Raw genomic sequence first — 55,103 nt, 5'->3', positions numbered from 1 at the left:
TCGTTCCTCTTCTCCGGCGACGACGTCGACAAGCCCGCCGGAGTCCTCTCCGGCGGTGAGAAGACCCGTCTCGCGCTGGCGACCCTGGTGGTCTCCTCCGCCAACGTGCTGCTCCTGGACGAGCCGACGAACAACCTCGACCCGGCCAGCCGCGAGGAGATCCTCGGCGCACTGCGCACCTACAAGGGCGCCGTCGTCCTCGTCACCCACGACGAGGGGGCTGTCGAGGCGCTCCAGCCGGAGCGCATCATCCTGCTGCCGGACGGCGTCGAGGACCTGTGGGGTGCGGACTATCGGGACCTGGTCGCCCTGGCCTGATCCCCGTCCGGTCACCGTCTGATCCACTCCGCATGGATCATTCGGCCTACGCGTGATCCATCATCTGCGTGAGTACGTCTCGTACCTCGGCGCGGCGCCCGGCAGATACCTGCCGGGCGCACCCGTTCGGGGCCGGTGATCCCCGTGTGGCCCTGACCTGGCGGTTCATCCCGGGCTTGTCCCCACCCCTCTCCACAGCCCCACGGAATACGGGATTCCGGTCGTGTCGCCCCTTTCCCTGGGCGGCAATCCGGTTGCACGGACCTTGCCGAATGGGTGGCCAGGAAGCCCCCGAGGGGTGATCATGAGAGTCCAGAGCGCACTTCCCATGAGGAGGCACGGGTGGCCGAGACTCTGAAGAAGGGCAGCCGGGTTACCGGCGCCGCGCGCGACAAGCTCGCGGCAGACCTGAAGAAGAAGTACGACTCCGGTGCGAGCATCCGGGCGTTGGCCGAAGAGACCGGCCGCTCCTATGGATTCGTCCACCGGATGCTCAGTGAGTCCGGAGTCGCGCTGCGTGGACGCGGCGGAGCGACACGAGGCAAGAAGGCCGCCGCGGCCTGACGGCCGTCGGCGGATCGGGGCAGGGCCGTCAGGTCTGTCCCGGGGCTCACCGGTTTCGGCGGTGGCCACCCGGTCGATCGTGATGTCGATCGGGTGGTTACTGTTCAGTCACTTAGGGTTTTTGGTTTGGATCCGGCCTGATCCGAACGAGCGGCCCTGGATCGACCTGCTGACTGACCCGAACCGGAGGCGCTCCATGACCTCGCTCGACTCTGTGCTCGACCAGGACGGCGTACGACTCACCGTCGATGACGCGGTTGCCACGGTGACCCTCACCAATCCGGCCAAGCGCAACGCTCAGTCCCCCGCTCTGTGGCGGGCGTTGACGGAGGCCGGACGGGCGTTGCCCGGCAGTGTGCGGGTCGTCGTGCTCCGTGGCGAGGGCAAGTCCTTCTCCGCGGGCCTCGACCGACAGGCGTTCACCCCCGAGGGGTTCGACGGCGAGCCGTCCTTCCTCGACATGGCGCGCGGCCCGGAGGCCGAGCTCGACGCGACCATTGCCGAGTACCAGGAGGCGTTCACCTGGTGGCGCCGCAACGACATCGTGTCGATCGCGGCCGTCCAGGGGCATGCGATCGGTGCCGGCTTCCAGCTCGCTCTCGCCTGCGATCTGCGGATCGTCGCTGAGGACGTGCAGTTCGCCATGCGTGAGACCAGCCTCGGTCTCGTTCCCGACCTCACCGGCACCCACTCCCTGGTGCACCTGGTGGGGTACCCTCGCGCGCTCGAAATCTGCGCCACGGGCCGCTTCGTGCACGCCGAGGAGGCCGAGCGCACCGGGCTGGCCAACCTCGTGGTCCCCGGCGACGAGCTGGACTCCGCGGCCCGCGACCTGGCCGGCGCGCTGCTGGCCGCCCCGCGCGACGCGGTCGTGGAGACCAAGGCGCTGCTGAGCGGCGCGGTCTCCCGTGGTGACGAGGAGCAGCGCATCGCCGAACGCGCCGCGCAGGGCCGACGACTGCGCGACCTGGCGGGCATCACCGACTGAGCGCCGACGACCGCGATCCCCGGGCCGGCCCGGTCCTCGACCCGTCCGGCGGTCAGTCCGGCGCCACCACTGCCGTGACCAGCACCGCGACCGAGGGGTGCCCGTCCACCGCGGCCGCCACCGCGCCGCGCACCGCACGTGCCACGTCGAGCGCCCGATGGTCCGGATCCGTCGCGAGCTCGACCCGCACATGATCGGGCCCGGTGTGCACGGCATCGCCCAGTACCCGGGTCAGCGTCACGACACCGGGAACAGCCGCGGCTGCGATCCCCGCCGCCCCCTGCGGTCTCGCCGTGGGCACCCCGGCCGGTGCGGGCGCCCGCACCGGCCGGGCCGGGGCGTCCAGCAGTTCCGTCACCCGGATATCGACCTCGGCGACCACCAGCCCCAGCCGCTGCCCGGCCGCGGTCAGCAACTCCGAGCGCAGCGCCGACGCCGCCGCGGGCAGTGGCCGGCCGGACATCGCCGACATGGTCGCCTCCATCCGTAGTGGCCCCGGCGGCAGCGCGCTCGGCGGCGGTTCCACCTCCGGGGCCGGGGCCCCGTCCGGATCCGCCACCCGGATCCTGAGCTCCCCGAGCACCGGACCCGGTCCCGGTCCGCCCACCGCGTCACGCAGCACCGCCACCGCGGCCCGCTCCGAGATCCATGCCCCGTCCGCCGGACCGCCCAGTGGGAGCAGCCGGCCCGGTCCGAGCCGTTGCCGAACCGCCGCCGCCCATCCGTCGGCCCTGTGCGGGCTGTCAGCCGTCGTCATCTCTCCAGCCTGCCGCATTCACGGCGCGAGACGGGGCAAGCGCACCTAATGTGGGCAATAAGGTCCAACCTGCCCCGAAGGGAAGAGTGGCGATGACCGACATCCCACAGCGGAACCGTCCCGAGAACCCCGACAAGGAATCGACCCCGTTCGTCAAGCGTGGCGGGGGTGACCCCGGCACCCGCGGCCGTACGACCATCGCCGACGGCGTGGTCGAGAAGATCGCGGGCATGGCCGCGCGTGACGTGGTCGGTGTCCATGCGATGGGCAGCGGCTTCGCGCGGACGTTCGGAGCGGTGCGCGAACGGGTCCCGGGCGGCGGAAAGTCTGTCACCCGAGGGGTCAAGGCGGAGGTCGGCGAATCGCAGACCGCCCTCGACCTGGAGATCGTCGTCGAATACGGAGTGTCCATCGCCGATGTCGCCCGGGACGTACGGGAGAACGTCATCGCGGCGGTCGAGCGGATGACCGGCCTGGAAGTCGTCGAGGTCAATATCGCGGTCAGCGACGTGAAGCTGCCCGACGAGGAAGAAGAAGAGCCCGAGCCACGTCTCCAGTAGGCCTCTGGAGCGAGGCAGTTGAGGAGCACAGAATGAACATGGCCGTGGTCGGCTTGGTGGCCGGCATGACACTCGGATTCGCCGGGTACTTCGGGGGATTCGGTGCTTTTCTACTGGTGGCCGCGTTGGGGGCGGTCGGCTTCGTCACCGGTCGCTTCCTTGAAGGTGACCTGGAGCCCGGCGACTTCTTCCGAGGTCGCGAGCGCGGCGAACGACGGCGGTGACGGCGTTGTCGGGGGTGAGCGGCCGGGTCGCCGCCGGTGAGCGCGGGGAGACCCGGATCGCCGACCGGGTGGTCGCGAAGATCGCCGCGCAGGCGGCGAAAGAGGCGATCCACGAACCGCCGGAGGAAGGCACCTCGCCGCGCGCCACGGTCACCGTGCACCGTGACACCGCCCGGGTACGGGTGAGCCTGGAGCTCGGATACCCCTCCGACATCGGGCGCCAGTGCGGCGGGGTGCGTCGGCATGTCGTGGAGCGGGTAAAGGCGTTGGCGGGGATGGAAGTGCCCGAGGTGGCCGTACGGGTCGAGCGCCTGCATCCCACAGGAGCGAGTATCGCGGCACAGGGGAGGATCCGATGACCCAGCCCCATGACCCGGACAACCGTACGCAGCGGCCGCCCACAACCCGGCCCGTCGAACAGGGCGACGTGCTCGAACTCGACCAGTCCGCCTCCTCCGCCGCCTACGACCCGGTGCCCGCCGGGCAGGACGGCGACGGGAGGGCGGGCCGGTTCTGGTCCGCGCGCCGCATTCCCGCGGCTCTCATCGCCGCGGTGATCCTCAGCGGAACCGGTCTGCTGCTCTACGACGTGGCGGCGGTACGGGCCGGCCACCCGGCGATGCGGTGGCGCCGCACGCTGGCCGACGAACTCGCGCACCGGCCGCTGGACAACATCTGGGTGCTGGCGGGCGCGGCGGCTGCCGTGGCGATCGGGCTGTGGCTGCTGGTGCTCGCCGTCACCCCAGGACTCCGCGCCGTGCTGTCGATGCGCCGCGACCGGCCCGGAGTACGGGCGGGACTCGACCGGCCCGCGGCGGCTCTGGCCCTGCGCGACCGGGCCGTCGAGATCTCCGGTGTGCAGTCGGTACGGATCCGGATGAGCCGGACCAGAGCCGTGGTGCGTGCGGTGTCGCACTTCCGTGAGCTCGACGACGTACGGGCCGATCTGGACACCGTGCTCGCGACCGGCATCAAGGAACTGGGGCTGGCCAGGCCGCCGAGCCTGTCCGTGCATGTCCGCCGTCCCACGAGAAAAGGGTGAGCCCGATGCTCAGGACCCTCAATCGCGTACTGCTCGGCCTGGCCGGAGTGGTGCTGGTCTGCGTCGGCGGTGCGGTGCTCGCCGCCGGGCTCGGTCTCTCCGTGCCGTCCTGGTGGCCCTGGTACGGCAGGAGCGATGTGCTCCTCAGCCAGGCCGATCGGGACCGCTGGCGCGGCGAGGGCTGGTGGTGGCCGGCGGTGATCACGGCCCTGGCGATCGTGGTCGTCCTCGCCCTGTGGTGGCTGCTGGCCCAGCCGCGCCGAGCCCGTCTAGCCGAGGTGTTGGTGGACAGCGGTGACGGCGAGGGCGCGCTGCTCAGGGGCCGGGCCCTGGAAGGCGTGCTCGCCGACGAGGCGGGAAGCCTGGACGGTGTGGCCCGCGCACAGGTCGTGCTGACCGGACGGCGCAGTTCGCCGCACGCCAGGATCCGTCTGCTGATGGAGCCGCACGCGGCGCCGGACGAGACGCTCGGCCGCCTCGCCGACGAGGCGCTGGCCCATGCACGGGATTCCGCGGGGCTGGCGCAGCTGCCGGCCGAGGTGCGGTTGAGGGCGGTCAAGCACCGTGCGGAAAGGGTGAGTTGACGGGCCTCGCGGTGGCTGTCCACGATGACCGGACGGCGACGAGGAAGGTGCCCTGTCCGGTCATCGGCGCGGCGGCCCGGTTCAGAAGCCGTGCCGGGAGCCGCCGTCGATCGGCAGCATGACGCCCGTCAGATACGACGCCGCGGGCGAGAGCAGGAACGCCGCCGTCCGGCCGAACTCCTCCGGAGTCCCGTAACGCCGCAGCGGGATGCTTGCCTCATTGGCCGCACGAGACGCCTCCGCGTCGCCCGAGAGCGCGTCCAGCTCACGTACCCGGTCCGTGTCGATCCGGGCCGGCAGCACGCCCACCACCCGGATGCCCCGGGGGCCGAGCTCGTCGGCCAGGGACTTGGCGAACCCGGCCAGACCGGGGCGCAGACCGTTGGAGATCGTCAGTCCGGCGATCGGTTCGTACACGGAGCCGGAGAGCACGAAACCGATGACGCCGCCCTCGCCGAGCGTGGCCGCCGCGGCCCTGGCCAGGCGCACCGCGCCCAGGAACACCGACTCGAAGGCCGACTGCCACTGCTCGTCGGTGTTGTCGGCGACGAAGCCGGGCGCCGGTCCGCCGACGCTGATCAGAATGCCGTCGAGTCGTCCGAAGCGCTCGTGCGCGCCCTCCACCAGACGCTGCGCGGAGGCGGGGTCGCCATTGTCGGCGGCGACGCCGACGGCGTCCGGCCCCAGCTCGGCGGCGGCCGCCTCGGCGCGCTTCTCGTCCCGACCGGTGATGATCACCCTCGCGCCGTCCTCGGCCAGCGCCCGCGCGGTGGCGTTGCCCAGCCCCCGGGTCGCCCCGGTGATGATGTACACACGGTCCTTCAGTCCCAGATCCATGGGCCCTATCCTGCCGCGTCGGCCTCCAGCGTGTTTTCCCCGCCCAGTGCCATGGCGGTGCCCACCAGCCCGATGTGGCTGAACGCCTGCGGGAAGTTTCCGAGCTGCCGGCGACCCACGGTGTCGTACTCCTCGGCGAGCAGCCCCACATCGTTGCACAGCGCCAGCAGCCGCTCGAAGAGACGCCTGGCCTCCTCGGTGCGCCCGGTCAGGTGCAGGGCGTCGGCCAGCCAGAACGAACACGCCAGAAAGGCCCCTTCGCTGCCGGGCAGCCCGTCGATGGAGGAGCCGTCCGTGCTGTAGCGGCGGACCAGGCAGTCGCTGCCCAGCTCCTCCCGGACTGCGTCGACCGTCCCGATCACCCGGGGATCGTCCGGTGGCAGGAAGCCGGTCCGGGGGATCAGCAGCGTCGCGGCGTCCAGATTCCGGGAACCGTAGGACTGCGTGAAGGTGTTCCGCACCGGGTCGAATCCCTTCTCGCACACCTCCCGGTGCACGGCGTCCCGCATCACCCGCCACCGTTCCGCGTCGCCGGCCAGCGAGGGGTTCTTCTCCAGGGCGCGCACGGCACGGTCGGCGGCGACCCAGGCCATCACCTTGGAGTGCACGAAGTGGCGGCGCTGGCCACGGATCTCCCACAGGCCCTCGTCCGGCTCGCGCCAGGTCGACTCCAGGAAGCCGAGCAGGCTGAGCTGCAGATTCCAGGCGTGCGGCTTGTCGTCCAGACCCGCCTCGCGCGCGAGCCGCAGCGAGTCGATGACCTCGCCGTACACATCCAGCTGGCGCTGGCGGACCGCGGCGTTGCCGATCCGGACCGGGGTGGAGTTCTCGTAACCGCGCAGCCACGGCAGCTCCGACTCGGGCAGTCGGCGCTCGCCCGCCAGGCCGTACATGATCTGCAGATCGGCCGGGTCCCCGGCGACGGCCCGCAGCAGCCAGTCCCGCCAGGCGGCGGCCTCCTCCAGATAGCCCGCCGAGATGAGGGCGCCGAGGGTGAGCGTGGAGTCCCGCAGCCAGCAGAAGCGGTAGTCCCAGTTCCGTACGCCGCCGATCTCCTCGGGCAGCGAGGTGGTGGGAGCCGCCACGATGCCGCCGGTCGGGGCGAAGGTGAGCGCCTTCAGCGTGATCAGCGAGCGGATCACCGCCTCCCGGTACGGGCCCCGGTACTTGCACCGTGCGGACCACTCGGCCCAGTCGGACAGGGTGTTCTCCAGGGCTTCGAACGGGTCGACGAGATCGGGGCGGGGCGAGTGCGAGGGGTGCCAGGTCAGGACGAACGCCACCCGCTCGCCGGTGGAGATGGTGAACGACGAGCAGGTGGAGAACTGCTGGCCCCACGTCTTGACCGGTGGCTCACTGCGCAGCCAGGCGGAGTCCGGTCCCGCGACCGCCACCCGGTGCCCACCCGAGCGGCGCACCCACGGCACCACCGTGCCGAAGTCGAAGCGCAGCCGGATCACGGAGGTCATGTCGACGGTGCCGCTGATGCCCTCGATGATCCGCATGACATCGGGTTCCTGGTCGCGCTGCGGCATGAAGTCGATGACCTTGACCGTGCCGGTACGGGTCACCCAGTACGTCTCCAGGACGAGGGAGTCACCCGCATAGCGGCGCCGGGTGCAGGAGTCGGCGCCCTTCGGGGCGATCCGCCAGTGGCCGTTGTCCTCGTCGCCGAGGAGGGCCGCGAAACAGGCGCCCGAGTCGAAGCGGGGCAGACAGAGCCAGTCCACAGAACCGTTCCTGCCGACCAGAGCGGCTGTCTGCAGATCGCCGATGAGGGCGTAGTCCTCGATGCGTGGGGTCACGTTCTGGCGTGTTCCCGCACCTGGGCCCCGTTAAGCAGTTCCTGTCCCACGAGAAGCGGGGGACACGCCGACACAGAGCCAGGACCGCCCGGCCGGCACCCGGACGGCCGAGCTCAGGCCGTCGCGGGTTCCGGCTGCTGCGGGCCGGACGTTTCCCGCTCCCCGGCGGCGGCCTTGGCCGCGGCCTGCATCCGGTCGCGCTTCTCCCTGCGGGCGAGGACCACGAAGCCGACCGGAACACCGGCGGCGAACAGCCACCACTGCACGGCGTACGCCATGTGCGGGCCGATCGAGCTGTCGTCGGGGGAGGCGATCAGTTCCGGGGAGTCACCGGCCGGCTCGGGGCCGGTCTGCTCGATGTACCCGCCGAGCACCGGCCGGGAGAGCCTCTTGGCCTCCTGGGAGCTGCTGATCAGCATCACCTGGCGGTCCGGCAGGTCCGAGATGTCCTTGATGCCGCTGGCCCTCGTCGTCTCGTCGGCCTTGAGCCGTCCGGTGACGGTCACCTCGCCCTTGGGCACGGCGGGCACGTCGGGGAAGGCGCGCTGACTGTCGGCGGAGGGCACCCAGCCGCGGTTGACCAGGACCGTGCCGCCGCCCTCGAGGTCGAGCGGGATCAGTACGTGGACACCGATCCGGCCGTCGGTGGAGGTCCTGCGGCGTACGACCACTTCGTGCGCGCCGTCGTATGTACCCGTGGCCGTCACCGTGCGCCAGTAGTCGGTGCGCGGGACCGTGTGGCCCGGGGAGGTGAGCGAGGCGACCGGAACCGGTTTCGCCTTGAGGTTGCGGGAGATCAGGGCGTTCTGCGCGACCTTGTGCTCGTGCCGGTGCAACTGCCAGAAGCCGAGCTCGACCATCGTGGGAATCAGCACGAGGCAGAGGAGGGCGAGGATCAGCCACTGCCGGGTCAACAGGAAGCGGTACACCCCATGACCGTACAACTGCGTCATGGGGGTGCATCGCGCAGGGGGTGGGGGAAGGGGGTGCGGCGGCGGGGGGTCAGACTTTGTCGATGATGCCCACCTTCCCCTCGGCGCGGGCGCAGTGACCGCCGCAGAACCAGTGCCCGTCGACCTCGACGCCCTGGCCGATGATCTGGACCCTGCAGTGTTCACAGATGGGCGCCATGCGGTGAATGGCGCAGGAGAAGCAGTCGAAGACGTGCACGGCGCCCTGCGCGTGCACCTCGAAGGACATGCCGTAGTCGTTTCCGCAAACCTCGCAACGTGCCATGCGCCACAGGGTGGGACGCCGGCGCTGCGGCGGGCGAGCGGCGGGCGGGCGAGTCGCCCCGGTTCACTCCGATGACGGCGCGGCCGGCTGCGTCCGTGCCGGCGCCACGTCGCGCAGCAGATGCGTGAAGGCGCTCTCGTCCAGGACCGGGGTGCCGAACGACTTCGCCTTCACCGTCTTCGACGTCGCCGAGTCCGGGTCATTGGTGACGAGCAGACTGGTCAGCCGGGACACGCTGGTCGCCACATGGAGCCCGGCCTCCACGGCCCGGTCCTCCAGCAGCTCGCGGTCGACGGAGGTGTCCCCGGAGAACGCCACCCGCATGCCCTGCATGAGGGGTTTGTCCTTCTCGTACCGTCCGGGGTTCGGATACGGGCACGCCGGCCGCTTGCGCGAGGGACGCCAGCTGTTCTGGCCGTACGAAGGCTGGTACCCGATCCGGGGTGTGACCGGGGAGTCCGACCACTCGGTCAGCGGTCGGCACTCCAGCAGCGGCAGCCGCACCCCGCCCCGCGCCGCCGCGTGCAGACTCGGCCGGAACGCCTCGGCCAGCACCCTGGCGTCGTCCAGCGCGTGGTGGGCGCGCTGTTGCACGACCCCGAAGTGCGCGGCCAGCGACTCCAGCTTGTGGTTGGGCAACGGCAGCCGCAGCTCCTTGGAGAGCGCGATGGTGCACAGCCGGTGCTCGACGGGGGCGGTGACCGCGGCCCGTGCGTACTCCCGGGCCAGCATCGACCAGTCGAAGGCCGCGTTGTGCGCGACGAGCACACGGCCCGCGAGCCGTTCGGACAGTTCGGCGGCGATCTCCGGGAAGAGCGGAGCGCCTTCGAGGACATCGCTGGTCAGCCCGTGGATCCAGACCGGACCGGGATCGCGCTGGGGGTTGACGAGGGTGTACCAGTGGTCCTCGACATCGCCCTTCGCGTCCAGGCGGTAGACGGCGGCGGACACGATCCGGTCGTCCCGTGCGAGTCCGGTGGTCTCCACGTCGACGACCGCGTACCCCTGCGGGTACGCGGTCGGCCACGGTGCTGCGGTCTGGCGGTCGTCGAGCATGGTCACAGAGAATACGGGCCGCGACTGACAGTCTCCTATTCGGCCGTCTCCCGCTTCGGCGCGGGGGTTCCGGGGCGCGACGCGTGCTGTGCGGGGCCGGCCAGCAGTCCCGCCACCAGGGCCCGTACGGAGTCCGCGAACAGCCGGTCCGGGTCGGCGGGCCGGGCCAGCGCGCGGGCCAGCGCCGGGTCGTCGTCCGAGGCGGCCGCGGTCCACAGATCGCCCTCGCCGGGAGACTGCACGGGGGAACGCTCGCGATTGCGTTCGACGAGCAGGAAGCCGACGGTGTGGAACTGCACCGCCCGGACCGCGGCGGCCGCCCGCGCTCCGCGCAGCCCCGCGGCATGCACCTCGTGGACGAGTGCCTGCTGTGCGGGGAGGAACATCCGCTCGGTGAGGCCCCGTTCATGGACCATCGCGATCAGATGCGGACGGGCCCGCAGCTCGCGGCGCAGACCACGGGCGACGGAGACGATGCGGGACGCCGGGGTCCGGCCGGCCGGGCGGAGGGTGCCCATCTCCCGTACGGTGCGCTCGACGAGGGCGTCCAGCAACGACTCGCGGTTGCCGACGTGCCAGTAGATCGACGTGACTGCCGTGCCGAGTTCGGCGGCGAGTCCGCGCATGGTGAGGGACTGCGAGCCGTGCCGCCTCACCAGGGCAGCGGCCGTTTCCAGGACCCCTTCGCGGGTCAGCGACGATCGCGGCACAGCGCTCCCTTACTCCCGAACTCTGTTACGTGCATGCCTATTTACCCTTCATCGACGACGGTGTAACTGTGTTACAGAACCGCACCGGAGAGCGGGTCGCGAAGTCGCGAAGAAACGGAGACGCGAAGAAACGGAGACGCGAAGTCACGGAGACACGGAGAACCGGTTCACGGCCGACCGTTTCAGGGACGGCCGAGAAGGGTGGTACTGCATGGCACGTGTACGGTACGGCGCGCGCACCACGGCCGAGATCGCGACGGCCCGCGCGGCCCGCTCCAAGCTCCCCGACATCTGGTCCACCGGTGTGGTGGCCCTCTGGGAGAGCGACCCCGACGCGGTGGCGGCCGTTCTCCCGCCGCCCCTCGAACCCGCCGGACGCCCGCTGGTCCGGGCCAACATCAGCACGGTCGAACTGCCCGGCTATCCGCTCGGCGCGGGCTCCGTCTCCGTCGCCGCCGTCCACGACGGGCACGAGGGCTGGTATCCGCTCGTCATGCCGATGACCCATGAACGGGCGCTGATCGGCGGCCGTGAGGTGTTCGGTGAACCGAAGAAGCTCGGCGAGGTGACCGTCGAACGCGACGGCCTCGTCGTCCGCGCCGCGCTCGCCCGGCACGGCATCGCGTTCGTCGAGGTGCGCGGCGCGGTCAGCGGATCGCTCCCGCTGCCGGAACCGACGCCCAAGCTCGACTTCTACTTCAAGTTCCTGCCCGCCGTGGACGGCGAGGGCTTCGACTCCGACCCCGTCCTGATCCACTGCACCCGCCACGAGAAGGTCCGCAGGCTGGAGAGGATCTCGGGCGATGTGGTGCTGCGCGAGTCGGTGTACGACCCGGTCGCGGACCTCCCCGTACGCCGGCTGGTCGACCTCACCATCGGCGAGAAGACCAGCGACCAGCGGGGCGAAGCCGTGGAGCGGGTGAGCGCCGAGGCGCTGCTGCCGTACATCCACCAGCGTTACGACGACCCGCAGCAGATCCATGACGGCCCGCCGGAAGGGAGCGTCCGATGAGGCTGGAGGAGGGCCAGGTCGCCGTCGTCACCGGTGCGGCGAGCGGCATCGGCCTGGCGCTGGCGCGCAGGTTCGCGGCCGAGGGACTGAAGGTCGTCCTCGCCGATGTGGAGGAGGGCGCGCTGGACGGGGCGGCGGACGAACTGCGCCGGGACGGCGCGCGGGTGCTGGCCCGGGTCGTCGACGTCGGCGAGCGGGAGTCCGTACAGGCCCTGGCCGAAGCCGCGTACGACACCTTCGGCGCGGTGCACGTGCTGTGCAACAACGCCGGTGTCGGCTCCGGGGCCGAGGGCCGGATGTGGGAGCACGAGCCGAACGACTGGAAGTGGGCCTTCGCCGTCAACGTGTGGGGTGTCTTCCACGGCATCCAGGCGTTCGTGCCCCGCATGATCGCGGACGGCGGCCCGGGACATGTCGTCAACACCTCGTCCGGCGACGGCGGGATCGCCCCGCTGCCGACCGCCTCCGTGTACGCGGTCACCAAGTCCGCCGTCGTCACGATGACCGAGTCGCTGTACGCGCATCTGAAGGCGGAGGGGGCCCCGGTCGGCGCCTCGGTGCTCTTCCCCGGCCCGCACATGCTCCGCACCGGGCTGTGGGAGTCGCACCGCAATCGGCCCGAGCGGTACGCCAAGGAGCGCCCGCGCAGGACCCCGTACCGCAGCCTCGACCAGTGGGAGTCCGCCATGCGGGCAGCGGGCCACGAAGTGGCGTTCACCCCGGTCGAGGACGTCGCGGGGGCCGTCGTGGACGGGATACGCGCCGACCGCTTCTGGATGCTCCCGGAGAGCGAGCACAGCGACCGGCAGATCCGCGCCAGGTCGCAGTCGATGCTCGACCGGGCCGACCCGTCGTACCTGGAGAGTTTCATACTCGACTGAGGAGCGAGCGATGACCGACGACCCGTACCTGATCATCTCCTCCGACTGCCACGCCGGACTGCCCACCGAGGAGTACCGGCCCTATCTCGACCCCCGTTTCCACCGGGAGTTCGACGAGTTCCTCGCCGGCCGCGACCGCCGCCGCGAGGAAATGACCCGCCTCGGCGTGCGCAACGAGGCCTTCGCCGACAAGTGGTTCCATGACAACGAGGAAGGCCTGAAGGGTGGTTGGGACGCTGCCCGGCGCCTGAAGGAACTGGACGGCGACGGGGTGGCGGCCGAGGTCGTCTTCCCGGACGCGGACGCCGTCGACAGCCGGACCGCCGCCCCGTTCGGCGTCGGTCTCGGGCTCTCCGGCGACCAGGACCCGGAGCTGGGCATGGCGGGCGCGCAGGCCCACAACCGCTGGCTCGCCGACTTCGTCTCGCAGAACCCCGAACGCCACCGCGGGGTCGCCCTGTTGCCCGTCACCGGCGAGGTCGACCGGGTCGTCGCGGAGATCCACCGGGCGAAGGAGTCCGGGCTCGGCGCGCTCATGATCCCCTCCATGTGGGTGGACAAGGCCCCGTACCACGACCGCCGTTACGACCCCGTGTGGGCGGCCGCCGCCGAGACGGCCATGCCGGTCGTCACGCACTCCGGCGCGGCCCCGCGCCACGAGTACGGAGACCACCTCGGCATCTACGTCTCCGAGGTCACCTGGTGGCCGTCCCGCCCGCTCTGGTTCCTGCTCTGGTCTGGAGCCTTCGAACGCCACCCCGGGCTGCGGTTCGGCGTCGCCGAGTCCGGCTGCTGGTGGCTGCCGAATCTCCTCTGGTTCATGGACCGGCTCTATCTCGGTGCCCACGGTGGAAAGAAGCTCTCGCCGTTCGCCGAACTGAAGCGGCCCCCGCACGAGTACCTCGACCGCCAGGTCTTCGTCTGCGCCACCAACACCAAACGCCGCGAACTCGCCCAGCGGTACGAGATCGGCGTCGACAACATCCTGTGGGGCAGCGACTTCCCCCACCCGGAAGGCACCTGGCCGAACACCGCCCAGTGGCTGCGCGACACCTTCCACGACATCCCCGTCGCCGAGACCCGCCGCATGCTGGGCCTCGCCGCCGCGGACGTCTTCGGCTTCGACACGGCGAAGCTCGCCCCGATCGCCGAGCGCATCGGCCCCACCCCCGGGGACCTGGGCCAGAGCCCCGACCAGACGGCGGTCGAGGCGTCCTGGGCCAGGTCGCGCGAAGTGGGCCGGCACTGGCTGACCGACCACGACTTCCCGGCCCTGGGGGTCGACTGATGGAGCGTCACACGGATCGCTACACCGTCATCTCGGCCGACTGCCACGCCGGAGCCGACCTCCTCGGCTACCGGCCGTACCTGGAGACGAAGCATCACGACGACTTCGACGCGTGGGCGGCGGTCTACGTCAACCCGTACGAGGACCTCCTCGCCGACACCGCCGACCGCAACTGGAACTCCGCACGCCGTGTCGCGGAGCTGGAGGCGGACGGCATCGTCGCGGAGGTCGTCTTCCCCAACACCATCCCGCCCTTCTTCCCCTCCGCCGCCCTGATGGCGCCCGCGCCCTCCCGGACCGAGTACGAGCAGCGCTGGGCAGGCCTGCGTGCCCACAACCGCTGGCTCGCCGACTTCTGCGCGCAGGCACCGGGCCGACGCGCGGGTGTCGCGCAGATTCTCCTCAACGACCCCGAGGAGGCCGTCCGAGAGGTCCGCCGCACCAAGGAGGCGGGCCTGACCGGCGGCATCCTGCTGCCCGGCGCCCCGCCCGGCTCCGGCATCCCCGAGCTGTACTCCCAGGCGTACGACCCGCTGTGGGCGGTCTGCGAGGAACTGGACGTACCGGTGAACCACCACGGCGGCTCGGCCTCCCCGCCGCTCGGCGACGAACCGGCGGCCCGTGCCGTCTTCATGGTGGAGACGACCTGGTTCTCGCACCGGGCGCTGTGGCACCTGGTCTTCGGCGGGGCGTTCCGCCGCCATCCCGGACTGAAACTCGTCCTCACCGAACAGGGCTCCGGCTGGATCCCGGGTGTCGTCGAGATGCTGGACTACTACCACGGCCGGCTGGTGGCGGCGGCCGGCCGGGCCTCCACCGCCGAGTCCAAGTTCGGTGCGGGCCTTGCCGCTTCCATGGGCGCGAGCCCGAGCGAGGTGTGGCGCGACAACTGCTACGTCGGCGCCAGCTTCATGCGACCGCACGAGGTGCCGCTGCGCGACCGGATCGGCCTCGACAAGATCATGTGGGGCAGCGACTACCCGCACGACGAGGGCACCCATCCGTACTCCAGGGAAGGCCTGCGGATCGCGTACGCGGGCCTGCCGCCCGCGCAGATCGCGGCGATGACCGGCGGCAACGCCGCCCGTGTCTACGGCTTCGACCTGGCCGCCCTCGACCGCATCGCCGCCACCGTCGGCCCGACGGTGGACGAGATCGCCGACCCCCTGAAGAAGGCCCCGCCCGACGCGACCAGCCCCGCCTTCGCGCCCGGCGGGTCGGTACGCGTCTGGTGACGGGGCGGGGTGAGACCATCCCCGGGTGACGGGTGACCAGACGCACGACGAAGCGCACGACAACGGGCTCGGCGCGCGGCTGAACTGGCTGCGCGCCGCGGTCCTCGGCGCGAACGACGGTGTGGTCTCCACGGCGGGCCTGGTCGTCGGCGTGGCCGGCGCCACCGGCGACCGCGGCATCCTGCTCACGGCGGGCCTGGCCGGACTGCTGGCCGGATCCATGTCGATGGCGGCGGGCGAGTACGTCTCGGTGTCCACCCAGCGCGATTCGGAGCGGGCCGCGCTGGCCATGGAGAAGCGGGAGCTGGCCGACACCCCGGAGGCCGAACTCATCGAACTCACCGGCCTGTTGGAGGGCAAGGGGCTGAGCCGCGAGGTCGCCCGTGAGGCCGCGCTCCAGCTGACCGAACGCGACGCGCTCCGCGCCCACGCGGAGGTGGAGCTGGGCATCGACCCGGACGAGCTGACGAACCCGTGGCACGCGGCGGGCGCGAGCTTCCTGGCCTTCACGGTGGGCGCGCTGCTGCCGCTGCTGGCGATCGTGCTGCCCCCGGCGTCGCTCCGGCTGATCGTGACCGTGCTGTCGGTACTGGCGGCGCTGGCACTGACGGGCTGGTGGAGCGCCCGCCTGGGCGAGGCGGCGGCAGGACCCGCGGTGCTGCGGAACATGGGCGGGGGAGCGTTGGCGATGGCGGTCACGTACGCGGCGGGGGAGTTGCTGGGGGCAGTGGGGGTCTGACGGTCTTCTCGTCCGGACCGGGCCGGACCGGACCGGGCCGGATCGGCGAGCGGGGCCCGGTGCCGCGGACACGACCTAGGCTGGCGGCGTGACCAACCACCTGACCTCCTGTTCCTGCTGCGGCGACGCCCTCACGGACGAGCGGCGCATCGACGTCGGATTCAAGCTGCCCGACGCCGCCGTCGCCACACCCGAAGAGGCCCGGCACCGGCTCGGTCCCTCGGCGCTGCTCCGGGTGGACGGCGTCGGCTCCTTCATCCGCTGTCTGCTGCCTGTCCGGCTGACGCACGAGACCGAGCTGGTCCTGGGCATATGGCTGGAGGTCGACGAGGCCACTCTCCGGCAGGCCCACGACCTGTGGGAGCACCACGGTTACGCGGATCTCGCCTTCAGCGGGAGGCTCGCCAACAAGATTCGCCCCTGGGGCGACGAGCTGTTGGGCGCCCCGTTCATCGCACAGGTCGCCGACCCCGAGGAGCTGCCCCATCTCGTCGCCGGCCAGGACCCGGCAGCCGCCCGCGTCCTGGCGGACACCTGGGACCGCGACCATGTCCTCAGCCGCTTCTCGCACCAACTCCCCGTCGACGTCCGCACCGGCCTCGGTGGCCACTGGTCCGTCGTCCGCACCGCGGGCCTCACCGCCCGCTTCGCCGACGGAACGGACCAGTTCACCGGGCCGGACCGCAGCGCCGCCGTGACCGTGTTCACGGACGACGACCCGGAACGTTCCCCCGAGGACTTCCTCTCCGCACTGCTCGCCGGCTCCCCCGACAAGCTTCCCGCGCAGCGCCTCACCGAGCCCCTGCCCGGCGGCCTCCGCCACGCCTTCTGGCTGACGCCGGACGACCACGGCCGGGAGCGGTACGAGTTCTACGGCTTCGCGGTACCGGCCTCCGGCACCGCCGCCGGCGTGTTCTGCACCCACGAGGACCCCGCCGGCCTCGCCTGGGCCCAGCAGTTCTGGCGGTCCCTCGACTGGGCCGGCCCTTCCTGATCCGGACGAGGGGCCCCAAGGACTGTCCCGTAATCCGTCGCGCGCCCGCCAGGGATCACGGGACAGCCCTTGGCCCGAAGGCAACGGCGAGGACATGCGCCATGACGGCATCCAGCGGGTCGGGCTCTCGTACCGCACAGGGGGCGGCGGCAGCAGTACCGTGCTCCGGCGGCGCGGGCCGTGTCCCAGGGCCCGGGCGCCACTCGGACGCCCGGCCCCGGGGACGTACTACTTGCTGACGGCGAAGCGCATCAGGGCATGTTCGTCGCCCTGCTTGATCTTCCCCGTCACATTGATCACTTCGAGTTTCCACGTGTCGCCGAACCGCACGGCTTTGGCCACCGCGCAGCCGTTGTCCTGGGTGAGCAGGCTGGGCCATATGTCGGCGACCTGCTGCGAGCTCCCCCCGGTCGCGTCGTAGACCTTGAAGCTGATGTTGCGGGCCTTCTGGAAGGAGCTGCCCTTCTTGAAGGCGGCGGCGACGAACACGATCGACGTGATGTTGGGCGGGATGCGCGCGAACTCGACCGTGACGGTCTCGTCGTCGCCGTCCCCCCGCCCGGTCTGGTTGTCGCCGCTGTGCACCAGGGAGCCGTTTCCCATGGGGTCCAGCGAGTCGAGGCCGGCCAGGCGCACCGGGTCCCCGTCCTGCGTGGCGACGGCGATCAGGTCGAGGTCCGTTCCGGCCTTGCGGCGGAGCAGGCCCATGACACCGCCGCTGGTGCCGGCCGTGGGGTCCCAGGACACGCCGATGGACAGATGGGTCACTCCGTCCAGGTCTGCGGGGCCGTCTTCCTTGGTGAGTGTGATCATGCGCGGGCCATCCTTCTGTCACGGGTACTACAACACGCAGAGTGTGCCTGGCGCCTCGGCGGTTCCATGTGACGGGTCCCCGTGGGCGCGCACGAGGGGGCGCCGCACGCTCCGGGAGACCCGCACGGGGGCTTCGGCGCCACCGGCGTCCGGGCGACCGTGCCGTTCGTCGTCGTGGCCGACCGGACCCTCGCAACTGCCGGTCCCCGCACGGCGGTTCTTCCTCCGCTCAAGCTCCGGTACAGGGATCGTCCGGGACCCGCATTGGCAGAAGTCACCAAAGACTGCTGACAACGCGTCTCGCATACTTGTTGGTAACAACGTCTAGTCCGCAGCCGACCTGCGGCTCTACGGTGCTCGCATGCCGCCGAACCTGCCCGATGTCGTGCTCTGGTCCATACCGGCCTTCGTGCTGCTCACCGTCCTCGAAATGGCACTCCATCACTTCCATCCCGATGAGGAAGCCGCCGGATACGAGGTGAAGGACGCCGCCACCAGCATCACCATGGGGCTCGGCAGCCTGGTCTTCGACCTGCTGTGGAAAGTGCCCATCGTCGCCGTCTACACCGCGGTCTACGAGCTGACCCCGCTCCGCGTCCCCGTGCTGTGGTGGACCGTCCTGCTGATGCTGCTCGCGCAGGACTTCTTCTACTACTGGTCCCACCGGGGACACCACGTCATCCGGATCCTCTGGGCCTGCCACGTGGTCCACCACTCCAGCCGGAAGTTCAACCTCTCCACCGCGCTGCGCCAGCCCTGGACATCGCTGACCGTCTGGCCGTTCTACGTGCCGCTCATCGCCTGCGGGGTCCACCCGGCCGCGCTGGCGTTCTGCTCCTCGGTGAACCTCGTCTACCAGTTCTGGGTGCACACGGAGCGCGTCGGCAAGCTCCCTGGGCCCTTCGAATTCGTACTGAACACGCCGTCCCACCACCGGGTGCACCACGCGTCGCAGGGCGGCTACCTGGACCGGAACTTCGGCGGCATCCTGATCGTGTGGGACCGGCTCTTCGGGTCCTTCACCGGCGAGACGGAGCGGCCGGTGTACGGGCTCACCAAGAACATCGACACGTTCAACCCGCTCCGCGTCGCCACCCACGAGTACGCCGCCATCGCCCGCGACGTGCGCGCGGCGGGCAGCTGGAGCGAGCGCGCCGGGCGGATCTTCCGCGGCCCCGGCTGGCAGCCGTCCACAACGCCCGCACCCACGCCCCTCCCCGCCCAGGAGCGCATCGGATGAGCGCCGATACCGTCCCGGACCGGCGGGAACGTCTCGTACGACCGCTGCTCGTCGCCTTCCTTCTGGCCGCCGTCGTCGACCTGTTCGGCGTGCTCGCCGACGTCCCGGTCGCCCACCTCGTCGCGAAGCCCCTGCTGATGCCGCTGCTGGCCGGGTACGCCGCCGCCCGGCGCGGTCCCCGGCTGCTGATCGCGGCACTCCTGTTCGGCTGGGGCGGCGACACGCTCCTGCTGCCCGACGCAGACGCCACCTTCCTCATCGGGATGGGTTCCTTCGCCGCGGGGCACGTCTGTTACCTGGTGCTCTTCGGACGTGCCCGGAGCTCCCCGGTCGTCGGGGCGGTGTACGCGGCCGTCCTGGTCACCGTCGTCGCGCTGCTCTGGAGCGGATTGCCGGCGGACATGCGGATTCCGATGACCGGCTACAGCCTGCTGCTCACAGCCATGGCCTACCGGGCCGGCACCCGTGGCCGGTACGCGGCCGTCGGCGGGGCGCTCTTCCTGCTCTCCGACACCCTCATCGCCACCGGCGTCGCCGACTGGCCGCAGCTGCCCGCCCCCGACTTCTGGGTCATGCTCACCTACATCGCCGCGCAGTTCCTGCTGACCGCCGGAGTGCTGGCGCCTGGTGCGAAATGGGCCGGTGTCACCCCTGGGGCGTACCGTGAACGGAGCATCACCATCTGAGAGCAGCAAGGACCCCCACGCATGCGCGCCACCGTCATCCACGCCCCCCACGACATACGTGTGCAGGAAGTGCCCGACCCGTCGATCCAGCAGCCCACCGATGTGGTCCTGCGGGTCCTGCGGGCCTGTATCTGCGGCAGCGACCTGTGGGCCTACCGCGGCGAGGCCGCCCGGCAGCCCGGCCAGCGGATCGGTCACGAGTTTCTCGGGATCGTCGAGGAGGCAGGTTCCGAGGTGGCCGGCTTCGCCGTCGGTGACCTCGTCGTCGCGCCCTTCGTGTGGTCCGACGGCACCTGCGCGTACTGCGCGGAGGGCCTGACCACCTCCTGCCCGCAGGGCGGCTTCTGGGGCTCCGTCGGCTCCGACGGCGGGCAGGGCGAGGCCGTCCGCGTCCCGTTCGCCGACGGCACGCTGGTCAAGCTCCCCGCGGCCGCGGTCTCCGACGACCGGCTGCTCACCGCGCTGCTGGCCCTGTCCGACGTGCTGGGCACCGGACATCACGCCGCCGTCGGCGCGGGCGTGAAGACCGGCAGCACGGTCGCGGTCGTCGGTGACGGGGCGGTCGGCCTGTGCGGCGTCCTGGCCGCCAGGCGGCTCGGCGCCGAGCGGATCATCGCACTCGGCCGCCACCAGGTGCGTACGGACATCGCCCGCACCTTCGGCGCCACGGACGTCGTCGCCGAGCGTGGCGAGGCGGCCGTCGAAGCCGTACGGGAACTGCTCGGTGGCGAGGGCGCCCACGCGGTGATCGAGGCCGTCGGCACCGAGCAGTCGATGCGCACCGCCGTCGGGATCACTCGCGACGGTGGTGCCATCGGCTACGTCGGCGTACCGCACGGCAGCGGCACCGGCCTGGACCTCGGCGTGATGTTCGACCGGAACATCACCCTGCGCGGCGGCGTCGCCCCCGTGCGCACATACATTCCGGAGCTGCTCCCCGACGTGCTGTCCGGCACGGTCGACCCGTCGCCCGTCTTCGACCTGACCATCGGTCTCGACGACGTTCCCGTCGGCTACAAGGCGATGGACGAGCGCACGGCACTGAAGGTGCTCATCAAGCCGTGAGCCAGGCGGCCGCGTCCGCCCCCAGCGGGCCGGGCGGGCGCGACCAGTCCTTGGGCGAACCGTCGAAGGCGACCGGCGGCAGGGCGTGACGCAGCCGCCCGAGCGGGCCGGCCGTCTTGGCGAGCCGCTTCTCCGGGTCGTACGACGCGCCTGTGGCCTCCGTCTCCCGACGGGCGGGCAGCTCGTCGAGCAGCCACGCGGCGGTACGGGCGAGCGAGAGCGTGACCAGCCGGGAGCCTCCCTCGTCGTGCTGCTCGGTCAGCGCGCGCAGCACGGCGGCGGCCAGCAGATAGCCCGTGCCGTGGTCGAGTGCCTGGGCGGGCAGCGCGCCGGGAGGGTGCTCCGCTCCGGCCGTGGCCTCGACCGAGGCGATGCCGGTGGCCACCTGCACCAGACTGTCGAAACCGCGCCGCTCGGCCCATGGACCGTGGCCCCAGGCCGAGAGCCGCCCGATCACCAGCCCCGGTCTGCGCGCGGCCAGGGACTCCGTGGTCAGCCCGAACCGCTCGACCGCACCGGGCCGGTAGCCGATGACGACCACGTCCGCCTCGGCCAGCAGCTCGTCGAACACGGCCCCGCCAAAGCGGCTGCCGAGGTCCAGGTTCACCGACCGCTTCCCGAAACCGGTGTCGGCGTGCGCGTCCGGGCTCTCCGGGAGCCGTGGGGAGTCGATCCGCAGGACATCCGCGCCGAGCAGCGCGAGCGTACGGGTGGCGACGGGTCCCGCGATGACCCGGGTGAGGTCCAGTACGCGCATCCCGGCGGCGGGCAGCAGCGGTGTGCCGGCCGGCGCCGTCGTCCGACGAACCGGCGCGCCGTCGATACGGTCGCCGGTCACCAACGGGGTGCCCGCGACCGCGGCGCCCCGCGGGTCGGCCGACCACTCCCCGGGCGTACGGGCCGCGACGGCCAGGCCGCCCGCGGCGTACACGGTCCGCTCGATCTCTGCGCCCCGCCGCCCGGCGAACGAGGCGGCGACGGCGGCCACGGTGAGGTCGTCCGAGGTGTCCGCCGGCAGCCCCAGCGTGGCGAGCAGCCGGGCCTGATGATGCGGGTAGTTGGCATGTGTACGGACCCAGCCGTCCGCCGTGCGCCAGAACCGGGACAGCGGGGCGAAGGACATCGGCGCGCACCCGTCGATCCGCAGATGGCGCTCGCTGGTGAACGCCGTGGCCACCGCGCCGGCGTCGACGTGGACCCGGGGCACCGCGTGCCCGGTGCGGCGGGCGGCCAGTTCGGCGGCGGCCAGGGAGCAGACCGCGACGGCGGAACGGGCCAGCTCCATGACGGGCAGCCGGGAGGGCAGCAGACCCTCGGGGCCACTCGTCCCGATGCGCGCGAGAAGCGCGGGATCCCCGCCGAGTGCCGCCCAGGCCTGCTCCGTACCGGACATGTGCGCATGAGTCATGCCCGCACTATGGCACTGAGTGCCACCATCGGAAAGGGGCGCCGGGAGAGCCCGGTACGGCGCTGCGGGAGGACGGCGGGCGGGGCCGATGACTCCGGCCCCGCCCACTGCGTCGCGTTCCTACCGGCGGACCGCGTTCAGCGCGTTCACCACACCGGCCCCGTAGAAGCCGTTGTGCTTCTTGCTGCCCTCGCAGACGGCGTCGATCTTGCCGTCGCCGTTGATGTCGTACGGAGCGCCACACTCAGTGGCGTCGGCCCCGGATGTCAGGAGCGCCTTCACCTGGGCCGCCGAAGCGTGCGGGTGCGTCGACTTGATCAGGGCCGCGACACCCGCGACATGCGGGGAGGCCATCGACGTACCGTTCTTGTAGCCGTACTTGCCGCCCGGCAGCGTGGACAGGATCGCGCCGTTCGTGGCAGGCGGTGCGGGCGTCTGGTAGACCGTCGAGTCGCCGCCGGGAGCCGCGACGTCGATGACGCCGTTCCCGTAGTTCGAGTACGAGGACTTCAGACCCTTGGCACCGGTTGCCGAGACGGTCACGACACCCGGCAGCATCGCCGGGATGTCGAGGCACTCGCGCGGGTTGATCGTCCGGGTCACGGCCGTGGTGTCGTTCGGGCTGGTCGTGTCGTCGATCGCGCCGGAGGCCAGGTCGAACTTGCTGTTGCCGGCCGAGGCGACGTTCACCGTGCCCTTCCGCTCCGCGTACCCGGTGGCGCGGGTGACGGCCTCGACCAGGGCGCCCTGGTCCGGGTCGTTCTTGCAGTTGAACATCCACGGGTCGGTGTAGTAGCTGTTGTTGGTGACATCGATGCCGTGCTCGGCGGCCCAGACGAAGCCGCAGACGATCGACTCGGTGTAGAAGAAGCCGTCCGGGTTCGCGACCTTGATGCCGGCGACCTTCACGCCCGGCGCGACACCCGTCACCCCGATGCCGTTCTTCGCGGCGGCGATGGTGCCCGCGACATGCGTGCCGTGGTCGCTCTCACCGGCCTTGGGACGCCAGGCGCCGTCCGTCGTGTCCGGCGCCCCGGACACGCAGCTCGCGGAGGCCCCGCGGTTGAAGTTCGGCGCCAGGTCCGGGTGGGTGTCGTCGACACCCGTGTCGATGACACCGACCGTCACCTTGCTGCTGCCCAGTGTCTTCTGGTGCGCCTGGTCCGCCTTGATGGCGGGCAGATCCCACTGCAGGGGCTCCATCGGATCCTGGTCCGCCGTCGCCTCCGCCGCCGCGCTCCGCGCCTGCTCGGCGGTGAGCGGCTGCTCGACCCCGATGTCCGTGGTGGCCTGCGGAACGATGGGGCTGGTCCGGGTGGCCCCCGCCGAATCGACACCCTTGACCCGGCGGATCGACTGCGCGAAGTCCGGGTTCTGCGACTCGACGACGATGACGCCGATCTGCTCATAGGCGATCACCACCGTGCCGCCGGCCTCGGCGATCGCCTTCTTCACCTGCTTGACGGTGCCGTGGTTGCTCCGCGTGTTGACGACGTATGAGAGCTTCGGGCCGTCAGTAGACACCGCCGCCGTGGGCTGCGCGTCCACCGGTGCGGCAGAGGCGGCCCCCGTCGGCAGGAAGCCGAGCGAGGCCGTGAGTGCCAATCCGACGGGCAGCGTCAGTGCGCGCGTCCGTCTGGATCCCAGATGAGCCATGGGGTCTCCACATCATCCGTGCCGGGCGACCGGACACGGCGTGTGCCCAGTCGCGTACATGACGAGTGAAGCTATCGTTGATCATCCTTGCTGATCAATGAGTTGTCATCAATGAATTCGAAGGACCTGTTCGAAGAGGTGCGGGGCGGGGTTGAGCCGGATGGCCGCGCAGAGGCAGTCGGAGAAGTGCGGTTGTGCGGTGAACCGCTTCGCCGCGCCGTCCGTGCCGTTGTCAGGGGAAGCGCACCACCGTCCCCGGCCATCGAGGTTCCGCAGTGAAATCCACCGTCCCCACCACCGCACCCGCGTCGCGAGGAGATTCCGTGACTACCGATGCACCGCCGCCCGAGGTCAGTACGGACACCCGCACTGCCCAGCCCACGACCGAGGCGTTCATCGCGACGCAGGAGAGTGCGGAGTTCGGTGAACTGCGCCGCGCGCACCGCTCGTTCGCCTTCCCGCTGACCATCGCCTTCGTCGTCTGGTACCTGCTGTACGTGTTGCTGTCCAACTACGCGGGCGGCTTCATGGGCACCAAGGTCTACGCCAACATCAACGTGGCCTTCGTCTTCGGCCTCGCCCAGTTCGTCACCACGTTCCTCATCGCCTGGTTCTATTCGCGCCACGCGGCCGCGAAGCTCGACCCGAGGGCCGAGGCCATCAAGTCCCGTATGGAGGCCGACGCATGAGCGCCGTGTACCACTCGCACCCCGCCCTCCAGCTGGCCGCCTCCTCGACCACCGAGCACCGGCCGCTGATCATCACGCTCTTCGCCGTGTTCGTCGCCGCGACGCTGGGCATCACCGTCTGGGCCGGACGGCAGACCAAGAGCGCCTCCGACTTCTATGCCGGCGGCCGGCAGTTCACCGCCTTCCAGAACGGACTCGCGGTCTCCGGCGACTACATGTCGGCGGCCTCGTTCCTCGGGATCGCCGGGGCCATCGCCCTCTTCGGCTACGACGGCTTCCTGTACTCCATCGGCTTCCTGGTCGCCTGGCTGGTGGCCCTGCTGCTGGTCGCCGAACCGCTGCGCAACTCGGGCCGCTACACGATGGGCGACGTCCTCGCCTACCGGATGCGGCAGCGCCCGGTGCGTACCGCCTCCGGCGTCTCCACCATCGTCGTCTCGATCTTCTATCTGCTGGCGCAGATGGCGGGCGCGGGCGTCCTGGTCTCCCTGCTCCTCGGCATCACCAGCGACGCGGGCAAGATCCTCATCGTCGCGCTGGTCGGTCTGCTGATGATCGTGTACGTCACCATCGGCGGCATGAAGGGCACCACCTGGGTCCAGATGGTCAAGGCCGTGCTGCTCATCGCGGGCGCGCTCCTGATGACCTTCCTGGTGCTGCTGAAGTTCGACTTCAACATCTCCGACCTGCTGGGCACGGCCGCCGCGAAGAGCGGCCACGGAGCGGCGTTCCTGGAGCCCGGACTCAAGTACGGCGCCACCGGCACCTCGAAGCTGGACTTCCTCTCCCTCGGCATCGCCCTGGTCCTCGGCACCGCCGGGCTGCCGCACATCCTGATCCGGTTCTACACGGTGCCGACCGCCAAGGCCGCCCGTAAGTCGGTCAATTGGGCCATCGGCATCATCGGCGCCTTCTACCTGATGACGATCGCGCTCGGCTTCGGCGCCGCGGCTTTGATCGGCCCGGACGAGATCAAGGCGAAGAACCCGGCTGGGAACGCGGCCGCCCCGCAGCTCGCCGAGTACCTCGGCGGGGTCGGCTCCACGGGCGGCGCGGTGCTGCTGGCCGTGATCTCGGCCGTCGCCTTCGCCACCATCCTCGCCGTCGTCGCGGGCCTCACCCTCGCCTCCTCGTCCTCCTTCGCGCACGACATCTACGCCAACGTCATCCGCAAGGGGAAGGCCACCGAGAAGGAGGAGATGCGCGCCGCCCGCTGGGCCACCGTCCTCATCGGCGCGGTCGCCATCGTCCTCGGTGCCTTCGCGCGCGACATGAACGTCGCCGGACTGGTGGCGCTCGCCTTCGCCGTCGCCGCCTCCGCCAACCTGCCGACGATCCTCTACAGCCTCTTCTGGAAGCGCTTCACGACCCAGGGCGCGCTGTGGTCGATCTACGGAGGTCTGGCCTGCTCCGTGATCCTGGTGCTGTTCTCGCCCGTCGTCTCCGGAAACCCGAAGACCTCGATGTTCAAGGGCGTCGACTTCGCCTGGTTCCCGCTGGAGAACCCGGGGCTGATCTCCATCCCGCTGGGCTTCCTGCTCGGCTGGATCGGCTCCCTCCTCTCGAAGGAGGAGCCGGACAAGGGCAAGTACGCCGAACTGGAGGTCAAGTCCCTCACCGGGGTCGGAGCGCACTGACCGGGGCAGAACCCGGCGAGAGGTCCGCGCCGGGCCGCCCCCTTCCACGGCCGTGTCGTAGGGTCCTACGACACGGCCGTGCCGCTCCTCGTGTCATACGAGCCCCGTCCGATGTCACAGGTCTCGCGTAGTCTCGAAGGAGTCAGCCGAAAGCGCCGACCGGGACATCCGACCGGACGGGCGAGCGGGAACGCCGGACGTGCCGGACACGGCGGCCGGACAGGAACTGGGGGAGGGGACCCACATGCTCATCGACACCTACGATCGGGTCGCCACCGACCTGCGCGTGTCGCTGACCGACCGGTGCAATCTGCGGTGCACGTACTGCATGCCGGAGGAAGGCCTGCAGTGGCTGGCCAAGCCCGACCTGCTGAGCGACGACGAGATCGTCCGGCTGGTCGGCATCGCCGTCACCCGGCTCGGCATCACCGACGTCCGCTTCACCGGCGGTGAGCCGCTGCTGCGCCCCGGCCTGGTCTCCATCGTCGAGCGGTGCGCGGCCCTGAGCTCACGCCCCAGGATGTCGCTCACCACCAACGGCATCGGACTGAAGCGCACGGCGGCCGCGCTCAAGGCCGCCGGCCTGGACCGGGTCAACGTCTCGCTGGACACCGTGCGCCCCGATGTCTTCAAGACCCTCACCCGCCGCGACCGCCACCACGACGTGCTGGCAGGCCTGGAAGCCGCCCGCGAGGCCGGACTCACCCCGGTCAAGGTCAACGCCGTCCTGATGCCCGGACTCAACGACGACGAGGCCCCCGACCTGCTGGCCTGGGCCGTCGAGCACAGCTACGAGCTCCGCTTCATCGAGCAGATGCCGCTCGACGCGCAACACGGCTGGAAGCGCGACGGCATGATCACGGCAGGCGACATACTCCGGTCGCTGCGCACCCGCTTCACCCTCACCGAGGAGGGTGACGACCGGCGCGGCTCCGCCCCCGCCGAGCGCTGGCTCGTCGACGGCGGACCCCACCGCGTCGGTGTCATCGCCTCCGTCACCCGTCCCTTCTGCCGGGCCTGCGACCGCACCAGGCTCACCGCCGACGGCCAGGTGCGCACCTGCCTGTTCGCCCGCGAGGAGACCGATCTGCGCGGCGCCCTGCGCTCCGACGCGCCGGATGAGGAGATCGCCCGGATCTGGACGCTGGCGATGTGGGGGAAGAAGGCCGGATCCGGTCTTGACGACCCGTCCTTCCTGCAGCCGGACCGGCCGATGTCGGCGATCGGAGGCTGAGGCGGTCGAGGGCCGAGGGGGCAGGCGGCCCCGGCGGGACCGAGCGATGCCGGACCCGGGCCGACCTTCCCTCCTACGGCCTGCCCGATCCCGGCCCGTCGGACTCCCACTCCGCCAGCTTCACCACATCCTTGAGGAAGCCCCGGACATCCAGGAACGAGGACAGGTGCTCCCGGTGCTCCTCGCAGGCCAGCCAGGTCTTCCGACGCTCAGGGGTGTGCAGCTTCGGATTGTTCCAGGCCAGCACCCACACGGCGTCGGTCCGGCAGCCCTTGGCGGAGCAGATGGGGGCGGCGGCAGCGCTCTCGGCCGCGGATTCAGGGGAGTTCACGGCTCAATCGTAGGGTCTTTCGTTCGGACCGGTTCGGCGTGATCCAAACGGGAGGCCCTCGGCCGGTGCCGGTTCCGGTCTCCCGGGCGGCCCGCGCGATGGGCGGCCCGAACGCATCCCCGGTCGGAGAAAAAGCGACGCCGAGCAGCCACGGGGGGAGCTGCCCGGCGTCGGTCCGTCGCTCCGACGGGGGATGCGGAGCGCGTACGAAGTATGTCACGCAGACGGGGGTGCGGTGCACCGTAACTTCACGATTGACTGAGGTTTTCACGAGCCCCGGGTGCGGTGCGGTCTCAGCTGTGCTTATACCGAATGCCCCCGTCCGGAGCCGCCCGTCACGGCTCATGCCGAGGGCCTGTGGCTCACGACAATCGCCTTCTGGTCACGTCGAGGGCCCGTGGTTCACGACGTTTCCCCGCCATGACGTACTCCGTCGGCCGCCGGGCCGGATTCGGCGGCACCGGGCGCGGGCGCGGCATCGAGCATCGGCCGCATCGGCGTCGGGACGAAGGTCGACGGAAGCGAAGGGGCGTTCTCCCGGCCCGCGTTGGCGATGACCACCGCCACGTACGGGAGCAGGACCCCGAGCGCCAGTGCCACGATCGCGACGTACCGCTCCACGTTCCAGAGCACGGCGGCCAGGATCACCGACACAGTCCGCACCGACATCGAGATCACATAGCGCCGCTGCCTGCCGCGCACATCGTCCGCGAGCCCCTGCCGGGCCCCCGTGATCCGGAAGACCTCGGTACCGCCCTGCTTCCTCATCACGTCTCCACCACCCTCCCTCCAGCACCGGGTGGACCGGAGGGACCTCGTTCCCGCGCCGGACGCTCCCCGGACCGGACCGCATCCACGGTACGCCCGCTGTCCGAGGGCTTCGAGGCCGGGGCGCGCCGCATTCGTGCGAATCGGCGGCGCGCCGCACATACGGACGTGCCCGGCATGCGGCATACGGCCCACCGGCGGAGACTGGGCCCACATGCGCGACATTTCGTCGCACGAGGAGGCGACATGGGCTGGTTGTGGGCAATCATCGTGGGTCTGGTGCTCGGTGTGATCGCGAGGGCGATCCTGCCCGGCAAACAGAACATCCCACTCTGGTTGACGACGGTCTTCGGCATCCTGGGCAGTGTCCTCGGGAATGCCGCCGCCACCTGGATCGGCGTCAACGACACCAAGGGCATCGACTGGACGCGTCATTTGTTCCAGCTGATCGGCGCGGTGGTCATCGTCGGTGTCGGCGACATGGTGTGGACGTCGTTCCGCGGGACCAGACAGAGAGCCTGAGCCGAGCGGAGGGCCTGGCTCACCGGGTCACGACGCACTGCTGAACGTACTGCGGCCGGACACGCGTCACGCGTGCCCGGCCGCAGTACGACGTTCAGGGATCAGCCGGTGACCTCGACGGCGGCGAGATTCTTCTTGCCGCGGCGCAGCACCAGCCAGCGCCCGTGCAGCAGCTCCTCGCGGGCCGGCGTGCTCTCGCCGTCCGTGACCTTGACGTTGTTCACGTACGCGCCGCCCTCCTTCACCGTGCGGCGGGCACCCGACTTGCTGGGCGCAAGGCCGACCTCCACGAGAAGGTCCACCAGCGGGCCGAGCTCGGTGACCTGCGCGTGCGGCACCTCGGACAGCGCGGCGCTCAGCGTCGCCTCGTCCAGCTCGCCCAGCTCACCCTGGCCGAAGAGCGCCTTCGACGCCGCGATGACCGCGGCGCACTGGTCGGCGCCGTGCACCAGCGTCGTCAGTTCCTCGGCCAGCGCGCGCTGCGCCGTCCGGGCCTGCGGACGCTCCTGCGTGACCTTTTCCAGCTCCTCCAGCTCCGCGGGGCTGAGGAAGCTGAGGATGCGCATGTACCGGGAGATGTCCCGGTCGTCCACGTTCAGCCAGAACTGGTAGAACGCGTACGGCGTCGTCATCGACGGGTCGAGCCAGACGGCACCGCTCTCGGACTTGCCGAACTTGGTCCCGTCCGCCTTCGTCATCAGCGGCGTCGCCAGCGCGTGCACCTCGGCGCCCGGCTCCAGGCGGTGGATCAGGTCGAGGCCCGCGGTGAGGTTGCCCCACTGGTCGCTGCCGCCCTGCTGGAGGGTGCAGCCGTAGCGCCGGTACAGCTCCAGGTAGTCCATGCTCTGGAGCAACTGGTAGCTGAACTCGGTGTAGCTGATGCCCTCGTCGGACTCCAGCCGCCGGGCGATGGAGTCCTTGGTCAGCATCTTGTTGACGCGGAAGTGCTTGCCGATGTCCCGGAGGAACTCGATCGCGGACATGCCGACGGTCCAGTCCAGGTTGTTCACCATGACCGCAGCGTTCTCGCCCTCGAAGGACAGGAACGGCTCGATCTGGGACCGCAGCCGCGACACCCAGTTGGCGACCGTCTCCGGGTCGTTCAACGTGCGCTCGGCGGTCGGCCTCGGGTCACCGATCTGGCCGGTGGCGCCACCCACCAGGGCGAGCGGCCGCAGACCGGCCCGCTGGAGCCGGCGCATGGTGAGCACCTGCACCAGATGGCCGACGTGCAGACTCGCCGCGGTGGGGTCGTAGCCGCAATAGAACGTGACGGGACCGTCCGCGAGAGCCTTGCGCAGTGCGTCCTCGTCAGTGGACTGGGCGAACAGCCCACGCCACTTCAGCTCGTCGACGATGTCCGTCACGGTTCCGTGTCTCCTCAGCTACGTGTGTCGAAAGGCAACAGCCAGTCTAAGGGCTGTCCTGTAATCGCTGGCGGGCGTGCGACGACAGCTACGGCACCTCGCCGCGTTGTCGGAACGCCCGAATACATCCCGTATTCGGGCGTCCCTCCGCCTTGCGATGCACCGCATCCGACGCCGCACGCTGATCCACCAGGGATTACGGGACAGCCCCCAGGCGGGTCACACGCCCGGACTCACCGAGCTCATGTTGAAGTCCGGGATCCGCAGCGCGGGCATGGCGGCCCGGGTGAACCAGTCGCCCCACTCGCGCGGCAGCGTCTTCTCCGTACAGCCCGCCTCCGTGGCCCGCGACAGCAGGTCCACCGGCGACTCGTTGAACCGGAAGTTGTTCACCTCTCCGACGACCTCGCCGTCCTCGACGAGGTACACCCCGTCGCGGGTCAGCCCGGTCAGCAGCAGCGTCGCCGGATCGACCTCCCGGATGTACCACATGCAGGTCAGCAGCAGCCCGCGGCCGGTCGTCGCGGCCACCATCTCCTCCAGCGAGCGCTCACCTCCGCAGTCCAGCACCAGGTTGTCGATCGCCGGCGCGACCGGCAGCCCGGTCAGCCCCGCCGTGTGCCGGGTGGTCGTCAGATGCTCCAGCCGGCCGTCCCGGATCCAGTCGGTCGACGCCAGCGGCAGACCGTTGTCGAATACGGAAGCGCCGTCCCCGGAGGCATGGGCGATCACGAACGGCGCCGACTCCAGGCCCGGTGCGTGCGGATCGCTGCGCAGCGAGAGCGGCAGCTCGGACAGGGTCTCGCCGATCCTGGTACCGCCGCCCGGCCTGGAGAACACCGTCCGGCCCTCCGCGGCGTCCCGTGCCGTCGACGACCACAGCTGGTAGACCAGCAGATCGGCCACGGCGGTCGGCGGCAGCAGCGTCTCGTACCGCCCGGCGGGCAGTTCGATACGGCGCTCGGCCCAGCGCAGCCGCCGCGCCAGCTCGGCGTCGAGCTCGGCGGGGTCGACGTCCTTGAAGTCGCGCGTGGAGCGGCCCGCCCAGGTCGAACGGGTCCGGTCGGGGGATTTGGCGTTGAGTTCCAGCGTTCCGTTCGGCTGGTCGTGCCGCAGCCGCAGCCCCGTCGACGTACCGAGGTACGTCGAGGTCAGCTGGTGGTGGGCGAAGCCGTACAGCTCCCGGCCGCCGGACCGGGCGCGGGCGAAGGCGTCGCCGAGCGCCGGAGCGAACTCCGCGAAGACGTCCGAGCCCGTCTCGGCCGGCCCGTCCGTGAAATCGGGCGACGCGGGCACCCCGGTGACCAGCGGCTGCGCGTCCTCCGCCGGACCGGCTCCGCGTGCGGCGGCCTCGGCTGCCCGCACCAGCGGTTCCAGATCGTCGGCGGTGACCGCGGACCGGGACACCACACCGGACGCGGCGCCCTGCGCGCCGTCCACGGTCGCGATGACGGTCAGGGTCCGCCCGCGTGTCACCCCGTTCGTCGTGAGTGCGTTGCCGGCCCAGCGCAGATTCGCGGACGACTCCTCGTCGGCGATCACCACGCAGCCGTCGGCGGTGGACAGTTCGAGCGCCCGCTCGACGATCTCGTGCGGCTTGCTGACGCGGCTCATCGTCCGGCCTCCTGCGTCGTGTTGAGGATGTGCTGTCCCGGGAGTCGACCCCCGGACCCCCGGCCGGTTCCGTGGTGACCGCTCATCGTCCGGCCTCCTGAGCCGTGTTGAGGATGTTCACGCCCCGGAAGAGGGCGGAGGGGCAGCCGTGCGAGACCGCCGCGACCTGGCCCGGCTGGGCCTTGCCGCAGTTGAAGGCGCCGCCCAGGACGTACGTCTGCGGGCCACCGACCTTCTCCATCGAGCCCCAGAAGTCCGTCGTCGTCGCCTGGTACGCGACATCGCGCAGCTGGCCCGCCAGCCTGCCGTTCTCGATCCGGAAGAACCGCTGCCCGGTAAATTGAAAGTTGTACCTCTGCATGTCGATCGACCAGGACCGGTCGCCGACCACGTAGATCCCGCGCTCCACCCCGCCGATCAGATCCTCCGTGGACAGCCCGCCCGGATCCGGCCGCAGCGACACGTTCGCCATCCGCTGGACGGGGACATGGCCCGGCGAGTCGGCGTACGCACACCCGTTGGACCGGCCCAGGCCCGTCAGCTTCGCGATCCGCCGGTCCAGCTGGTACCCGACCAGCGTCCCGTCCTTGATCAGGTCCCAGGACTGCGCCTCGACGCCCTCGTCGTCGTACCCGATGGTCGCGAGCCCGTGCTCGGCGGTGCGGTCGCCCGTCACATTCATCACGGGGGAGCCGTACGCCAGCTTCCCCAGCTGGTCGAAGGTGGCGAACGAGGTCCCGGCGTACGCCGCCTCGTACCCCAGCGCCCGGTCCAGCTCGGTGGCGTGGCCGATCGACTCATGGATGGTCAGCCAGAGGTTGGACGGGTCGACGACCAGGTCGTACGCACCCGCTTCGACGCTCGGCGCCCGCATCTTCTCGGCCAGCAGCCCGGGAATCCGCTCCAGCTCGTCGTCCCAGTCCCAGCCGGTCCCGGTCAGGTACTCCCAGCCGCGGCCCACCGGCGGGGCGATCGTCCGCATCGAGTCGAACTCACCGGTGGTCCCGTCCACGGCGATCGCGGTGAGCTGCGGATGCAGTCGCACCCGCTGCTGGGTGGTGACGGTGCCCGCCGTGTCCGCGTAGAACTTGTTCTCGTGGACGGTCATCAGGGAGGCGTCCACATGCGCGACACCCTCGGCAGCCAGGAGCCGGCTGCTCCACTCGGCGAGCAGCCCCGCCTTCTCCTCGTCCGGTACGTCGAAGGGATCGACGTCGTAGGACGAGACCCAGGTCCGCTCACCGTGCACCGGCTCGTCCGCCAGTTCCACCCGCTCGTCGGACCCGGCCGTCGCGATCACCTTCGCCGAAAGCTTCGCCATGGCGACGGCCTGCGAGGCCACCTTCGCCGCGGCGTCCATCGTCAGATCCACGCCGGACGCGAACCCCCACGCCCCGCCGTGCACCACGCGCACCGCGTACCCGAGATCGGTGGTGTCCGACGTCCCGGCGGGCCGGGCGTCCCGCAACCGCCAGGACGCGCTGCGCACCCGCTCGAAACGGAAGTCGGCGTGTACGGCCCCCAGCGCACGCGCGCGAGCGAGCGCCGCGTCGGCGAGGGCACGCAGGGGCAGGGCGAGAAACGACTGATCGACCTGATGAGCCATGTAGAACTCCGTCTTTTCGGCATGTGTCCGCAGTGAACAATGCCGTGCGCCGAGGCCGATCGGCCACAGGTTTCGCCGGACGCGCACACGCGGCGGCGCGGCTCGGCGTGGCGGAGCCGGCCTGGAACGCCGTCCGAGGCCGCCCGTGCGGATCGGCCGCCGGTGATCGTCCGCCCGTCCGTCGTCGGCCGATCACCGCCGGTCCGTCCGCCCGTCCGGCCGACCATCCGCATTGTTCCGTCCGTCCGTCCGACCGACCGACCGTCCGACCCACGCGGCGCGGGACGCGACGGCCGACCTGTCGGGCGGAGCGCGGACTCGCCGGGAGTGCCGGTCCGTCCGCCGGGCACGCCTGGCCTTCCGCTGACGCGCCGCTGACATGAAACGTTCATCCGGAGCGGGCACTGTGGGGTTCCTACAGTGCCCGGGGTGAGGCGCTGTCAGGGGCCGATTCCCCGTGGGGCGGGTGGTACCGATAGGTTTTCGAGGTACCAGACCGCTATCGAAAGGGTGATCCGTTGAGCCGCTCGGTTCTCGTCACCGGAGGAAACCGGGGCATCGGCCTCGCCATCGCCCGCGCTTTCGCCGACAACGGCGACAAGGTCGCGATCACGTACCGCTCGGGCGAGCCTCCCCAGATCCTCACCGAGGCGGGCGTTCTGGCCGTCCGCTGCGACATCACGGACGCCGAACAGGTGGAGCAGGCCTACAAGGAGATCGAGGAGAAGCACGGTCCCGTCGAGGTACTGGTCGCCAACGCCGGTATCACCAAGGACCAGTTGCTGATGCGGATGTCCGAGGAGGACTTCATGTCCGTACTCGACACCAACCTCACCGGCACCTTCCGGGTCGTCAAGCGCGCCAACCGCGGCATGCTGCGCGCCAAGAAGGGCCGCGTCGTCCTCATCTCCTCCGTCGTCGGGCTCCTCGGCTCGGCCGGGCAGGCGAACTACGCCGCCTCCAAGGCTGGTCTGGTCGGCTTCGCCCGGTCGCTGGCCCGTGAGCTCGGCTCGCGGAACATCACCTTCAACGTCGTCGCACCCGGTTTCGTCGACACCGACATGACTCAGGTGCTCACCGAGGAGCAGCGCAAGGGCATCGTGTCCCAGGTGCCGCTCGGCCGCTACGCGCAGCCCGAGGAGATCGCCGCCGCGGTGCGCTTCCTCGCCTCCGACGACGCGTCGTACATCACTGGAGCCGTCATCCCCGTTGACGGCGGATTGGGCATGGGTCACTGATCACCATGAGCGGAATTCTCGACGGCAAGCGCATCCTCATCACCGGTGTGCTGATGGAGTCGTCCATCGCCTTCCATGCCGCAAAGGTGGCCCAGGAGCAGGGCGCCGAGGTCATCCTGACCGCGTTCCCCCGGCCCACGCTGACGGAGCGCATCGCCAAGAAGCTGCCGAAGCCGGCCAAGGTCATCGAGCTGGACGTGACCAACACCGAGCACCTGGACCGGCTCGAAGGTCTGGTCCGGGACGAGCTCGGTTCGCTCGACGGCGTCGTCCACTCCATCGGCTTCGCGCCGCAGGACGCGCTCGGCGGCAACTTCCTCAACACCCCGTTCGAGTCCGTCGCCACCGCGATGCACGTCTCGGCGTTCTCGCTGAAGTCGCTCGCCATGGCCTGCAAGCCGCTGATGAGCGAGGGCGGCTCGATCGTCGGCCTCACCTTCGACGCGCAGTTCGCCTGGCCGCAGTACGACTGGATGGGCCCGGCCAAGGCCGCGCTGGAGGCCACCTCCCGCTACCTCGCCCGTGACCTGGGCAAGGACGACATCCGCTGCAACCTGATCTCGGCCGGACCGATCGGCTCCATGGCCGCGAAGTCCATCCCGGGCTTCTCCGAGCTCGCGGACGTGTGGAACACCCGCTCCCCGCTGTCCTGGAACATGGCAGACCCGGAGCCGGCCGGCCGCGGTGTCGTCGCCCTGCTCTCGGACTTCTTCCCGAAGACCACGGGCGAGATCATCCACGTCGACGGCGGCGTGCACATGATGGGCGCCTGATCAGGCACCCCAGGCTGTGACACGGCCGCGTACCGCTTCCGAGCAGGCGGTACGCGGCCGTCGTGCGTCCGTGCCCGGCTCCGGCCCGCTCAAGTCGAAAAGATGGTCGATCCACCGCAGAATGTGGTGGAAACGGACTTCTTGTCAGGCTGCGGGGAGGAGGTCGCTGTGTGCTCCACACGTCGCCGAACCCGAATCCTGCTGGCCGCCTCGGCGGCCGTCGCCGCGCTTGCGGCCCCCGTGGGCATAACCGTGGCGGGGCGGACAGGAACCGGCGCGCCCGCACCCGCCGCACCCACCCCGGAACCCTCCGGCGCCGAATGCCGTACCTCGGTCCAGGGCTCCCGGGTCGTCGCCTACTGCCACAACCCGTACCCCTCCACCGACCGCGTGCAGCTGCACACCGAGTGCCGCCGCTGGTGGGACATAGACGCGGACGCCACCCCGGTCGATGTGAAACCGGGGCAGACCGTGCGGATCGACGACCGCTGCTGGAAGGAAATAGGCGCTGTCTGGGTCACGCACCGGGTTCAGGGCTCCGTCTGATGCCTCCTGCGGCGTTCTCCGCGGCGATCTCCTCGCGCGCTTCGACGCCGAGCCCTCACACCCGGTCCACCAGACAGCTCAACGCATGACTCGCGGCCTCGGCCGCCGCCGCCTCCGCGTCCCCCGCCCGGATCGCCTCGACCAGTCGGCCGTGGTCCATGAGGCTCTCCGGCCCCAGCTCGGGGCCGACATCGTCCCTGAGATAGTCGCGCAGCACGTCGCCCAGGTCGGCGTAGAGCCCGGTCAGCACGTCATTGTGCGAGGCCGCGACCACGGCCAGATGCAGCGTCGCGTCAGCCGCGACGAACGCTTCGGCGTCGCCCGCGGCCCAGGTCTCCTCCCGGCGTGCCATGAGCGCGTCCATCTGCTTCAGATCCCGCTCGGTCCGCCGTGTGGCGGCCAGTCGCGCGGCCGACGACTCCAGGGTGGAGCGCAGCTCGGCGACATGGCGCGGATCGGCGGTGGCGAAGCGGCGGTGCATCACCCCGGCCAGTTCGCTGGTGGCGACGACATAGGTGCCCGAACCCTGCCGGATGTCGAGCAGGCCGTTGTGCGCGAGCGCGCGGACGGCCTCACGGACGGTGTTACGGGCCACCCCCAGCTGCTCCACCAGCTCGGGCTCGGTGGGAATCCGTGAACCCACGGGCCACTCGCCCGAGGTGATCTGATTCCTCAGCTGGGCAATCACCTGGTCGGCGAGTGCCGAACGCCGCGGTGACGTCAGCGCCATGGTGCTCCTTGCTCGGGTTGCTGGGTAATGACTCGGGTCGGCGTGATGGCTCGGGCCGCTGGGCAATGAGGGTGCTCGGTGTGACAGGTGCTCGGTGCGTCGGGAGGGGACAGGGGCGCGGGGCTCTACGGGGTCGCTCTGCCGGGAGTGATCGGTCTCAGAGCAGGGCTCGCAAGATTGGACAATCAATCATCCCATGATTCTATGATGGCTGAATGCCCGACGACGAGACCCAGCCGCAGACCCGGACCCTGAGCCCCGCCACCACAGCGGACACCCCCACGAGCACCACGGCCCCGCACGCCTCACAGGCCCCGCTGACCGCACAGGCCATGCGGACCGCCCCCGAGACCTCCCCGTGGCTGCTCCGGCTGGTCGCCGTCGGGCTCGTGCTCGCCGCGCTCAATCTCCGCCCCGCCATCACCAGCCTCGGCGCCCTCCTCGAAGAGGTGCAGGACGGCCTGCACATGAGCGGCAGCGTCGCCGGCGTCCTCACCTCCGTGCCGCCGCTCTGCTTCGCGATCTTCGGTGTCATGGCGCCACGCCTCGCCCGCCGCTTCGGCCCGGGTGCGATCGTCTGCGCCGGCATGATCGCCATCACGGCCGGTCTGGTGATCCGGCCGCTCGTCGGCGGCACGGCCGGCTTCCTCGCCGCGAGCGCCCTCGCGCTCATGGGCATCGCCGTCAGCAATGTCCTGATGCCGGTGATCGTCAAGCGCTGGTTCCCGGACCGCGTCGGCTCCATGACCGGGCTCTACTCGATGTCGCTGGCCCTCGGCACCTCGCTCGCCGCCGCCCTGACCGTGCCCATGACCCATGCGCTGAGCGACAGCTGGAGGGCGGGCCTCGGTGTCTGGGCCGTGCTCGCCGCCGCCGCGGTCCTGCCGTGGATCCCGCTGGTACGGGACCGGCGCCGCGCCGCGGGGCAGGCCGCCGCCCACCATCAGGAAGCCCCGGCGCTCAAGATCGTCCGTAGTCGAACCGCGTGGGCCCTCGCCTGCTTCTTCGGCCTGCAGGCCACCGCCGCGTACATCACCATGGGATGGATGCCGCAGATCTTCCGCGACGCCGGGGTCTCGGCCGGTACCGCGGGCGTCCTGCTCGCCGTGACCATGGCGATGGGTGTGCCGCTCGCCTTCGTCATCCCCCGGGTCGCCGCCCGCATGAAGAACCAGGGCCCGATCGTCGTCGTCCTCGGCGCCTGCGGCATCGTCGGATACACGGGCCTGTACCTCGCACCCGCCGACGGGGCCTGGGCCTGGGCACTGCTGCTGGGCATCTCGAACTGCTCGTTCCCGCTCGCCCTGACCATGATCGGCATGCGGTCCCGCAGTGGCGCCGGGGTGGTCCGGCTGTCCGCGTTCGCGCAGTCCACCGGCTATCTGATCTCGATCCCGGGGCCGCTGCTCGTCGGCGTGCTCCACCAGCACAGCGGCGGCTGGGGGCTGCCGATCGCGCTGATGGCGGGCCTCATGGTGCCGCAGATGGTGGCCGGAATCCTGGCGGGGCGGGACCGGACGATCGAGGACGAATGCTGAGATGCGAGACTGAGCCCATGTCTCCTGTGCTCGACCCGAATCCGCAGAACGGTCAGAAGAAGCTCCTCCTCGTACTCGGGGCGATGCTGCTGGTCACCGTGATCATCTCGGTGATCGCCACGGTCGCGTCCCCCTGAGTCACGCGCCCGGCGGCCGGTGGTGGGGCTGTCCCCACCATCCCCTAGGGGGCCAGGGTCAGGGTGAAGTGGGTGGGTCACCGGATGGGACCGGTGGCGCCGCGTCCGTAGGTTCGAGGTATCAGAACCGATGACCCACGGAGGCGGACATGTCGGCCCGTATGCACACCCGGTCCACCCACCCGGCCACGGGCAGCGTCGAGGTCCGGCTGCCGTGGTGGGCCGTCGCGCTGCCCGCGATCGGGTTCGCCGCGCTCCTGCTCGTGATCGTGGGATCCGGTGAGGCCCACGCGGCGACGACCGACCCCGCGGTCGGCCGGCTGCTTGAGCGAATCGTGGCCTTCGTGACCCGCTGACGGCACTCACGCTCACCGCCCGAGCCCTTCAACACCCTGCGACGGGCGGCACGTTTCGTGCGAAGCTGAGGTGTATGAGCGTCGATACACCTCGCAGGATCGTCCTTCTCAGACACGCAAAGGCGGAATGGTCGCAGGACTCGGACCATGAGCGGCCACTCGCGGAGCGCGGCCGCAAGGACGCCCCCGTCGCGGGCCGCAAGCTCGTCGACTCCGGGATCGTCCTCGATCTGGCCCTCTGCTCGACGGCGGCCAGGACGCGAGAGACGTGGAAGCTGGCGGTGCACGAGATGCCGCACCGGCCCAGGACCGTGTACGAGGAGCGACTGTACGAGGCGTCCCTCGGCGAACTGATCGCCCTGATCAACGAGACCCCCGACGATGTGCGCGATCTCCTCGTCATCGGCCACAACCCCGGCATGCATGCCGTCGCCGACGCCCTCTCGGAATCGGCCGAGGGCGACGCCCTGTCGCGGATGAACCGCGGAGGGTTCCCGACCGCCGCCTTCGCCGTCGTCGAGTTCTCCGGTTCCTGGAAGGGTGTGGAGCACGGGGTGGGCAAGCTGGTCGAGTACTGGACGCCCAACGACTGATCCCGCCGCCGTACGGCCCAGGCCGCTGTACGGCTCGCGCCGCTGTACAGCCCCGTGCCGTCGTACGGTTTCGCCGTCGTGCGGCTCCCCCGTCGTACGTAGGAGCAGGGCCCCGGTGCGGAAACCACCGGGGCCCTGCTTCTTCTGTGAGTGCGCGAGTCCGCGGGTGCGCGGGTACGTGAGGAGGTGTGTACGGGTCTACGCGTCAGTCGACGAGACCGTCGGCGGCCTCGACCTCCTCGCGGGTGATGCCGAGCAGATACAGCACGGTGTCCAGGAACGGCACGTTCACCGCGGTGTGCGCGGCCTCGCGGACCACCGGCTTGGCATTGAAGGCCACCCCGAGCCCGGCGGTGTTCAACATGTCCAGGTCGTTCGCACCGTCACCGATCGCCACGGTCTGTGCCAGCGGCACCCCTGCCTGCGCGGCGAAACTGCGCAGCAGCCGGGCCTTGCCGGCCCGGTCGACGATGTCACCGACGACCCGTCCGGTGAGCTTGCCGTCGACCACTTCCAAGGTGTTGGCAGAGGCGAAGTCGAGCCCGAGCCGTTCCTTCAGATCGTCGGTGACCTGAGTGAACCCGCCCGAAACCACGCCTACTTGGTAGCCGAGCCGCTTCAGCGTACGGATCAGGGTGCGGGCGCCAGGCGTCAGCCGCACCTCGGCGCGCACCTTGTCCACCACCGACACGTCGAGCCCCGCCAGCAGCGCCACCCGTGCGTGCAGCGACTGCTCGAAGTCGAGCTCGCCGCGCATCGCCTGCTCGGTCACCTCGGCGACCTTGTCCTCGCACCCGGCATGGGCGGCGAAGAGCTCGATGACCTCGTCCTGGATGAGCGTCGAGTCGACGTCCATGACGACCAGTCGCTGCGCCCGGCGGCTCAGCCCGGCCGACACGACCGCCACATCGACACCGATCCCGGCGGACTCCGTCGCCAGCGCCGTCCGCAGTTCCTCGGTCCCGGCACCCGATACCGCGAACTCGACCGCGGTGACCGGATACTTCGCGAGCCGGAAGATCCGGTCGATGTTGCCGCCGGTCGAGGTGATCGTGGCCGCTATGGCGGCGGTCGACTCCGCGGTCAGCGGGTGCCCGAGCACCGTCACATGGGAACGTCCGTAGCCGCGCGGCCGGTTGTCACCCGTACCGGAGATGATCTCGGCCTGCAGCTTCAGCGATTCGGCCCAGCTGTGCACGGTGGCCCGCAGGTCGCCCGCGGTGGTCCCGCCCGCGGTCGGGGTGGTGACCAGCGCGCACAGGACGATGCGGCCACGGGTGACGACCTGCTCGATGTCGACGACATCGACCGAGTAGGCGGCGAGGGTGTCGAAGAGCCCGGCGGTGATCCCGGGACGGTCCTTCCCGAAGATCTTCACGAGAAGGGTGGGTGTGTCCGCCCCCTGACGGTACTCAGGGGGCTCAGGAGACGGGGAGGACTGAGGTGGCTGAGATGCGCTCATGGTGCTCCCACCGTATCGGTCCGCCTCGTGGCACCGGCGGTCCGTCCCGAGGGTCGGACAACGCGCCGCCTCCCGGGCCCGCCCGGAGCGCGCGGGCGTCGACGGACGGCACGCACGCGGGCACGTCCGACGATCGGGCACCGGCCCGACGGAATGATGCGTCCCGTAATGCCCCGTTCACCCATGGTTCATATCGAGTCATGCGTGCTTACCGCTCTCCGCTCCCGTTCCGCCCGTTCCTCCCTGGGCTACGGCGCGACGCGGCAGGTCCCGGCAGGGTCTTCGCCCCGCCCGACTTTCGTATCCGGGACTGCTCCTGGAATAGTTCCCCACGATGTTCAGCATCCCTAGACTCCCTGCAACGGGGGTAACACGGGGGACAACTAGTGGGGCGCGGAGTGCCGGAACTCGTACTGGAATTGAATGGCAGGACCTGGACGCTCGATCCGTCCAGGTCGTACAGCTTGGGCCGCGATCCGCAGGGGGACCTGACGATCGACGACGCCAGGGTGTCGTGGCGGCATGCCACGATCAGCTGGGGGGGCCGGAGTTGGTTCATCGAGGACCACGGCAGCACCAACGGCACCTATGTGCAGGGGCGGCGCATCCAACAGCTGGAAATAGGGCCCGGCTCCGCCGTGCATCTGGGCAATGCCACTGACGGACCGCGGCTGAGCATCTCTGCCGCCGCGGGTGCCGATGTGTACAGCGGGCAGGCGGCGGGTACGCCGCAGGCCCCCGTCCAGCAGCCCCAGCAGGGCGGTGCCGGCTGGCCGGGTCGGCAGGCCTCCGTCCCGCAGCAGCAACAACAGCCGCAGCAGGGCTGGCAGCAGGCCCCTCAGGGCCAGCCACAGCAGCCCGCGCAGCCCCAACAGCCTCAGTTTCCGCACCAGCAGGGCAGGGCGAACACGCCCGGCGCGGGTGGGCCCGGCGGTGCCGCGGGGGCACCGTCGGTCTACGGCGACCGCAGCCCGACCACGTTCCACCAGTTCGCCCTCGGCCGTGTCATGCGCATCGGTCGTGCGCTGGAGAACGAACTGGTCGTCTCCGACCTCCAGGTCTCGCGCCACCACGCCGAGTTCCACGCGACCCCCGACGGCCGTTTCGAGATCAGTGACCTCGGATCCCACAACGGCACCTACGTCAACGGTCAGCCGCTCTCGAAGTCCGGCTCCGCGTTCATCGGCCCGAACGACGTCGTCGGTGTCGGTCACTCGACGTTCCGCCTGGTCGGCGACCGGCTGGAGGAGTTCGTCGACATCGGCGAGGTCTCCTTCTCCGCCCGCCACCTCACGGTGACGGTCGACGGCGGGAAGCAGATCCTCAAGGACGTGTCCTTCGGCGTCCCGGAGAAGTCGCTCGTCGCGGTCATCGGCCCGTCGGGCTCCGGCAAGTCCACCCTGCTCAAGGCGCTCACCGGCTACCGGCCCGCCAACCAGGGCGACGTCCTCTACGACAACCGGAACCTGTACAAGCAGTTCGCCCAGCTGCGCCAGCGCATCGGTCTGGTCCCGCAGGACGACATCCTGCACAAGGAACTCACCGTCACCAAGGCCCTCAAGTACGCGGCCAAGCTCCGCTTCCCCGCGGACACCACCGAGGCCGAGCGCGAGGCCCGGATCCTCGAAGTCCTCGCCGAGCTCAAGCTCGACATCCACAAGGACAAGAAGGTCACCTCGCTCTCCGGCGGCCAGCGCAAGCGTGTCTCCGTGGCACTGGAGCTGCTCACCAAGCCGTCGCTGATCTTCCTGGACGAGCCGACCTCCGGCCTCGACCCGGGCATGGACCGCGACGTCATGCAGCTACTGCGTGGCCTGGCCGACGACGGCCGTACAGTCCTCGTCGTCACCCACTCCGTGGCCGAGCTGGCGATCTGCGACAAGCTGCTCGTCATGGCGCCGGGCGGTTCCGTCGCCTACTTCGGCCCGCCGGAGGAGGCGCTCAACTTCTTCGGCTACACCACGTGGGCCGATGTCTTCTCCGCATTCGAGAACTACCGCGACTACGACTGGGCGGGCCGCTGGCGCGGTTCGCAGCACTACCAGATGTACGCCGCGGACATCGACGCCGTCGCCGTACAGTCCGTACACATGCCGCCCCCGCAGCAGATGCGCCCGCCCAAGCCGCAGGGCTGGACGGCTCAGCTCTTCACACTGATGCGCCGCTACATCTCGGTGATCGCGTCCGACAAGGGCTTCATGGGCCTGATGGTGATCCTGCCCGCCGTGCTCGGCATCGTCAGCGTGGTCATCCCGGCCAACTTCGGTCTGGCGCCGCCGAAGCCGCCGTCCCGGTTCAACGGGGCCGCCGGAACGATCATGCTGATCCTCGCGGTCGGCATGTGCTTCTCCGGCGCGGCCAACTCCGTCCGAGAACTGATCAAGGAACGCGTCATCTACGAACGGGAACGGGCCACCGGTCTCTCCCGTTCCGCCTATCTGATGTCCAAGGTGATCGTCCTCGGCGTGATCACGGCCTTCCAGGGCGTCATCATCTGCGGCATCGGATTCTCCACCCGTGAGCTGCCCGCAGAGGGCCTGATCATGCCGCCGGCCGTCGAGATCTGCCTGACGATCATCGCGCTCGGCTTCACCTCGATGATGTTCGGCCTGGTCATCTCCTCGCTGGTGAAGACCTCCGAGAAGACCATGCCGCTGCTCGTCATGTTCGCGATCGTCCAGGTCGTCTTCACCGGCGTCCTCTTCCAGGTGTACGGATCGCCCGGCCTGGAGCAGTTCGCCTGGCTGATGCCGTCCCGCTGGGCCATCGCCGGTGCGGGCACGACGCTCGACCTCTCGCACCTCATGGCGCCGTGGGACCCGAAGGACCCGACCGACCTGGACCCGCTGTGGGAGCACTCGGCCGGCCAGTGGGGGATCAACATCTCGGTGCTGCTGTTCCTCGGCATCATCTGCGGCATCGCGGTCGCGCAGCTGCTGCGCCGCCACGAGCCGGAGGTCATGCGCAAGTAGGCGCGTACGTCGGCACCGAACGCCGGAGGGCGGCACCCCGCGTGGGGTACCGCCCTCCGGCGTTCGGCGTATGCCGTTCGACGCACGGGCCGTCCGAGGACGTCCGGATTCGATCAGTACGCGCTGTTGACGTTGTCGATCGAGCCGTACCGGTCGGCGGCGTAGTTGGCCGAGGCGGTGATGTTGGCGACCGGGTCGTACTGGCTGAAGGCCGTACCGGCGACGTGGTACGCGTCGAACGTCGGCTTGATGATCTGCAGCAGGCCGATGGACGGAACGCCGTTCCGGGCGTTGATGTCCCAGCCGTTGATCGCGTTCGGGTTACCGCTGGACTCCCGCATGATGTTGCGGTGCAGACCGTCGTACGAGCCGGGGATGCCGTGGGCCCGCATGATGTCCAGGGACTGCCTGATCCAGCCGTCCAGGTTGTTGGCGTAGACCGGGGTGCGCGCCTCGGAGCGGCTCGCGGCCTGCGTCTCGTTGCGCTTCTTGGCGACGGCCGCGGCCTTAGCCTCGGCTTCGGCCTTGACCTTGGCAGCGGCGGCTGCCTTGGCCTTCGCCGCGGCCTCGGCCTTCTCGGCCCTGGCGAGATCGGCGGCCTTGACCAGGTTCGCGGCGGTGGAGTGCTGCTCGATGAGGCTGGCCTGCAGCGCCTTGGCCTGGGGAGTACCGGCGGCCGACGCGAGAACCACGGGGGCGGCGGCCGCGGGGGCCTGCGCCTCGGACTTGGATTCCGCGTTGGCGGGGACGAGCGAGAACGAGAGCGAGGCGACGGCAACGGCGGAGATGCCCGCGACGGAGAGCTTCTGGGTCTTGTTCAGGCGACGACGACTGCCGGGGATGCTGGACATGGACATACAGACGTACCTCTTCGAATCGCGGGAGTCCTCACGGAGGACGAAGACGGGAAGCGGTGTTTTCGCATCTCCGTCGGGGACGAGTGCAATTCTTAGCGGCAGCAAAATTTGGTGGCAAAGGTGTGACGTACGACCCCGGATAGTGGATCGGTGCCCCGCTCGAACGTCGCGGCCCGCGCTCATGCCCATTGATGTGGCACTTACATCTCTACTAGCGAGCTTCGTAAGTGATGTGGGTCCTATGCCCGGCCTCACACCGGCCGAGTAACAAACTCACTAACCGTTGCTCAAGCAATTCGGAGTGTTAGGTTCCGTATTGGGTAACGGTAGTTGGGCGTCTCCGGACGCAGCTGATCCCGCGTCCACGCAGGCGGGCCCGGCCACGGCGGGAGCCGTAGGCCTGACCGGCCCGCACCCGGTCCGGGCTCCTGGGGGCGTCCGCGTCCGCTTGTCAGCTGCCGTCACGCCCATGTGTCCGCTGCCCTCACGCCCATATCCCTCACGCCCATACAAGGGGGCGCCCGGGGACAAGCGGCAGCCGGGCTCGACGCTCTGCGGCCACCACGGCTCCCGCGGGGCCCACCGGACCTGCGGGGGATCGCGACGCTCCACGGCGCGTGATCTTCCACGAACGGGATCGGTTTCGTCGCTGGACCTAGTCCCCGCGTCCTAGTCAGCGGCCGTCCGCAGGCTGATACGACGTGCCCACCCCGCCGGTACCGTGAGGTCATGAGTCATCGCCCACCGTCGGGCCTCGCAGCGGTGAGTGCCGCGCTGCTCGCCATGAGCCGGCACCTGGAAGTACGCGACGTCCTCAAGACGATCGTCGCCTCGGCCCGCGAGCTGCTGGACGCCGAGTACGCGGCCCTGGGCGTCCCCGACGACCACGGCGGCTTCGCCCAGTTCGTCGTCGACGGCGTCAGCGACGAACAGTGGAAGGCCATCGGCCCCCTGCCCCGGCAGCACGGCATCCTCGCCGCGATGCTCCACGAGGCGAGGCCCGAGCGTCTCGCCGACGTCCGAAAGGATCCCCGCTTCGAGGGCTGGCCCGCGGCCCACCCCGACATGTCCGACTTCCTCGGCCTCCCCATCCGGGACGGCGACGAGATCATCGGCGCGCTCTTCCTCGCCAACAAGCGCTGCCCCAAGCCGGAAGGCAGCTGCGGGTTCACCGCAGAGGACGAGGAGCTGCTGGCGATCCTCGCCCAGCACGCGGCGATCGCCCTCACCAACGCCCGGCTGTACGAGCGGAGCCGTGAGCTCACCATCGCCGAGGAACGGTCCCGGCTCGCCCATGAGCTGCACGACGCGGTCAGCCAGAAGCTGTTCTCGCTGCGGCTCACCGCACAGGCCGCCACCGCCCTGGTCGACCGGGATCCGGCCCGCGCCAAGGGCGAGCTGCACCAGGTCGCCGCGCTCGCCGCGGAAGCGGTGGACGAGCTGCGCGCCGCCGTCGTCGAACTGCGCCCCGCCGCGCTGGACGAGGACGGCCTCATCGCCACACTCCGTACCCAGATCCAGGTCCTGGACCGGGCCCACACGGCCCGGGTCACCTTCGAGAGCCTGGGCGTGCGGGCCCTGCCCGCCGCCCAGGAGGAAGCGCTGCTCCGGGTCTCCCAGGAGGCCCTGCACAACGCACTGCGCCACTCGGGCGCCGAGCACGTCGATGTCACGCTGGCCCGGCACGGCGGCGGCACGCTGCTCCGGATCACCGACGACGGCAGCGGATTCGAACCCATGGCGACCCGGCAGGCAGGCCGGCACCTGGGCCTGGTGTCGATGCGGGACCGCGCGAGCGGGGTCGGCGGAAGACTCACCGTTGAATCGGCGCCCGGCAAGGGCACCATGATCGAGATGGAGGTACCCGGTGGCTGACCGGATCATCAGGGTGCTGCTGGTCGACGACCACCAGGTGGTCCGCCGCGGTCTGCGTACGTTCCTGGAGGTCCAGGACGACATCGAAGTGGTCGGCGAGGCTTCCGACGGCGCCGAAGGGGTGGCGAGGACGGAGGAGCTCCGCCCCGACGTCGTCCTGATGGACATCAAGATGCCCGGCACCGACGGGATCGAGGCCCTGCGCAAGCTCCGCGAGCTGGAGAATCCGGCCAAGGTCCTCATCGTCACCAGCTTCACCGAGCAGCGCACCGTGGTCCCCGCTCTGCGCGCCGGAGCCTCCGGTTACGTGTACAAGGACGTCGACCCGGACGCCCTGGCCGGCGCCATCCGCTCGGTGCACGCGGGCCACGTCCTGCTCCAGCCCGAGGTCGCGGGAGCCCTGCTCGCCCAGGACGACGCGGGCAGCGGTACGGGCCGGGGGAGCTCCCTCACCGAACGGGAACGGGAAGTACTGGGCCTGATCGCAGACGGCCGTTCCAACCGGGAGATCGCGCGCGCACTGGTCCTCTCCGAGAAGACCGTCAAGACACACGTCTCGAACATCCTGATGAAGCTGGATCTCGCGGACCGGACGCAGGCCGCCCTCTGGGCCGTCCGGCACGGGGCGGCGGGCTGAGCGGCACCGAAACGGACCGTCTTCCTACGGTGGGAGATTCATACTGTCGGGTGTATGTCACCCGGACGGCGCAACCCGTTCGACTCCGAGGCGTTCTCCAGGGTGCTGCGGCGGCTGGCCGCAGCCACGCTAGGAGGATCCTGAAGTGAAGAACCTGAAGAAGGCCGCTGCCGTCACCGCTATCGCCGGTGGACTCATCGCCGCCGGCGCCGGCGCGGCCTCCGCCACCGGCCACGGCGCGGGCGCCCACGGCGCCGCGACCCACTCCCCGGGCGTGGTCAGCGGCAACGTCGTCCAGGTCCCGGTACACGTCCCGGTGAACGTGGTGGGCAACACCGTCAACGTGATCGGCCTGCTCAACCCGGCCTTCGGCAACCTCGGCCTGAACGGCTGACCGGCCTCACCGCCCTGTGCCGCCGGACGGGCGCATCGAGCCCGTCCGGCGGCACCCCCGCCGACACCGGAGGTCCGCTCGGGCACAAGGGGCCCAAGCCCGTCCGGCGATCGAGCGCATGGCGCTCCGGCCGGCCCCGGGTCTCGGGGCAACGAGACGCCCGGCCGCGCTTGCGAGCCCTACCGCTCGCGCTCCTCCACATAAGCGTTGTACGCGGCAACCTGCGCCCGCCGAGCGACCCGCTCCACCGGTCGCAGCGCCTCCCCCCGGGCCGCGATCTCCGACGCGCTCACCGCCCCGCCGTGCCCGTTCTCGTACGCCACCGAGATCAGCAGCCCGACGCGCTGCGCCAGCTCCAGCACCCGCACCGCCCGCGGCGGATACCCCGGAGCCAGCACCTCGCGCCCCCGCTCCACCCGCGCCCGGTACGCGTCCACCGCCGCCTCCGCCACCGGCCCGGAACCGGCCACGTCCAACCGCGACAGCACCGCCGTCGCATCCCGCAACGCCTCGGCCAGCTCCCGCTCCGCCTCACCCAGCGACGGCACATCGGCCGGCGGCGCCTCCCGCACCGGCAGACACCGCCACACCACCTCGACGTGCAGATCCCCTGCCGGGCCCACCTCGTACACCTCGGGCACCAGCCCGTACGGCGCACCGACGGTGACCACCGCCTCCTCGGCCTCCAACGCCCGCGCGTTGAAGTCCGGCGGACCGCTCAGCCCCAGCGGATGCCCGGGGGCCGGCAGCGCGACCCGGAAGCCGGTCACCCCCAGACGCCGCAACCGTCCGAGCGCCAGCGTGAGCCCCACCGGCCCCGCCTCACCCGGCAGTCCCTCCACACGGTGCACCGCGTCCTCCGCGACGATGGCGAGCGCCGCGTCGTCCGGGGACACGAGTCCCGCGAGAAGTGCGTTTCCCCAAGCGGCCAGCAGCCCTGAGCGTGGTTCCGAAAGCATGGCAACAGCCTAGGGAACGGAGCGGGGGCCTGTCGTCACACGGGCCCAGCGCCTGGCGTACTCTCGTGGTGGCGTAGATTTCCCTGGGAGCTGTGCCCACAGGCACGCGACGATCTCGACACTGCATGGGGAGACAACGCGCCATGAGCGATGTACTGGAGCTGGTGGACGTATCCGTGGTCCGCGACGGACGCGCTCTGGTGGACGACGTCTCCTGGCAGGTCAAGGAGGGGGAGCGCTGGGTCATCCTCGGCCCGAACGGCGCCGGCAAGACCACCCTCCTCAACATCGCGTCCAGCTACCTCTTCCCGAGCACCGGCTCCGCAAGGATCCTCGGCGAACAACTCGGCGGGGTCGGCACCGACGTCTTCGAGCTCCGCCCCCGCATCGGCATCGCGGGCATCGCCATGGCCGAGAAACTGCCCAGGCGCCAGACCGTCCTGCAGACGGTGCTCACCGCCGCGTACGGCATGACCGCCACCTGGCACGAGAACTACGAAGCCGTCGACGAGGAGCGCGCCCGTGCCTTCCTCGACCGGCTCGGCATGACCGAGTACCTCGACCGGAAGTTCGGCACCCTCTCCGAGGGCGAGCGCAAGCGCACCCTGATCGCCCGCGCCATGATGACCGACCCCGAACTGCTGCTCCTGGACGAGCCCGCGGCGGGACTCGACCTCGGTGGCCGCGAGGACCTGGTCCGCCGTCTCGGCCGCCTCGCCCGTGACCCGTACGCCCCCTCCATGATCATGGTCACCCACCATGTCGAGGAGATCGCCCCCGGCTTCACCCACGTCCTGATGATCCGCCAGGGCAAGGTGCTCGCCGCCGGCCCCATGGAGACCGAGCTCACCTCCCGCAACCTCTCCCTCTGCTTCGGCCTGCCGCTCGTCGTCGAGCACACCGGCGACCGCTACACGGCCCACGGACTTCCGCTCTCCTAGGACGGCACGGCCCGGTACGGCCGGCCGACGGTCTCCACGGGCGACGTTGCGCCCGCCCTGCTGCGCCCTGTCCGCGAGGGCACCCGCGGTCCTACCATGACCACGTGGACATCGAAGCGTGGGTGTGGTGGCTGATCGGTGCGGTGGGACTGGGCATCCCGCTCGTCCTGACCGCGATGCCCGAATTCGGCATGTTCGCCGTCGGGGCGGTCGCCGCAGCGGTCGTCGCGGCACTCGGCGGCGGCATCGTGGCCCAAGTGCTGGTCTTCGTCGTGGTCTCCGTGGCGCTCATCGCCGTGGTCCGCCCGATCGCCACCAGACACCGCGCGGACCGGCCTCAACTCGCCACCGGAATAGATGCATTGAAGGGTCGTCAGGCAGTCGTCCTGGAACGGGTCGACGGCAGCGGCGGCCGGATCAAGCTGGCCGGAGAGGTCTGGTCCGCCCGCGCACTCGACGGGGACCAGAGCTTCGATCCGGGCCAACAGGTCGATGTCGTCGACATCGATGGAGCCACAGCAGTCGTCATGTGACCGAACCACCCACACGACAGCGCACGTTCTGTCAGACTCGAAGTCGATCATCATGAGATCGGGGCCGTCGGGACATACGGCCCCTCCCACGAACTCGACCTCGATCATCGCGATCCGTCGGCAACCGAAGGGCAACGAGGAACACGATGCAACCGATCATCATCGTTCTGATCATTCTGGTGGTGCTCGTCTTCATCGCCCTGATCAAGACGATCCAGGTCATCCCACAGGCCAGCGCCGCCATCGTGGAGCGCTTCGGCCGCTACACCCGCACGCTCAACGCGGGGCTGAACATCGTCGTTCCCTTCATCGACTCCATCAGGAACCGCATCGACCTCCGTGAACAGGTCGTCCCGTTCCCGCCCCAGCCGGTGATCACCCAGGACAACCTGGTCGTCAACATCGACACCGTCATCTATTACCAGGTGACCGACGCGAGGGCCGCGACCTACGAAGTCGCCAGCTACATCCAGGCGATCGAGCAGCTCACCGTCACCACCCTGCGCAACATCATCGGCGGCATGGACCTGGAGCGGACCCTGACCTCCCGCGAGGAGATCAACGCAGCCCTCCGCGGCGTCCTCGACGAGGCCACCGGCAAGTGGGGCATCCGCGTCAACCGCGTCGAACTCAAGGCGATCGAACCGCCCACCTCCATCCAGGACTCGATGGAGAAGCAGATGCGCGCCGACCGCGACAAGCGCGCCGCGATCCTCCAGGCCGAAGGAACCCGGCAGTCCGCGATCCTCACCGCCGAGGGCGAGAAGCAGTCCGCGATCCTGCGCGCCGAAGGTGAGGCCAAGGCCTCGGCCCTGCGCGCGGAGGGCGAGGCCCAGGCCATCCGTACGGTCTTCGAGTCCATCCACGCCGGCGACCCGGACCAGAAGCTCCTCTCGTATCAGTACCTCCAGATGCTCCCGAAGATCGCCGAGGGCGATGCCAACAAGCTCTGGATCGTGCCCAGCGAGATCGGCGACGCGCTCAAGGGCCTCAGCGGCGCCTTCGGCAACCTCGGCTCCGGCGTCCCCGGATTCGACACCGGCAAGGAACGCCGGGAACAACCCCCGGTTGACTGACGCGTACACGCCCTCGTGCATGATCAATGCACCAAGCACCGATCATGCACGGGGGATTCGCCATGACCACCTGGGAGATGCTCGCCGTCTTCGCCGCGGGCATCAGCGCGGGCACGATCAACACGATCGTCGGATCGGGAACGCTGATCACCTTTCCCGTGCTGCTCGCCACCGGTCTGCCCCCGGTCACCGCCACCGTCTCCAACGCCCTCGGCCTGATCCCCGGTTCGATCAGCGGTGCCATCGGCTACCGCAAGGAACTCGCCGGGCAGGGCCGCCGCGTCCTCAAGCTCGCGGTCGGTGCGCTGATCGGCGGCCTCACCGGCGCCACTCTTCTGCTGGCCCTGCCCTCGACGGCCTTCGAGACGATCGTGCCGATCCTGGTGGCCCTGGCCCTCGTCCTGGTCATCCTGCAACCCCGCATCAGCAAAGCCGTCCAGCGCCGACGCGAACACACCGGTACCCCCGCCCGCGCCGATGGCGGCCCGCTCCTCGTCGTCGGACTGATGCTCGCCAGCGTCTACGGCGGGTACTTCACCGCCGCCCAGGGGATCATCTATCTCTCCCTGATGGGCATGCTGCTCGACGACACGATGCAGCGCCTCAACGCCGTCAAGAACGTCCTGGCGGCCGTCGTCAACAGCATCGCCGCGCTCTTCTTCCTCTTCGTCGCGGACTTCGACTGGACGGCCGTCGCACTGATCGCGGTCGGCTCCGCGCTCGGCGGTCAGATAGGCGCCAAGGTCGGCCGCCGCCTCAGCCCGGTCGTCCTGCGCGTCCTCATCGTCATGGTCGGCACGGTCGCCATCGTCCAGCTGCTGCTCCGCTGACCCACGCAAGCCCGCCTCCGCAAGGAGACGGGCTTCCGGTACGGCAGGACGCGTACGCCGACTACGCCGCGGTACGGTCCAGCCACTCAGGCAGCGCCGACCGCTCACCGGCTCCCATCGCCAGCAGCATCGCCTCCGCCGGAGACGGCACGAAGGGCTGCCGCAGCAGCGGCATCCCCGCCTGCTCCGGGGTCCGGGCCGCCTTGCGGTGATTGTCCTCCGCGCAGGACGCCACCGTGTTGAGCCAGGTGTCCTGACCGCCCTGGGCGCGCGGCACCACATGGTCGACGGTGTTCGCCCGCCGCCCGCAGTACGCGCACCGGTGCTGGTCCCGTATCAGCACACCCCTTCTGGACCACGGGGCCTGTCTTCGGAACGGTACCCGTACGTACCGGCAGAGCCTGATCACCCGAGGCACCGGAATGTCCACGGCGGCGCCACGCATGCGGAGATCGGGATGCGACTGCTCGACGACGGCCTTGTCCTGCAGAATCAGTACCACCGCACGCTTCAGCGTGACCGTCGACAGCGGCTCGAAGCTCGCGTTCAGTACCAGCGTGTCCCGCATCTCGCCCACCTCCCGTGTGCCGCCCGCCCGCTGGCAGGCCCGGATCAACTCTGGCCGGGCAGGCCGTGATGGACAACGCAATAAAAAAATGCCCTGCCCTGATCTCTCCAGGACCAGGGCAGGGCAAACAGCGGGAGAATTCTCGGCTCACCAGGTATCAGGCGGGACCTGTGTACTCACCGATCAGCTGGGCACGTCCCAGCGTGTGGAACCGCAGATTGAATCCGACGACCGCGGGCGACACATCGCTGTCGACACCCAGCTTCTCGCTGTCCACCGCGTACACGGTGAAGACATAGCGGTGGTTCTCCCCGGCCGGCGGCGCCGCGCCGCCGAACTCCTTCGACCCGTAGTCGTTACGGACCTGTACGGCACGGGTGGGCAGCCCCTCGAACTTCCCGCTGCCCGCACCTGCCGGCAGCTCCGTGACCGAGGCCGGGATGTCGAAGACCACCCAGTGCCAGAATCCGCTGCCCGTCGGCGCGTCGGGATCGAAGCACGTCACGGCGAAGCTCTTGGTCCCGACCGGGAACCCCTCCCACCGCAGCTGCGGTGAGATGTTCCCGGCCGCGAACACCTGGGCGTCCGCCAGAACGGCACCGGGGGCGAGATCCTCGCTCACCACCGTGAAGGACGGCACCTCGGGATGGAAGTCGTGCGGCAGCGGCGCCCTCTTCGGCTCGGTCACGTCAGCACCTCTCCTGATCGCTCTACTGCTGTCAGCAGGTCTCCCACCGACCCTAGAGCCAGTTGCGCCGACCGCCGACCTCGGCGAGCCACTGATTGGGGTACGCCGCCCAGTCGGTCCCGTGGAAGTCGTTCAGCCCGACCTTGAACGTGCGGTACGAGTCGCTGCCCTCGCTGAACAGCCCGGACTTCTTGTCCATCTCCAGCACGACGTCCATCTCGCGGGCGTCCGCGACGAACGTCAGCTCGACCTGGTTCAGCCCGCGGTACTGCTGCGGCGGGACGAACTCGATCTCCTGATAGAAGGGCAGCCGCTGGCGCGTACCGCGAATGTGGCCGCGCTCCATGTCCGCACTGCGGAAGCCGAAACCGAGCTGACCGAAGGCGTCGAGAATGGCCTGCTGGACCGGCAGCGGGTGCACATTGATCGGGTCCAGGTCGCCCGAGTCCAGCGCCCGCGCGATCTCCAGCTGCGTGGTCACACCGATGTTCATGCCGTGCAGCTGGTGACCGGCGAACATCGTGATCGGCGTCTCCCAGGGAATTTCGAGCCCGAACGGCACGACGTGCACGGCACCGGCCTGCACCTCGAACGCGCCGCCGAGCCGAAGCGTGGTGAACTCGATGTCCTGCTTGGTCTCGGTGTCCTGGCCCTCGACCTCGACCCGGGCCTGCAGACCGACGGAGAGCCCCTCGATCCGCTGATCCACGGATCCGCCCTGGATCCGGACCTCGCCCTGGACGACCCCACCCGGTACGACATTGAGTTCGGTCAGCTCGGTCTCCACCGAGGCACCACCGGCACCCATGCTCGCGAGCAGCCGCTTGAAGCCCATGTTCACTCCTCCTTGGTCCTGACCCCTAGATACGCGTCACGACCGTGGCCGGTTCCAGGTAGCCTCGAACGCCATGATCGAGGGCCTGGACCGTACCCCGCTGACACGCGACTTCTTCGACCGCCCCGTACTGGACGTGGCACCCGACCTCCTGGGCCGCACCCTGGTACGCAGCACCCCCGAAGGCCCCATCGAACTGCGCCTCACCGAGGTGGAGGCCTACGCGGGCGAGATCGACCCGGGATCGCATGCGTTCAGAGGCCGCACCCCGCGCAACAGCGTCATGTACGGGCCGCCCGGTCACGCGTACGTGTACTTCACGTACGGGATGTGGCACTGCCTGAACCTGGTGTGCGGCCCGGAGGGCAAGGCATCCGGAGTCCTGCTGCGGGCCGGCGACATTCAGGTCGGCGCCGACCTCACCCGCAAACGTCGACTCTCGGCCCGCAATGACAAGGAACTGGCCAAAGGCCCGGCCCGACTGGCCACCGCGCTCGACGTCGACCGCGCCCTGAACGGCACCGACGCCATCGCCCACCCCGAGGCCTCGCTGTCCGTGCTGCACGGCGCCCCTCCACCCCGGGACCAGGTACGCAACGGTCCGCGCACCGGAGTGGGCGGTGACGGAGCCGCACAGCCCTGGCGTTTCTGGATCGACGGAGACCCCACGGTGAGCCCGTACCGAGCCCATGTGCCACGCCGCCGCGCAACTTGACTCGCCCATGGGAGCCACCTAATGTAGTCCGAGCCGCTTGAAACGGGCACTGCTGTCGGTACGGTCCATTGGGCCGCCCGAGCATCCCGAAGTGGCCAACCACTACCTACGATTCACCCTGGCGGGTGCGAATTCGGCATGCCGTAATTCGACCCCATCGACTCGATTATGAGTCGCCAAGGAAATCGACTAATGTAGTGGACACGCCGAAAGGCAAGGCCACTCCAAAGGCCACCGGAATTCAAATTCGAACCGGAAACGGTAAGAAAAGAGTCTGGTAAGGTTGGAATCGCCGGAAAGGGAAACGCGAAAGCGTGGAACTGGAAAGCGGCCCCGCTTCGACCGGGAATCGGACACGAAAGAGTCTGATAGAGTCGGAAACGC

Annotated in this window: 59 protein-coding genes (1 of these 59 running past the window's edge); 37 read left to right on the top strand and 22 right to left on the bottom strand. The window is 70.1% G+C overall.

Annotated features, from left to right (window positions below):
• The 3 genes from ABZ826_RS25825 to ABZ826_RS25815 form a co-directional block, all read left to right on the top strand.
• Positions 1-318, top strand: the final stretch of a protein-coding gene (locus tag ABZ826_RS25825; protein WP_361452790.1) for an ABC-F family ATP-binding cassette domain-containing protein. 1,281 nt of this gene lie to the left of the window's left edge; only the last 318 of its 1,599 coding nucleotides appear in the window; its start codon lies beyond the left edge, outside the window; the stop codon is at positions 316-318.
• A gap of 342 nt (positions 319-660) precedes the next feature.
• On the top strand, positions 661-882 hold the full coding sequence (locus ABZ826_RS25820; RefSeq protein ID WP_215031909.1) for a helix-turn-helix domain-containing protein: 222 nt from the start codon (positions 661-663) through the stop codon (positions 880-882).
• A 196-nt stretch (positions 883-1,078) separates the two neighbouring features.
• The gene (locus tag ABZ826_RS25815; RefSeq protein ID WP_361452786.1) at positions 1,079-1,870 is read left to right on the top strand and encodes an enoyl-CoA hydratase/isomerase family protein; all 792 of its coding nucleotides are present in this window, start codon (positions 1,079-1,081) and stop codon (positions 1,868-1,870) included.
• 52 nt (positions 1,871-1,922) lie between these two features.
• On the opposite strand, the gene ABZ826_RS25810 is transcribed toward ABZ826_RS25815, so the two are convergent.
• A complete protein-coding gene (locus tag ABZ826_RS25810) occupies positions 1,923-2,627 on the bottom strand; it encodes a hypothetical protein (RefSeq protein ID WP_361452783.1) in 705 nt (234 codons plus the stop codon).
• Between the two features lie 92 nt (positions 2,628-2,719).
• On the opposite strand from ABZ826_RS25810, the gene ABZ826_RS25805 reads away from it, so the two are divergent.
• From ABZ826_RS25805 to amaP, 5 genes are read left to right on the top strand one after another with little or no spacing between them, the layout of a single operon-like run.
• The gene (locus tag ABZ826_RS25805; protein WP_361452780.1) at positions 2,720-3,187 is read left to right on the top strand and encodes an Asp23/Gls24 family envelope stress response protein; all 468 of its coding nucleotides are present in this window, start codon (positions 2,720-2,722) and stop codon (positions 3,185-3,187) included.
• 32 nt (positions 3,188-3,219) lie between these two features.
• Positions 3,220-3,411, top strand: a complete 192-nt coding sequence (locus ABZ826_RS25800; protein WP_361452777.1) for a hypothetical protein — start codon at positions 3,220-3,222, stop codon at positions 3,409-3,411.
• A 5-nt stretch (positions 3,412-3,416) separates the two neighbouring features.
• Positions 3,417-3,770 (top strand): hypothetical protein, encoded by a 354-nt coding sequence (locus ABZ826_RS25795; protein WP_361452860.1) that lies wholly within the window; start codon positions 3,417-3,419, stop codon positions 3,768-3,770.
• Positions 3,767-4,453, top strand: a complete 687-nt coding sequence (locus ABZ826_RS25790) for a DUF6286 domain-containing protein (protein ID WP_361452774.1) — start codon at positions 3,767-3,769, stop codon at positions 4,451-4,453. Before ABZ826_RS25795 ends, ABZ826_RS25790 begins: the two co-directional genes overlap by 4 nt.
• A 5-nt stretch (positions 4,454-4,458) precedes the next feature.
• Entirely contained in the window at positions 4,459-5,037 is a 579-nt protein-coding gene (amaP, locus tag ABZ826_RS25785; protein WP_361452771.1) for an alkaline shock response membrane anchor protein AmaP, read from the top strand.
• 81 nt (positions 5,038-5,118) lie between these two features.
• Here the strand turns inward: amaP and ABZ826_RS25780 are convergent, their stop codons facing one another.
• The 6 genes from ABZ826_RS25780 to ABZ826_RS25755 form a co-directional block, all read right to left on the bottom strand.
• Positions 5,119-5,874 carry an SDR family oxidoreductase gene (locus ABZ826_RS25780; RefSeq protein WP_361452768.1) on the bottom strand — a complete coding sequence of 252 codons (756 nt, stop codon included), beginning with the start codon at positions 5,872-5,874 and terminating at the stop codon, positions 5,119-5,121.
• 5 nt (positions 5,875-5,879) lie between these two features.
• Entirely contained in the window at positions 5,880-7,679 is a 1,800-nt protein-coding gene (locus ABZ826_RS25775) for a glycoside hydrolase family 15 protein (protein ID WP_361452766.1), read from the bottom strand.
• 113 nt (positions 7,680-7,792) lie between these two features.
• Entirely contained in the window at positions 7,793-8,608 is an 816-nt protein-coding gene (locus ABZ826_RS25770) for an SURF1 family protein (RefSeq protein ID WP_361452857.1), read from the bottom strand.
• 73 nt (positions 8,609-8,681) lie between these two features.
• Positions 8,682-8,915, bottom strand: a complete 234-nt coding sequence (locus tag ABZ826_RS25765) for a hypothetical protein (protein WP_072482991.1) — start codon at positions 8,913-8,915, stop codon at positions 8,682-8,684.
• Between the two features lie 63 nt (positions 8,916-8,978).
• Positions 8,979-9,977 carry a DEDDh family exonuclease gene (locus tag ABZ826_RS25760; protein WP_361452763.1) on the bottom strand — a complete coding sequence of 333 codons (999 nt, stop codon included), beginning with the start codon at positions 9,975-9,977 and terminating at the stop codon, positions 8,979-8,981.
• 29 nt (positions 9,978-10,006) lie between these two features.
• The gene (locus tag ABZ826_RS25755) at positions 10,007-10,681 is read right to left on the bottom strand and encodes a TetR family transcriptional regulator (protein ID WP_361452760.1); all 675 of its coding nucleotides are present in this window, start codon (positions 10,679-10,681) and stop codon (positions 10,007-10,009) included.
• A gap of 211 nt (positions 10,682-10,892) precedes the next feature.
• On the opposite strand from ABZ826_RS25755, the gene ABZ826_RS25750 reads away from it, so the two are divergent.
• From ABZ826_RS25750 to ABZ826_RS25725, 6 genes are all read left to right on the top strand, one after another.
• Entirely contained in the window at positions 10,893-11,693 is an 801-nt protein-coding gene (locus ABZ826_RS25750; protein WP_361452757.1) for an acetoacetate decarboxylase family protein, read from the top strand.
• A complete protein-coding gene (locus ABZ826_RS25745) occupies positions 11,690-12,574 on the top strand; it encodes an SDR family NAD(P)-dependent oxidoreductase (RefSeq protein ID WP_361452754.1) in 885 nt (294 codons plus the stop codon). Before ABZ826_RS25750 ends, ABZ826_RS25745 begins: the two co-directional genes overlap by 4 nt.
• A 10-nt stretch (positions 12,575-12,584) precedes the next feature.
• Positions 12,585-13,862: an amidohydrolase family protein gene (locus tag ABZ826_RS25740; RefSeq protein WP_361452751.1), complete on the top strand. Its 1,278-nt coding sequence runs from the start codon at positions 12,585-12,587 to the stop codon at positions 13,860-13,862.
• Positions 13,862-15,097: an amidohydrolase family protein gene (locus ABZ826_RS25735; RefSeq protein ID WP_361452748.1), complete on the top strand. Its 1,236-nt coding sequence runs from the start codon at positions 13,862-13,864 to the stop codon at positions 15,095-15,097. Before ABZ826_RS25740 ends, ABZ826_RS25735 begins: the two co-directional genes overlap by 1 nt.
• A gap of 25 nt (positions 15,098-15,122) precedes the next feature.
• On the top strand, positions 15,123-15,836 hold the full coding sequence (locus ABZ826_RS25730) for a VIT family protein (RefSeq protein ID WP_361452745.1): 714 nt from the start codon (positions 15,123-15,125) through the stop codon (positions 15,834-15,836).
• Positions 15,837-15,924: 88 nt separating this feature from the next.
• Positions 15,925-16,830 (top strand): DUF2199 domain-containing protein, encoded by a 906-nt coding sequence (locus tag ABZ826_RS25725; RefSeq protein ID WP_361452742.1) that lies wholly within the window; start codon positions 15,925-15,927, stop codon positions 16,828-16,830.
• Between the two features lie 228 nt (positions 16,831-17,058).
• On the opposite strand, the gene ABZ826_RS25720 is transcribed toward ABZ826_RS25725, so the two are convergent.
• Positions 17,059-17,643 (bottom strand): TerD family protein, encoded by a 585-nt coding sequence (locus ABZ826_RS25720; protein ID WP_361452739.1) that lies wholly within the window; start codon positions 17,641-17,643, stop codon positions 17,059-17,061.
• Positions 17,644-18,004: 361 nt separating this feature from the next.
• Between ABZ826_RS25720 and ABZ826_RS25715 the strand changes: the two genes are divergently transcribed.
• Genes ABZ826_RS25715 through ABZ826_RS25705 form a run of 3 tightly spaced genes read left to right on the top strand, consistent with a single transcriptional unit; the run spans position 18,005 to position 20,634 of the window.
• Positions 18,005-18,883 (top strand): sterol desaturase family protein, encoded by an 879-nt coding sequence (locus ABZ826_RS25715; RefSeq protein WP_361452736.1) that lies wholly within the window; start codon positions 18,005-18,007, stop codon positions 18,881-18,883.
• Positions 18,880-19,569: a lysoplasmalogenase gene (locus ABZ826_RS25710; protein WP_361452733.1), complete on the top strand. Its 690-nt coding sequence runs from the start codon at positions 18,880-18,882 to the stop codon at positions 19,567-19,569. Before ABZ826_RS25715 ends, ABZ826_RS25710 begins: the two co-directional genes overlap by 4 nt.
• A gap of 21 nt (positions 19,570-19,590) precedes the next feature.
• The gene (locus ABZ826_RS25705; protein WP_361452730.1) at positions 19,591-20,634 is read left to right on the top strand and encodes a zinc-dependent alcohol dehydrogenase family protein; all 1,044 of its coding nucleotides are present in this window, start codon (positions 19,591-19,593) and stop codon (positions 20,632-20,634) included.
• On the opposite strand, the gene ABZ826_RS25700 is transcribed toward ABZ826_RS25705, so the two are convergent.
• Both ABZ826_RS25700 and ABZ826_RS25695 read right to left on the bottom strand, forming a co-directional pair.
• Positions 20,624-22,042 (bottom strand): CoA transferase, encoded by a 1,419-nt coding sequence (locus ABZ826_RS25700; RefSeq protein WP_361452727.1) that lies wholly within the window; start codon positions 22,040-22,042, stop codon positions 20,624-20,626. The genes ABZ826_RS25705 and ABZ826_RS25700 overlap by 11 nt on opposite strands.
• A gap of 120 nt (positions 22,043-22,162) precedes the next feature.
• Positions 22,163-23,698 (bottom strand): S8 family serine peptidase, encoded by a 1,536-nt coding sequence (locus ABZ826_RS25695; RefSeq protein WP_361452722.1) that lies wholly within the window; start codon positions 23,696-23,698, stop codon positions 22,163-22,165.
• A gap of 323 nt (positions 23,699-24,021) precedes the next feature.
• Here ABZ826_RS25695 and ABZ826_RS25690 point away from each other — a divergent pair, with 323 nt between their 5' ends.
• The 3 genes from ABZ826_RS25690 (at position 24,022) to moaA (ending at position 27,258) form a co-directional block, all read left to right on the top strand.
• Positions 24,022-24,387 (top strand): DUF485 domain-containing protein, encoded by a 366-nt coding sequence (locus tag ABZ826_RS25690; protein WP_361452719.1) that lies wholly within the window; start codon positions 24,022-24,024, stop codon positions 24,385-24,387.
• Complete coding sequence (locus ABZ826_RS25685; protein ID WP_361452716.1) at positions 24,384-26,024, top strand: cation acetate symporter; 1,641 nt, start codon at positions 24,384-24,386, stop codon at positions 26,022-26,024. Before ABZ826_RS25690 ends, ABZ826_RS25685 begins: the two co-directional genes overlap by 4 nt.
• 244 nt (positions 26,025-26,268) lie before the next feature.
• Complete coding sequence (gene moaA / locus ABZ826_RS25680) at positions 26,269-27,258, top strand: GTP 3',8-cyclase MoaA (protein WP_361452854.1); 990 nt, start codon at positions 26,269-26,271, stop codon at positions 27,256-27,258.
• Positions 27,259-27,331: 73 nt separating this feature from the next.
• Here moaA and ABZ826_RS25675 read toward each other — a convergent pair whose 3' ends face one another.
• The gene (locus tag ABZ826_RS25675) at positions 27,332-27,589 is read right to left on the bottom strand and encodes a hypothetical protein (protein WP_361452713.1); all 258 of its coding nucleotides are present in this window, start codon (positions 27,587-27,589) and stop codon (positions 27,332-27,334) included.
• 402 nt (positions 27,590-27,991) lie between these two features.
• Complete coding sequence (locus ABZ826_RS25670) at positions 27,992-28,357, bottom strand: DUF3099 domain-containing protein (RefSeq protein ID WP_361452710.1); 366 nt, start codon at positions 28,355-28,357, stop codon at positions 27,992-27,994.
• Positions 28,358-28,603: 246 nt separating this feature from the next.
• On the opposite strand from ABZ826_RS25670, the gene ABZ826_RS25665 reads away from it, so the two are divergent.
• Complete coding sequence (locus tag ABZ826_RS25665; RefSeq protein ID WP_361452707.1) at positions 28,604-28,879, top strand: GlsB/YeaQ/YmgE family stress response membrane protein; 276 nt, start codon at positions 28,604-28,606, stop codon at positions 28,877-28,879.
• Positions 28,880-28,980: 101 nt separating this feature from the next.
• Here the strand turns inward: ABZ826_RS25665 and tyrS are convergent, their stop codons facing one another.
• From tyrS to ABZ826_RS25650, 3 genes are all read right to left on the bottom strand, one after another.
• Positions 28,981-30,246, bottom strand: coding sequence for a tyrosine--tRNA ligase (tyrS, locus tag ABZ826_RS25660; RefSeq protein WP_361452704.1), 1,266 nt, complete (start codon positions 30,244-30,246; stop codon positions 28,981-28,983).
• 219 nt (positions 30,247-30,465) lie between these two features.
• Positions 30,466-31,860, bottom strand: coding sequence for a metallopeptidase TldD-related protein (locus tag ABZ826_RS25655; protein WP_361452701.1), 1,395 nt, complete (start codon positions 31,858-31,860; stop codon positions 30,466-30,468).
• A gap of 82 nt (positions 31,861-31,942) precedes the next feature.
• Positions 31,943-33,466: a TldD/PmbA family protein gene (locus ABZ826_RS25650; RefSeq protein WP_361452698.1), complete on the bottom strand. Its 1,524-nt coding sequence runs from the start codon at positions 33,464-33,466 to the stop codon at positions 31,943-31,945.
• Positions 33,467-33,984: 518 nt separating this feature from the next.
• Here ABZ826_RS25650 and fabG point away from each other — a divergent pair.
• From fabG to ABZ826_RS25635, 3 genes are all read left to right on the top strand, one after another.
• A complete protein-coding gene (gene fabG / locus ABZ826_RS25645; RefSeq protein ID WP_361452695.1) occupies positions 33,985-34,704 on the top strand; it encodes a 3-oxoacyl-[acyl-carrier-protein] reductase in 720 nt (239 codons plus the stop codon).
• 5 nt (positions 34,705-34,709) lie between these two features.
• Positions 34,710-35,477 (top strand): enoyl-ACP reductase FabI, encoded by a 768-nt coding sequence (gene fabI / locus ABZ826_RS25640; protein ID WP_361452692.1) that lies wholly within the window; start codon positions 34,710-34,712, stop codon positions 35,475-35,477.
• Between the two features lie 168 nt (positions 35,478-35,645).
• A complete protein-coding gene (locus tag ABZ826_RS25635; RefSeq protein WP_361452689.1) occupies positions 35,646-36,023 on the top strand; it encodes a hypothetical protein in 378 nt (125 codons plus the stop codon).
• Positions 36,024-36,078: 55 nt separating this feature from the next.
• Here the strand turns inward: ABZ826_RS25635 and ABZ826_RS25630 are convergent, their stop codons facing one another.
• Positions 36,079-36,753, bottom strand: a complete 675-nt coding sequence (locus tag ABZ826_RS25630) for a FadR/GntR family transcriptional regulator (RefSeq protein ID WP_361452686.1) — start codon at positions 36,751-36,753, stop codon at positions 36,079-36,081.
• Positions 36,754-36,968: 215 nt separating this feature from the next.
• Between ABZ826_RS25630 and ABZ826_RS25625 the strand changes: the two genes are divergently transcribed.
• From ABZ826_RS25625 to ABZ826_RS25610, 4 genes are all read left to right on the top strand, one after another.
• Positions 36,969-38,291 (top strand): MFS transporter, encoded by a 1,323-nt coding sequence (locus ABZ826_RS25625; RefSeq protein ID WP_361452683.1) that lies wholly within the window; start codon positions 36,969-36,971, stop codon positions 38,289-38,291.
• 26 nt (positions 38,292-38,317) lie between these two features.
• Positions 38,318-38,428, top strand: a complete 111-nt coding sequence (locus tag ABZ826_RS25620) for an SGM_5486 family transporter-associated protein (RefSeq protein WP_361452851.1) — start codon at positions 38,318-38,320, stop codon at positions 38,426-38,428.
• A gap of 149 nt (positions 38,429-38,577) precedes the next feature.
• Positions 38,578-38,784 carry a hypothetical protein gene (locus ABZ826_RS25615; protein ID WP_361452680.1) on the top strand — a complete coding sequence of 69 codons (207 nt, stop codon included), beginning with the start codon at positions 38,578-38,580 and terminating at the stop codon, positions 38,782-38,784.
• A gap of 74 nt (positions 38,785-38,858) precedes the next feature.
• Positions 38,859-39,377, top strand: coding sequence for a histidine phosphatase family protein (locus ABZ826_RS25610; RefSeq protein ID WP_361452677.1), 519 nt, complete (start codon positions 38,859-38,861; stop codon positions 39,375-39,377).
• A 205-nt stretch (positions 39,378-39,582) separates the two neighbouring features.
• On the opposite strand, the gene serB is transcribed toward ABZ826_RS25610, so the two are convergent.
• Entirely contained in the window at positions 39,583-40,839 is a 1,257-nt protein-coding gene (gene serB / locus ABZ826_RS25605; protein WP_361452675.1) for a phosphoserine phosphatase SerB, read from the bottom strand.
• Positions 40,840-41,225: 386 nt separating this feature from the next.
• Between serB and ABZ826_RS25600 the strand changes: the two genes are divergently transcribed.
• Complete coding sequence (locus ABZ826_RS25600; RefSeq protein WP_361452672.1) at positions 41,226-43,811, top strand: FHA domain-containing protein; 2,586 nt, start codon at positions 41,226-41,228, stop codon at positions 43,809-43,811.
• Between the two features lie 113 nt (positions 43,812-43,924).
• Here ABZ826_RS25600 and ABZ826_RS25595 read toward each other — a convergent pair whose 3' ends face one another.
• Positions 43,925-44,668 carry a transglycosylase SLT domain-containing protein gene (locus ABZ826_RS25595; protein ID WP_361452669.1) on the bottom strand — a complete coding sequence of 248 codons (744 nt, stop codon included), beginning with the start codon at positions 44,666-44,668 and terminating at the stop codon, positions 43,925-43,927.
• Positions 44,669-45,397: 729 nt separating this feature from the next.
• Between ABZ826_RS25595 and ABZ826_RS25590 the strand changes: the two genes are divergently transcribed.
• The 3 genes from ABZ826_RS25590 to ABZ826_RS25580 all read left to right on the top strand — a co-directional run bounded on the left by ABZ826_RS25590 (position 45,398) and on the right by ABZ826_RS25580 (position 47,574).
• The gene (locus tag ABZ826_RS25590) at positions 45,398-46,543 is read left to right on the top strand and encodes a GAF domain-containing sensor histidine kinase (RefSeq protein WP_361452666.1); all 1,146 of its coding nucleotides are present in this window, start codon (positions 45,398-45,400) and stop codon (positions 46,541-46,543) included.
• A complete protein-coding gene (locus ABZ826_RS25585; protein ID WP_361452663.1) occupies positions 46,536-47,180 on the top strand; it encodes a response regulator transcription factor in 645 nt (214 codons plus the stop codon). The genes ABZ826_RS25590 and ABZ826_RS25585 overlap by 8 nt, the downstream gene beginning before the upstream one ends.
• Before the next feature lie 145 nt (positions 47,181-47,325).
• Positions 47,326-47,574, top strand: a complete 249-nt coding sequence (locus ABZ826_RS25580; protein WP_361452660.1) for a chaplin family protein — start codon at positions 47,326-47,328, stop codon at positions 47,572-47,574.
• Between the two features lie 179 nt (positions 47,575-47,753).
• Here ABZ826_RS25580 and ABZ826_RS25575 read toward each other — a convergent pair whose 3' ends face one another.
• Positions 47,754-48,533: a hypothetical protein gene (locus ABZ826_RS25575; RefSeq protein WP_361452657.1), complete on the bottom strand. Its 780-nt coding sequence runs from the start codon at positions 48,531-48,533 to the stop codon at positions 47,754-47,756.
• Between the two features lie 143 nt (positions 48,534-48,676).
• On the opposite strand from ABZ826_RS25575, the gene ABZ826_RS25570 reads away from it, so the two are divergent.
• From ABZ826_RS25570 to ABZ826_RS25555, 4 genes are all read left to right on the top strand, one after another.
• Entirely contained in the window at positions 48,677-49,474 is a 798-nt protein-coding gene (locus tag ABZ826_RS25570; protein WP_361452654.1) for an ABC transporter ATP-binding protein, read from the top strand.
• Between the two features lie 104 nt (positions 49,475-49,578).
• Complete coding sequence (locus tag ABZ826_RS25565; protein WP_361452651.1) at positions 49,579-50,007, top strand: NfeD family protein; 429 nt, start codon at positions 49,579-49,581, stop codon at positions 50,005-50,007.
• Positions 50,008-50,153: 146 nt separating this feature from the next.
• Entirely contained in the window at positions 50,154-51,083 is a 930-nt protein-coding gene (locus ABZ826_RS25560; protein ID WP_361452648.1) for an SPFH domain-containing protein, read from the top strand.
• Positions 51,084-51,145: 62 nt separating this feature from the next.
• On the top strand, positions 51,146-51,913 hold the full coding sequence (locus ABZ826_RS25555; RefSeq protein WP_361452645.1) for a sulfite exporter TauE/SafE family protein: 768 nt from the start codon (positions 51,146-51,148) through the stop codon (positions 51,911-51,913).
• Positions 51,914-51,974: 61 nt separating this feature from the next.
• On the opposite strand, the gene ABZ826_RS25550 is transcribed toward ABZ826_RS25555, so the two are convergent.
• The 3 genes from ABZ826_RS25550 to ABZ826_RS25540 all read right to left on the bottom strand — a co-directional run bounded on the left by ABZ826_RS25550 (position 51,975) and on the right by ABZ826_RS25540 (position 54,004).
• Complete coding sequence (locus ABZ826_RS25550) at positions 51,975-52,481, bottom strand: HNH endonuclease (protein WP_361452642.1); 507 nt, start codon at positions 52,479-52,481, stop codon at positions 51,975-51,977.
• A gap of 157 nt (positions 52,482-52,638) precedes the next feature.
• Positions 52,639-53,169, bottom strand: coding sequence for a YbhB/YbcL family Raf kinase inhibitor-like protein (locus ABZ826_RS25545; RefSeq protein ID WP_361452639.1), 531 nt, complete (start codon positions 53,167-53,169; stop codon positions 52,639-52,641).
• Positions 53,170-53,221: 52 nt separating this feature from the next.
• Positions 53,222-54,004, bottom strand: coding sequence for a sporulation protein (locus tag ABZ826_RS25540; protein WP_361452636.1), 783 nt, complete (start codon positions 54,002-54,004; stop codon positions 53,222-53,224).
• A gap of 73 nt (positions 54,005-54,077) precedes the next feature.
• On the opposite strand from ABZ826_RS25540, the gene ABZ826_RS25535 reads away from it, so the two are divergent.
• A complete protein-coding gene (locus ABZ826_RS25535; RefSeq protein ID WP_361452633.1) occupies positions 54,078-54,719 on the top strand; it encodes a DNA-3-methyladenine glycosylase in 642 nt (213 codons plus the stop codon).
• The last annotated feature ends 384 nt before the right edge of the window (positions 54,720-55,103 follow it).

This window comes from Streptomyces sp. NPDC047515 (genome assembly GCF_040643055.1).
Classification (GTDB): domain Bacteria; phylum Actinomycetota; class Actinomycetes; order Streptomycetales; family Streptomycetaceae; genus Streptomyces.
This window is presented reverse-complemented; position numbering and strand designations above follow the sequence as displayed.

Excerpts from the sequence above, each read along its gene's own strand:
- ABZ826_RS25815 (WP_361452786.1), top strand. The coding sequence starts at position 1,079 with ATGACCTCGCTCGACTCTGTGCTCGACCAGGACGGCGTACGACTCACC.
- ABZ826_RS25810 (WP_361452783.1), bottom strand. The coding sequence starts at position 2,627 with ATGACGACGGCTGACAGCCCGCACAGGGCCGACGGATGGGCGGCGGCG.
- ABZ826_RS25805 (WP_361452780.1), top strand. The coding sequence starts at position 2,720 with ATGACCGACATCCCACAGCGGAACCGTCCCGAGAACCCCGACAAGGAA.
- ABZ826_RS25800 (WP_361452777.1), top strand. The coding sequence starts at position 3,220 with ATGAACATGGCCGTGGTCGGCTTGGTGGCCGGCATGACACTCGGATTC.
- ABZ826_RS25790 (WP_361452774.1), top strand. The coding sequence starts at position 3,767 with ATGACCCAGCCCCATGACCCGGACAACCGTACGCAGCGGCCGCCCACA.
- amaP (WP_361452771.1), top strand. The coding sequence starts at position 4,459 with ATGCTCAGGACCCTCAATCGCGTACTGCTCGGCCTGGCCGGAGTGGTG.
- ABZ826_RS25780 (WP_361452768.1), bottom strand. The coding sequence starts at position 5,874 with ATGGATCTGGGACTGAAGGACCGTGTGTACATCATCACCGGGGCGACC.
- ABZ826_RS25765 (WP_072482991.1), bottom strand. The coding sequence starts at position 8,915 with ATGGCACGTTGCGAGGTTTGCGGAAACGACTACGGCATGTCCTTCGAG.
- ABZ826_RS25750 (WP_361452757.1), top strand. The coding sequence starts at position 10,893 with ATGGCACGTGTACGGTACGGCGCGCGCACCACGGCCGAGATCGCGACG.
- ABZ826_RS25745 (WP_361452754.1), top strand. The coding sequence starts at position 11,690 with ATGAGGCTGGAGGAGGGCCAGGTCGCCGTCGTCACCGGTGCGGCGAGC.
- ABZ826_RS25740 (WP_361452751.1), top strand. The coding sequence starts at position 12,585 with ATGACCGACGACCCGTACCTGATCATCTCCTCCGACTGCCACGCCGGA.
- ABZ826_RS25735 (WP_361452748.1), top strand. The coding sequence starts at position 13,862 with ATGGAGCGTCACACGGATCGCTACACCGTCATCTCGGCCGACTGCCAC.
- ABZ826_RS25720 (WP_361452739.1), bottom strand. The coding sequence starts at position 17,643 with ATGATCACACTCACCAAGGAAGACGGCCCCGCAGACCTGGACGGAGTG.
- ABZ826_RS25715 (WP_361452736.1), top strand. The coding sequence starts at position 18,005 with ATGCCGCCGAACCTGCCCGATGTCGTGCTCTGGTCCATACCGGCCTTC.
- ABZ826_RS25710 (WP_361452733.1), top strand. The coding sequence starts at position 18,880 with ATGAGCGCCGATACCGTCCCGGACCGGCGGGAACGTCTCGTACGACCG.
- ABZ826_RS25705 (WP_361452730.1), top strand. The coding sequence starts at position 19,591 with ATGCGCGCCACCGTCATCCACGCCCCCCACGACATACGTGTGCAGGAA.
- ABZ826_RS25700 (WP_361452727.1), bottom strand. The coding sequence starts at position 22,042 with ATGACTCATGCGCACATGTCCGGTACGGAGCAGGCCTGGGCGGCACTC.
- ABZ826_RS25695 (WP_361452722.1), bottom strand. The coding sequence starts at position 23,698 with ATGGCTCATCTGGGATCCAGACGGACGCGCGCACTGACGCTGCCCGTC.
- ABZ826_RS25685 (WP_361452716.1), top strand. The coding sequence starts at position 24,384 with ATGAGCGCCGTGTACCACTCGCACCCCGCCCTCCAGCTGGCCGCCTCC.
- moaA (WP_361452854.1), top strand. The coding sequence starts at position 26,269 with ATGCTCATCGACACCTACGATCGGGTCGCCACCGACCTGCGCGTGTCG.
- ABZ826_RS25670 (WP_361452710.1), bottom strand. The coding sequence starts at position 28,357 with ATGAGGAAGCAGGGCGGTACCGAGGTCTTCCGGATCACGGGGGCCCGG.
- ABZ826_RS25665 (WP_361452707.1), top strand. The coding sequence starts at position 28,604 with ATGGGCTGGTTGTGGGCAATCATCGTGGGTCTGGTGCTCGGTGTGATC.
- ABZ826_RS25655 (WP_361452701.1), bottom strand. The coding sequence starts at position 31,860 with ATGAGCCGCGTCAGCAAGCCGCACGAGATCGTCGAGCGGGCGCTCGAA.
- ABZ826_RS25650 (WP_361452698.1), bottom strand. The coding sequence starts at position 33,466 with ATGGCTCATCAGGTCGATCAGTCGTTTCTCGCCCTGCCCCTGCGTGCC.
- fabI (WP_361452692.1), top strand. The coding sequence starts at position 34,710 with ATGAGCGGAATTCTCGACGGCAAGCGCATCCTCATCACCGGTGTGCTG.
- ABZ826_RS25630 (WP_361452686.1), bottom strand. The coding sequence starts at position 36,753 with ATGGCGCTGACGTCACCGCGGCGTTCGGCACTCGCCGACCAGGTGATT.
- ABZ826_RS25625 (WP_361452683.1), top strand. The coding sequence starts at position 36,969 with ATGCCCGACGACGAGACCCAGCCGCAGACCCGGACCCTGAGCCCCGCC.
- ABZ826_RS25615 (WP_361452680.1), top strand. The coding sequence starts at position 38,578 with ATGTCGGCCCGTATGCACACCCGGTCCACCCACCCGGCCACGGGCAGC.
- ABZ826_RS25610 (WP_361452677.1), top strand. The coding sequence starts at position 38,859 with ATGAGCGTCGATACACCTCGCAGGATCGTCCTTCTCAGACACGCAAAG.
- serB (WP_361452675.1), bottom strand. The coding sequence starts at position 40,839 with ATGAGCGCATCTCAGCCACCTCAGTCCTCCCCGTCTCCTGAGCCCCCT.
- ABZ826_RS25595 (WP_361452669.1), bottom strand. The coding sequence starts at position 44,668 with ATGTCCATGTCCAGCATCCCCGGCAGTCGTCGTCGCCTGAACAAGACC.
- ABZ826_RS25590 (WP_361452666.1), top strand. The coding sequence starts at position 45,398 with ATGAGTCATCGCCCACCGTCGGGCCTCGCAGCGGTGAGTGCCGCGCTG.
- ABZ826_RS25575 (WP_361452657.1), bottom strand. The coding sequence starts at position 48,533 with ATGCTTTCGGAACCACGCTCAGGGCTGCTGGCCGCTTGGGGAAACGCA.
- ABZ826_RS25570 (WP_361452654.1), top strand. The coding sequence starts at position 48,677 with ATGAGCGATGTACTGGAGCTGGTGGACGTATCCGTGGTCCGCGACGGA.
- ABZ826_RS25560 (WP_361452648.1), top strand. The coding sequence starts at position 50,154 with ATGCAACCGATCATCATCGTTCTGATCATTCTGGTGGTGCTCGTCTTC.
- ABZ826_RS25555 (WP_361452645.1), top strand. The coding sequence starts at position 51,146 with ATGACCACCTGGGAGATGCTCGCCGTCTTCGCCGCGGGCATCAGCGCG.
- ABZ826_RS25550 (WP_361452642.1), bottom strand. The coding sequence starts at position 52,481 with ATGCGGGACACGCTGGTACTGAACGCGAGCTTCGAGCCGCTGTCGACG.
- ABZ826_RS25540 (WP_361452636.1), bottom strand. The coding sequence starts at position 54,004 with ATGGGCTTCAAGCGGCTGCTCGCGAGCATGGGTGCCGGTGGTGCCTCG.
- ABZ826_RS25535 (WP_361452633.1), top strand. The coding sequence starts at position 54,078 with ATGATCGAGGGCCTGGACCGTACCCCGCTGACACGCGACTTCTTCGAC.